The sequence below is a fragment of the Aeromonas sp. MdU4 genome, assembly GCF_041929505.1.
Classification (GTDB): Bacteria; Pseudomonadota; Gammaproteobacteria; order Enterobacterales; family Aeromonadaceae; genus Aeromonas.
On record NZ_JBHFMW010000032.1, the window covers coordinates 1 to 57,671 of the forward strand.

The following is a 57,671-nucleotide window of genomic DNA, read 5'->3' on the forward strand; positions in this document are numbered from 1 at the left end:
CTCGCAAGAACGCTGGACTCTGGAAAAAGGGGCACCCAAGAAATGAGGCCGTGCTGGTGATGCGTAAGGAAGGGTTGGCGCACTGGAAGAAAATATCGGGGTATCACCGTCGCTCGCTGGCAGAGACGGCGATGTATCGGTTCAAGCAGTTGCTGGCGGGGAAAATCAGTCTGCGTAACTACAACAGCCAAGTGGGAGAAGTCATGGCGTATGTAAGCGCCATAAACAAACTGAACACTCTTGGTATGCCAGTCAGAAAGCCCCGAGTGTAACGGTTATTTGGTGCTGGGGCAGTTGTGGCTTGACAGTAGATTTGGGAAACAACACCGATCTGGCGCATGGAGCGCTTTTGCAACTGACACCAGGACTTGTAACGGTCGCAGAACTGGGAGTAGCTGTAACAGCTGTTGGGATAGCGCTGGGTGTACTCCTCCCAGAGCAGTTGTTTAGAGACCCCCTTACGCTTGAGCTCCTGATGGACAGAGGGCCAACCCAGCACGACATGGCGGGCCGAGATCGTGGTATCGGCCTGCGGATAGAACAGGGCAGCCAGTCGGCCATCATCAAGCTCGGTAGGTAAGGGCCAGGTAAGGCCAAGCGCCTGGGCACTTTTGAGGAGTTTCTGGATGGAGCCGACGCTGACCTTGGTACAGATACTGATCTGGCGAAAAGAGAGCTGAGCCTCCAGCCGCAGTCGCAGTCGCAGCACTTAACGAATTTTACGCATTGCAATCCTCTTGGCAGACATAGGCTCTTCCCTGGCAAAAGGGAGAGCGTATCAAAGGTTGTTAAATCAATGCGTTAAGGATGATTCCGGTGAATGTGAACACTGTTTCCGGAAAGGAGGGGCAAAGTGTTCAGGTTGAGCCGGAATGAGCGTTCACATTGGTCCAGAAATGGTGTTCACGTTGAACCGGAATTGGTGTTCATGATCGGCCGGAATATGCAGGTGGATCCCGATAGGCATGACAATGCCAAATTCAGCTAATAATCCCCTTATTTGGTCACCAGTACCTCGACGTGGCGGGTCGACCGGCTGGTACGGCTGATGATGATCGCCAACAGGCGGGCAGTCCGGCATCGCTATCAGTTGGGGCGCCAGCAGGACCACAAAGAACCACGCCAGCACTGCTCGACCAAGCTGGGACCGATTAAACCTGCCCACCGTTACCACCAGGCACCACTCACCGATAGCGAGCTGGTGGCGCTGTACAAATTCTCCTGCTGCGCCCTTTACCAATCTAGGAATGGACCGGGAGCCCTGAGCAGGCACCTCGGCTGGTGAAGGCAATACAGCAGTTGCAGCAGGCGCTGGCGCTGGCGCAAGATGTGCTGACCCGGTTGTCGCTTTGGGAACAAGCCCCTTAGGGAGAGATGTGATGATCAGAACCGTCACTCACTCCCTTCTTCATCAGGAGCACTACCATGATCGAATTCAATGACAGCTTTAGCCAGGCCGCCGTGGGAGAGGCCATGTGTGCCCACCCAGGGCTTGCCAAGCTCATCAGTCAGCAGTTGATGCTGCCGGGCTTTGCCTATGCCCACGATGTGGAGGGAAGGCGTATTGGCGGGCCACTAGTAGCGCCCAACCCTGTGCTGCACAAGACCGCACTCTTTGTCAGCCCACGGGATATGCGTGAACACCTGCCGTGAGAGATTAACTTCGCCTGCTTTCGCTGCCCCTGTAATGCAGCGGGTCAACCAGTCGGCGAGTGGCAACGGGTGATTGTCGGATCCTACGTCAACCATGGCAGTAATGACGCACCGAACTGGAGTAGTCATACCTGAACCAGGACTACCAGCACACACCAATACCCCAGCCAGCCCATCACTTCGAGGGTTATCACAACCCGAAGCGGGAAAAAGTGTCTGGATCTATGGGGTCAAATCCAGGGGGAAAATCCACTTCGGACATGAATTGGCCAACTATTATCCATTGATTTCAGCATGCTAAGCGGATATTTTGTACATCATTAATCACGATAGTTACCATCGTTGAACCCAATCTATGAACATTAGTGAAAAGACTTATCATCAGTTGAAGGTAAAAATTATTGCCAATGAATTGGTAGGTGCCATTTCAGAGAATGAGTTATGCCAGGAACTAAGTGTTAGCCGTACTCCACTGAGAGAGGCTCTATTTCGCTTGATGGCTGATGGCTGGATAGAATCGTCAAGAAACAAAACTAAAACTATCAAACCGATCACGTTAAGTGAAATTCGTGATATTTTCCAAATTAGAAAAGATATCGAAATCATGGTATTGAATCTGTCATGGGATAACCAAGAACCTGAGCTTTATTGCGCTATCAGGGATAAAATAGAAGCTGGATTCCGAGATAATAACCAACTACTGCTGCTTGAAGCAGATAATGAATTGCATGAGCAGCTTTTGTTAGATTGCCATAACTCTATTGTCACCAAAATGGTGTCATTTATTTATGATCGTTTACGGATGCTGCGCTCAAATAAAATGAAAGATGAATCCATCGTTAATTCATCTACAGAACATCTGAAAATTTGTGATGGGATTATTGCACGTGATATCGAGCGAGCCCGAGAAGCCATTTCCCTGCACGTCGATGCGTCTTATAACCGTTTATTCTCTCGCTTTAAATAATCGTTGCATTGATTAACCGTGACCGGCGGAAACACCGGTCGCGGTTTACTATCTGTTAGAAAATATGACGATATAGCGCCTTAATTTCATCTAAATTAGTATCTCGCGGATTTCCACCCGTGCAGATATCCGCCAACGCGGCGTTGGCCAGAGCATCGATATCCTCTTCTTTCATACCAACATCACGCAGTCTGACTGGAATATTAACATCCTTATTAAGCTGGGCAACAGCCTTTATTGCGGCCTGACGAGCCTGATCAAGTGGTAGATACGAAGCTTGTTTATCACCAAGAGCAATGGCGATGTCACGGTATTTCTCACCAGTATACTCGGCGTTGTAAGCCATGATATGCGGCAACAGTACTGCGTTAGCCACACCATGAGGGGTGCCATAGAATGCCCCTAGCGGATGCGCCATTCCGTGCACCAACCCCAACCCGACGTTAGAGAATCCCATACCGGCAATGTATTGTCCCAAAGCCATACCCTCTACACCTTCGGCATCACCCTGCACTGAGCCACGTAGTGAACGACCAATCACTTCGATGGCCTTCAAATGCAGCATGTCCGTCAACTCCCAGGCTCCTTTAGTAGTATAGCCTTCAATGGCATGAGTTAACGCATCCACCCCAGTCGCAGCCTTCAGGCTCGCTGGCATGCTGGCCATCATCTCGGCGTCAATAATCGCTACAATTGGAATATCATGTGGGTCATAACAGACAAATTTACGGCGTTTTTGCACATCGGTTATAACATAGTTGATGGTCACTTCTGCCGCCGTTCCAGCGGTGGTTGGAATAGCAATCATCGGCACAGCGGAATTTTTGGTATCCGCTCCCCCCTCTAAGCTACGAACATCAGCAAATTCTGGGTTATTGATGATGATGCCAACTGCTTTACAGGTATCTTGCGGTGACCCTCCTCCTATAGCGATCAGATAATCGGCACCTGATTGTTTGAATGCCTCAACACCTTGCTGCACCACTTCAATGGTTGGGTTAGGGATCACTTTATCGAAAATGCTGTAGGGTAATCCGGCGCCCCCCATTATATCCAACACCTTAGAGACAATATTGAAACGGATAAGATCGCTGTCAGTAACAATTAATGCTTTTTTAAATCCACGTTTTTTTACTTCATCTACAATACATCTGATTGCTCCTGCGCCAAAATAAGAGGTTTCGTTTAAAATCATTCTGTAAGCCATTTCATACTCCTTTAACTTAGCTGGTACTTAAGAACCATGTTTAGTTTAAGAACTCAACTTTCGAGTGATGTGATAACCAAGCCTGTTCTATGATTTAATATCAAACAGTGAATCAATCGTGCGGCATTCCTGCTCAGTCAATTCACCAGCAAAGCTACGTGACTTATTTCCAGAATATTTAAACTTTCGCGCAACTGTTGTTTTAATAGTAGTAACGAAATCATTTCCAATGGTATAAACAGCTGAAAGTCGGCTTATCTCACGTTGGATATTATTCAGCAGGGTGACATCGTTTCCTTGCCAGGCCTGAATCGCTTGAACGAATAATTCAGGAGCTATATTATTTAACCCAGAAATCACCCCAGCACCGCCTGCCAGCAGATTAGGTATTAAATATTCATCATAGCCAGAGAGCACGACAAAATCGCTCCGTACAGGCATGACGGCTTGAATAATTTTCCGAGTATGAGAAAGGCAGTCAACAGTATCTTTGATCCCAACAAAGTTGGGGAACTCAGTTGCCAGTTGAACTACCGACCCAGCATCTAGATCGCATCCTGTACGTGCAGGAAAATTATAAGCAAACCACTTCCCGCTTATCCGATGGCCCAATTCACGATAATACTCCAGCAACTGCTGCGGAGTTTGCTGAAAATAATAATGCGGCAGAACCATTACCGCTTGATAGCCGCAAGCGTATGCTTCTTCCGCCAAACGCAGCATGTCAGTGACGCATGTAGTGGAAATGTTTACTACCATTGGTAATGATGACATTACCCGTGCCTCGCGAATTAACGCCAAGCGCTCATTCAGCGTCAGTGAGGTGAACTCCCCAATGCTACCCATGAGCAGAATGACACTGGTTTTGGCTTCAGTCAGGCGTTGTATATGTCGATGTAATGCCGGAAGGTCAATCTTTCCCTGTCCATCAAAAGGTGTAATTGAAGGACACCATGCACCACAGAACATAGCGTTACTACTAGTCATGACAAACGCTCCCTTTAAAATAAACATGTACTGATGATGTTATTCAATAATATGATGGACTAATGTTTCAGTACTTATTTTATGCCAATCCCATTGGATTCCCAAACCAGGTTCTTCCGGTGGATAAGCAAAGCCTTCGTTAATATTAACCTTGCTAAGAGTAATGCCATCCAACTGAGGAATATATTCCAACCAGCGACTATTGGTGATGGCGCAGCATAGTGAAATATGTACTTCCATTAAAAAATGAGGACAGACAATTTTATTGAAACATTCAGCCATATGCGCGACCTTAAGCCATGGTGTAATACCACCAATTCTGGCCACATCAACTTGTATTATATCTGCTGCGTTATTTTGCAGATACTCTTTGAAATGTTGGATTGAATAAATAGACTCCCCAACAGCGACTGGAATAGTTGTCGATTCGCACAGTTTTTTATGGGAATCTACATCTTGTGCCAGGAATGGCTCCTCAATCCACGAAAGGTTTACATGCTCTAATAACGCTGCTCGTTGCTTACCTTCCGAGAATTTAAACGCTTGGTTGCAGTCGGTCATAATGACATACTCTTCCCCCACAGCTTCACGAACCGCTTCTAATCTCTCTATATCCCTCACCGGGCTTGCAGAACCAATCTTGATTTTCGAGCCGCAGAACCCCTGTGCTTTGACGGCCAACGCGTCATCTACTAACTCTTGAGTGCTTAAATGCAGCCAGCCCCCTTCCGTGGTGTACAGTTGCATTCGGGTTTTAGCTCCGCCGGCCACTTTATACAATGGCAAGTTCATGCGTTTGCATTTTAGATCCCACAAGGCAGTATCGATGGCCGCCAGCGCCAGAGAAGTGATCGCACCAACTGACGTTGCATGAGTGGAGAACAACAGCGATTCCCAAATGCCCTCAATCATGGTTGCATCTTGTCCAATCAGTTTGGGCAACAGATGGTCGCACAACAAAGCAACTACCGAAGATCCACCCGTGCCAATAGTGTAGGTGTATCCTTCTCCCACTGCCCCACTCTCAGTTGTTAGCCGAACAATGGGTGTTTCCTGGGAAACAAAAGACTGAATAGCATCTACACGTTTAACCTTTGGTTTTAAATCAACCATAAAGATTTCGGCTTTAATTATTTTCATACACCCTCAATATAAGTTTTTTTAAAAATTACAAGTAACAACTATTTAATACCTAAATTGGCCAACTCATCCCATAGCACTGATGGTATTTCATAATTGGCCCATTCATAATTAGTTAAGGCTTGTTCTACGGACTGTACACCACAGGTGACAGTAACCACGCTTTTATTCCTAAGAGGAAATTGTAACGCTGCCGCACCAACAGGAACATTATGTTTTTCACACAACGAATCGATATGTTTAATTTTTTCTATTACTTCAGTTGGTGCCGAGCCATATTCATATCGCGATGTGGATTTATCTTTAGCGACCAGTATCCCGGTGGCAAAAGGCGCGGCAATCGCTACAGAAACACCATGCTCATCGCATTTATCAAAGAATGTTTGATGATCGGTTTCTAATAAATTATAGCGGTTGGCGAGCATGAAAATATCTGGCTCCGCGTTATCCATCACCTCCATTAGAATTGCTTCTTCATTTGCGCCAACCCCCCAAGCTTTGATATCTCCATTACGTTTCAATTCTTCCAATGCCTTTTGGCCCGACTCGCAGAACACTTTGAAATGTTGTCGTTCCAGTGCCGTCTGGCCGTAGGTGTAAGTGCCGATATCGTGGACATAGAGAATATCGATATAGCGGGTTCCCAAACGCTGTATTGAGTCCTCATAAGACCGCATGATGCCTGAATAGGAGTAATCTGCGAGGCGGTTGAATGGGTTTTCATCAAGGAAGAACTCGCCCGCTTCCAGACCAGGCTGCTGTTTTCTGGATTGTAGTAGGCGGCCAACCTTAGTGGATAACACATATTCACTGCGTTCCAGACCGCGTAACCCCAACCCTAAACGTAATTCGGAAAGACCGCTACCATAGTGAGGGGCAGTATCAAAATAACGCCAACCCACCTGAATGGCTTTATCAACAATAGCCATCGCTTCTGCGTTACTCAACATTTTAAATAAATTAGCTATGCTCGCTGCACCAAATGTCAAACTGGGAACCGTAATATCTACGCTCTTGATCGTATTCATGGTAATCATCATGCTCTCCAAAAATTAAGTTTATTATCAATTAGTTTTGTTTTTTCGTGGCTAGCGTTGCTACTTTTACGTACTCTTTCTTGATGTTAAAAATCATTCTCAACACAATGACAATTATGCAAGTAGTGACCAAAGCCAGTGTGCTTAAGACCAAAGGATGGAGCGTATTAAGCAATTCAAACATTTTATAGAAAATATAGGATATGGCATGTGAGCCCCCATCAATAGAGGAAGCCATCATCTCCTTAGGTACATTCAAGTTAGCTTTCTCTGCCAGTGCCTGCGAGACAACAGCAAGGTCTGAGCCAAACCACAAAATGCCACAGACAATAACAATGCCATTGATTAGCCCACGAAACATATTTCCGTTACAGGCAACGGTACCGAATACAACGAATATCGGCAGATAAGGGATGTCGGCGAAAGGCATCATTGTATTAAAGGGTAAAACAGTACTAATCAAAATGGTTAATGGCACCATTAAAATACCAACTGATAATACTGCTGGGTTTTTAAAGGCAATTTCACCACTAATTCCGAAATAAAGTGACTTGGTAGGAAACCGCTTTTTTACCCATATGGAAGCAATTTCTGTAATCGGAACTAATCCACTCACCAATACTCCAGCCATAGTTGGCAATAACACCATCACTGCGGCAAAATTCATTCCACTTTTAATTATTTCACTGAATGGTAATGCCCCCAGCACCCCGATAACAATCCCTAGAATGGCACCCATAGCTAACGGACTGCCAAAGAATCCTAGTTTTGCTTCTATCTTACTCAGATTAAGGTCTATTTTATTAATCACCGGAATTCGATCGATAATACGATCCATCAGGAATGCCAACGGTGCCCAGGCGACAATTTCAGCTTGAGTGATGGTGACATTCGGGGTATCGCAGAATTTTTGTACGTGTGGTGCAATATAATCGGCAATTTTCAGGGTGATAACAAAGGTTATCCAACTGGCAAAAATACCGGTCCAGAATGAGCCTGTCACCTGTTCAACAATGATGCCAGCAAATACGAAGTGCCAGTAGTTCCAGAAGTCGACATTCAGAGTTTTGGTGGTATTAGTCGAAATCATGATCAGATTGGTGACGAAACACAGCGCATACACAACTGGCAACGATAATGCCGCTAGGCTGAATGCGCTAATAAGTGGCCACCCGAGATCCAGTACTTCATAATGAAGGTTCAGGTTCTTAACCATCGCCTCCGTTGAACTGCTGAGAGAGCTGACCATAAAACCGATCAGCAATGATAGTCCAAGAAAACCAATGCCAACGGTCATGGCATTCTTTGCTGCATCCGCTAATCTGGCACCAAAGATCACCGCAAACACGAACATGATAATTGGTATTACCACTGCCGGACCAAAGCCCAATATATATTGTATAACATCCATGATGTGCCTCCTGTTATTTCAATGAATAAACTTTTTCGGCCACGGTGTGAAAAAATTTGTCTGGTGAAATAGCGCTGTTGACATTTAAATAACGCTGACACAAAGACAACGTATTTACGTAAGGCATAGCCAATAGTGAAACCGGCCAATCTGAACCAAACATCACTTGGTCATCGTCAAAAGCCGCAAAAACCGCGCTTATATAGGGTTCTATTTCCTGATAAGCCTGTTCCAGCCCAGTCCAGTTTTGATAGCCAGCTTCCGTCGTCATACCGGACAATTTGCAAAAAACGTTGTTGTTGCGCTGGCCGATTTGTTGCAGCTTTTCACTCCATTCTTTTATTTCCCCTGACCTGATGGCCGGTTTAGCCATATGCTCAATGACAAAAACTACGTCTGGACATGCAGAAATTAGTTGGCTGGCAGCGTCCAACTGCTGCGAGGTGATCAATAGTTCATATACCAACCCTTGTTCACCAACGCAGCGAACGCCTTGAATAAACTCCGGCGTCACCAGATGGTCAGCAAGCAAACCCTGCGACATATAACGAATGCCTTTTAGTGCACGGGATTTGGCCTTTAGCCGCTGTAATTCTTGTTTTACTGCTTGTCCTTGGGTGATATCAGCCCAGCCTATAACTCCTTTGATCTTGTCCGTTTGTTCTGCGGTCTCTAGTAACCATTCCGTTTCACTCAGCGACGGTACTGCCTGTACTAGAATGGAACCTTCGACTTGCTGCTCATCAAGTATCGTCAGCAAATCCTTGATCAAAAAATCACGGCGGATGGTAACCATGTCTTCAGTGATCCAGCTGAAATGCTCACCGTTGCAGTGCCAAATGTGGTTATGGGTATCAATAATTCTCATCGCACCTCCGCTGTATTTATATTGTATACAATAAGAATACAGTATCTGGCAGTGATGAAAATACAACCAACAAGTTCATTATGTGCGCGCAAGATCACAATTTTTGAGCAGAATATCGCAGAGAGGGACAGATGGTTTTGCATAGGGGTAGATTTGAGTCCATCCGTACGGAAACATGCGCCAAGTTCCATAAAACAAGAAGGCAGCGCAAGGCATGGCTGGGCCTGGTGGTGTCGTTAGATATAGCCACACCCCGCTTCACACTGAGGCGAGGTAGGGTCGGCAATCAGGTTATTGCAACGTCAGGTAGGAACAGATACATCAAGCCGGTACCTGATTACCCATGATCCTCAGCCATCTTTAAGAACCGGTATGACATGGGTGGGCTGGCAACTACGGCATGACCCAGTTGAGCCACCATACTCTTGAGGTCAAAACGATGATTGAACCGGAAGCAGTATTCCGCCAGATGCCTTGGCAGATGCTTGGCCCCGAGTGTATGGCAGCTGCCCCGTAGTGAGTTTTTCACATTACCAATCATCGTGTTCACCCAGTTGAATGCCTTGTGATCCAGTAAATCCAGTGCACCTTTGCTTTTGGCCATGATCTCGCACCTCCAAAACTGTACGTAAGATCAGTATAGCTTGGCGTGCCTGTAGATCATGGGTAATCAGGAGCCGGTATGACGTGGACCTCCCGCTCACCCAAGTAGGGAACATTAAGGGTGACGGTGATCGCAAGGCCAAGGAGGCTTGGATGGTACGGATCCGATTCTCTCGACGCAGCATCGGAACCTGAGAGCTCTGAGCAAACCGCCACTGCCCCAGGGCATCAAGATGGCCGGGCCCTACTTCAAGATCCGCGAGCAGTTCGAGGCGCATGGCGGTGTGGCGTTCAGCTCCAACTACGCGCGCTATGGCGATATGTCGGGCCGGGTGATGAGCACGTAAGAGACCATGGCACCAGAGCTTGAGGTCTACTCCATCGATGAAGCGTTCCTGTCATTGTCAGAGTCGTTTGCCAGGGCTCTGACTGCATATGGACAACAGGTCCGGCAGCGAGTGTGGCAGTGGACCGGTCTCACGGTAGGAGTCGGGATTGGTCCCACCAAGACCCTCGCCAAGCTGGCCAACTATGCTGCCAAGAAGTGGCCTGCCACAGGCAGAGTCGTGGATTTGCGTGACGAGCTGCGCCGTGCCCAGTTGATGGCCAACACCCCGGTGGATGAGGTGTGGGGCATAGGGCGGCGCTTGGGAGCCAAGTTGGTGGCACAAGGCATCAACACAGTGGCAGACCTGGTGGCGAGCGATGCCAAAGGGTTGCGCGCCCAATACGGTGTGGTGGTCGAGCGGATCGTACAGGAGCAGCGTAGTCTGCCTTGCGCGGAGCTGACCGTTGAGCCGGTGGCGAAGCAGCAGATCCTCTCGAGCCGCTCCTTTGGTGAGCGCGTGACCGACTGTGGGGAAATGGCCCAAGCGTTGTCAGGCTTATGGCTCGCGCTGCCGAGAAGCTACGAGCAGAGGGGATGTGTTGCCAGCGGGTTCACCTGTTCGTGCGTACCAGTCCCTTTGACGAACAAGCCCCTTACTACAGCGAGCAGGCTGGCGCCCGACTGGTCTGCCCTAGCGATGACACCCGGTTGTTGCTGCAGCAAGTGAACCTGCTGCTACCGCAGATTTGGCGCGACGGTTACCGCTATCAGAAAGGCGGGGTCATGCTGAGTGAGTTCACCCCCAAGGGGCAGCAACAGGCCGATCTGTTTGCCCCGTTCCCTGCTCAATCGGATGCGCTGATGGTCATGATGGACCAGATCAAAACCAAGGGATTGGGGCGCGTAGGCTTTGCCAGTCAAGGCACGGGGTCAGCCGAGTGGATGATGCGACAAGAGCACCTGAGCCCCTGTTACACCACCCGCTGGGAGGACCTGCCGGTGGCGAGGTAGTCCCTGAGCTCGCTGGCCTGCGGTTGAGTCAACCCAAGTGATGACACTATGTTGCTCGTCGCTTGCCATAAACACACCTCAGTTCAGTCGGTGCGCCTGATTCACCGAGGGTGGCCATTACATTAACTGCCCACCTCGATAGATACCCTAAAGATAAACCACGTTAAGCAGGCTGACTCGACATTAGTCCCGTAATTTAATGACGCAATATAAAAACAACATCGACTAAATACCCCACCCCAAGCCACTGCTTTATAGGTGACAAATAAAAAATAATAACTTAACACCTCTGAGCAATATGCTTTATTTGTGACAAATGTTCAATTTTGAACATTTGACAGCTATTGAACTCACTGCAACTTACTGATTCTGGTTAGTGACAAAAAACACACGTTAAGGAAGTGTACTTTATTTGTATCTCAATCATTTGGTTTTAGCGCGCTTTTAGTGGTTGACTTACTACACCATTCAATGGAAACACAAAATTAACAACATCAGTTACACAAATAAACGTTTTCGTGCGCAGCTCACAGTTTTTGAGCGATGAAGGGATTTCGTATATTGCAAATTTTATATTGGCACAGCTAGGTAGGATGAATACCAGCACTCTCCCCCTACGTCCAAAAAGGTGAGCCAAGGTGAAACATTCCATTTTCAAAGTCGGTGCACTCTCTCTGGCAATGCTATCTGCCGGCGTGATGGCCAAAGAGTACGAGATCGTTAACGTAGTGAAGGTGTCCGGGATCCCATGGTTCAACCAGATGAACAAAGGGATTGAGCTGGCGGCTAGTGACTTAGGAGTGAATGCCCGTCAAGTAGGACCTTCAACGCCAGATCCTGCTCAGCAGGTAAAAATAATTGAAGATTTAATTGCCAAAGGTGTTGATGCAATCACTGTGGTCCCTAACGACGTTACAGTATTAGAACCTGTATTTAAGAAAGCTCGAGAGAAAGGTATTGTGGTATTAACTCACGAGTCTCCTGATAAGCACAACGCCGACTGGGACATCGAGACCCTGGACAACACCGTATATGCCAAGGCAACAATGGATGAACTGGCCAAGCATATGGGTAACAAAGGAGGCTATGTAGTGTATGTCGGCTCCTTGACTGTACCACTGCATAACAACTGGGCAGACCTCGCCATTGCATACCAGAAACAGGTTTATCCTGAGATGCATGAGGTGACTAGCCGTATGCCTGTCGCCGAAAGTGTGGATGCTTCTTATGCCACGACTAATGACTTAATGAAAGCTCACCCAGATATGAAGGGGATTGTTTCTTACGGTTCTTTGGGGCTGATCGGTGCCGGTGAGGCGCTCAAAAAGAAACGCGCCAAAGATAAGATAAGCGCGGTAGGTATCTTGATGCCAAGCCAAGCAGCTCCTTATCTGATCCGTGGGGAAATTGATAAAGGTTTCTTATGGGATCCTGCAGATGCTGGTTATGCATTAGTTTCTGTTGCCAAAATGATGCTGGATGGTAAGGAAATTAAAGATGGGCTAGAAATCCAGAATCTGGGCAAGGCTGAAGTAAACGCCGAGACTAAAGTCATCAAATTTAACAAGATCTTGGAAGTAGATAAAACTAACGCAAGCAGCTTGGGATTCTAAGTCCACTATCCCTTATGGTGAGTCAGCATAACTCTACACCTGGCTCACCATTTTTAGAGGCCTGTGGCCGCACATCTGGTTACCTGGCAGGATATTTATGTCCAACGAATTCATTACCCTCAAAAACGTCTCAAAACATTTTGGCTCTGTAAAAGCACTGAGCAATGTAAATATCAGCTTCAATCGTGGCGAAGTACATTGTTTGGCAGGGAAAAATGGCTGTGGCAAGAGCACTCTATTCAAGGTTATCTCTGGCGTTCACGCTCCAGAGAAAGGCGCCAGTATAATTATCGAGGGTAAGTCATACTGTCGTCTAACTCCCCAGGAGTCGCTCGAACATGGGGTTCAGGTTATTTATCAAGATCTATCTCTTTTCCCGAACCTTACTGTATTTGAGAACATCGCTATGCAGGACCACTTACCATGGTACAAGGGGTTTGTCAGTACAGTTCGGCTAAAGGAGATTGCCAAACGCGCCATGAAAATAGTGGGTGTTGACCTGCCACTGGATAAACGGGTGGAACAACTCTCTATCGCACAGTGCCAGTTGGTCGCCATCTGTCGTGCCATGGCTGCTGATGCAAAACTTGTGATCATGGATGAACCTACCGCCTCACTGACCCGTAGCGAAGTGAACAATCTTATAAAGGTTGTGGTGGATCTCAAATCCAGAGGGATTACCGTCGTTTTTGTAAGCCACAAGCTTGATGAGGTGATGGAGATCTCGGATCGAATTACAGTTATTCGTGATGGCGAAACTGTGGGGACCTTCAGCGCAGATGAGGTGAATAGCGATGAATTGGCTTTTCTGATGACTGGCCAACGCTTCGAGTTCACGCCTATAGGTGACTTCACTGCCAAAGCAGATGACAGTGATATCCGTCTATCAACAAACCAACTGTCGAAAAAAGGGCAATATCACAATATCGATCTCACGTTGCGCGCAGGGGAAATCGTCTCTATTACCGGCCTATTAGGCTCGGGGCGTAGCGAACTGTGTCTCTCACTATTTGGCATGACTCGTCCTGATAGTGGCACTATTACCATCAACGGAGAACCGGTTTGTTTCAACAACAACCGGGATGCAATTGCCCAGGGGATCGGCTATGTGTCCGAAGATCGTATGTCTACAGGACTGGTGATGGCCCAAAGCATCGCCGACAATACCACTGCAACCGTTCTCTCCAAGCTATCAAACAACGGTTTATTAGATCATGGCAAAGCCAAATCCCTAGTTAGTAGACTCATCACTTCTCTGTCGATTAAAGTCGCAGATCCCGCACTGCCTGTTACCAGTCTTTCTGGCGGCAATGCACAACGTATCGCTATTGCTAAGTGGATTGCTGCAGAACCTCAGATACTGATCTTGGATTCACCGACAGTCGGTGTCGATATTGCCAATAAGGAGAGTATCTATCAAATTGCCAAAGATCTGGCTGCTCAAGGCATGGCAATACTAATGGTCAGCGATGAAATTCCCGAGGTTTATTACAACAGCCACAGAGTTATTGTGATGAAAGAAGGTTGTTTTACTCATGAGTTTAAACCCTCCTGTTGTACCGAATTAGAAATTATGGAGGCGGTTAATGCTTAATATTAAAAACTATATCAAACACCACGAGTTTTATCTGGCACTGCTGATCATTGCGTTGATTGCTGGCCTAAGTGCCACGACAACAGACTTTATGACTCTGGGTAATATTTTCGATATGACGGTCAGCTCAGCCATTCTTTGCATCATGGCTTGTGGATTGTTTGTTGTTTTGATCGCAGGAGGAATTGATATTTCTTTCCCTGCAACTGCAGCTATTTCCCAGTATGTGATGGCCAGCTATATCCTCGCCAATGGCGGAAATTTCGTTATAGCCTTTGCTATCGCAGCAGCAGTTGGGATAGTGCTGGGCATCCTTAACGCGACCTTAGTTTATCGGCTCAAGGTCCCCGCTATTATCATTACTATAGCAATGCTAAATGTCTATTTTGGCTTGCTGATTTACTTCAGTAATGGCGAATGGCTCTATGGTTTTCCTGACTGGTTTATGGAAGGGGCTGAAGTGCTTAGTTTTAGCGGTAGTGATGGCTATGATTATGGACTTAACCTCCCAATCATGGTGCTGCTCGCTTCCGTCGCATTGACCTCTTTACTTATGAATAAAACCCGTATTGGTCGCCAGATCTATGCGATGGGTGGTAATAGTGATGCGGCTGGTCGCGTTGGCATCAATTTGTTCGGTCTTAATTTGTTTGTCTATGGCTATATGGGCGCCTTGGCTGGCATTGCTGCTGTGGTACAGACCCAAATTACGCAGTCAGTAGCACCTAACTCGCTAATGGGGTTTGAGTTAACTGTATTGGCCGCAGTGGTATTGGGTGGGGCCAGCATGACTGGCGGAAAAGGCTCCTTGCTCGGCGTTATCCTGGGCGTGGCATTGCTGGCGATCCTCAAGAATGGGTTAACGCTCTTGGGTGTACCTTCCTACTGGCATACGGTGGTCACAGGTCTAATCATCCTTTTGAGTATCAGCATTACTGCACTGAATGAAAAACAGCAAGCGAAGCAGGAGGCTTGATGGACACGCTAATTAATACCTTAAAACTGCCGACTGACAGAAACATCCGCTACTTACTGGTGATCATGGTTGCCATTCTGGTTCTGATGGCTGTTAGTTCAGGTAGTGCCTTTTTTTCCTTGGCAAATCTACAGTCCATGTCATCCCAAATGCCACTGCTGGGCATACTGGCACTGGCTATGATGGTGTGTATGCTGACCGGAGGGATCAACCTCTCAATTATCGCAACCACGAATGCTTGCGCATTAGTGATGGCCAGCGTAATCACCCAAAGCCCAGACAGCTATTTAGTACTGATAACCGCACTGGCTGCAGGTTTCGCTACCGCGGTTGTAGTAGGACTGGCCAATGGTTTCCTGATTGCCTATGTGGGCGTCTCTCCTATCCTTGCCACTCTGGGCATGATGACCTTTATCAACGGCCTGAACGTGCTGATCTCCGGAGGCAGCGTGATCTCCGGATTCCCTGATGCTTTGTTGGCACTGGGCAATGGAAATGTGCTCGGGGTTCCCATGCCACTGGTGTTGTTTGGCCTGTTTGCCTTGGGACTGTGGGCAATGCTGGAACACACCCCTCTGGGCAGGGCGATTTATCTGATCGGCTCCAATGAAAAAGCCAGCCGCTTTTCCGGCATCAATACCCAAAAATCCCTGATGTATGTCTATATGGTCTCTTCGATCCTGTGCTGGGTAGCAGCCCTGATCATGATGGCCAAGTTTAACTCTGCCAAAGCAGGCTATGGCGAATCATACCTGCTAGTCGCCATCCTTGCCTCCGTACTGGGGGGGATCAATCCAGATGGGGGATTTGGTCGCATTATCGGCATCTGCCTGGCCTTGGCTGTATTACAGACTCTCGAGAGTGGTCTCAACCTGCTTGGGGTGTCCAGTTATCTGACCATGGCACTGTGGGGGGGCATCCTCATTCTTTTCATCGCCCTGCAAAAGTACAAAGCATAGGAACCAATTATGAGCAGTTTTTTTATCGGTGTGGACGTCGGCAGCGGCAGTGCTCGGGCTGGAGTATTTGATATTTATGGCCGTAAGGTGGGTGAGGCTAAACGCAATATTCAGATCTTCAAACCCAAGGCTAATTTCGTTGAACAGTCGTCCGATGATATTTGGCAATGTGTCTGTATGGCAGTGCGTGACGCAGTCTCCCAAGCCAACATTGAACCTATTCAGGTCAAAGGAGTTGGTTTCGATGCCACTTGCTCCCTGGTAGTCCTGGACCAGCAGGGCCATCCACTGACAGTAAGTCCTACTGGTCGTCGCGAACAGAACATCATTATGTGGATGGATCATCGTGCCATCGCTCAAGCTGACCGTATCAACGCCGGTAAGCACTCAGTACTTGCCTTCGTCGGGAATACCATCTCCCCCGAAATGCAGACACCAAAGTTGTTGTGGCTGAAAGAAAATATGTCATCCACTTGGTCAAAGGCTGGCTATTTCTTCGATCTGCCCGATTTTCTCACTTGGAAGGCCACTGGCGATAATAGTCGCTCCTTATGCTCAACAGTATGCAAATGGACCTACAGAGGGCATGAAGGAAAATGGGATAAAGGATTCTTTGAATCTATCGGCCTAGCGGATTTGCTACAACATGACGCCCGTTCCATTGGCTCTGACATTCTTCCTATGGGACAGCCCGTGGGTAACGGCCTGACACGACAGGCTGCCCAAGAGTTGGGGCTAGTGATCGGTACCCGGGTTGGCACCTCCATCATTGATGCTCATGCTGGCGGTATCGGCGTTTTGGGGGCTGCTGGAATGACTGGGGAGGCTGCTGACTTTAATAAACGTCTGGCATTGATCGGGGGCACCTCTTCTTGCCACATGGCAGTATCTAAAACGGCACGTTTTATCGACGGTATTTGGGGTGCCTATTACAGTGCAATGATCCCTGGTTATTGGCTCAATGAGGGCGGTCAGTCTGCTACCGGTGCACTCATCGACCACATGATTACCGCCCATCCCTATCATGAACAGGCCCTCACACAAGCCGAAGCCGCTGGCCTAACTATCTATGAACTGTTGAATGACCAACTGCTTAGTCTTGCTGGCAACAAGGAGGACATTGCCTTCCTGACCAAGGACCGCCATGTCTTGCCCTACTTCCATGGGAACCGCTCACCCCGAGCTAACCCGCATCTAACGGGATCCATGACGGGGTTAACCATGAACCGGACTCTCGAGGATATGGCACTGCAATATCTAGCCACCATTCAAGCCATTGCCTTAGGTACACGACACATCATTGAAGTCAAAAATGCCGCTGGGTACGAGATCGATACAATCATGGGTTGCGGTGGTGGCACCAAGAACCCGGTATTCATCCAAGAGCACGCCAATGCGACTGGCTGTGCCATGTTGCTACCTGAAGAAAGTGAGGCTGTCTTGTTGGGCTCAGCCATGTTGGGGGCTGTTGCGGCAGGCTTTTATACCGATATCCCTGACGCTATGAATGGAATGAGCCGTATAGGCAAGACCGTTACGCCGCAGGCTACCAAGATCAAGCGTTATTACGATGCCAAGTACAGCGTGTTCCAGCAGATGTATGAAGATGATCATCACTATAAAGTGATGATGGCCGACTTCTGAGGAACCCCCACGTAAAGCTAAGCAGCAAAGCGGTATCTGCCACTTTGCTGCTTTTATACTTTTAGGCTGACAACCCTGTCATCTACAGTGGTTTTTACCGCTTGCTATCTATATCGCCTTTACAACTGCGGGCATTAATGGATGCATGGCATCCGTAGCCGAGAGAGGCAACGATGAACCATTCTTGGTCAAATACAGTTTCGCAACCACATATTCAATGTGATAAACACGATATAGCTCACACTAATCAACTTTGGAATTTCATATTATTATTTATATTCAAAAACTTAATATAGCTTAATTTTTATTTATTTGGACAGGCCGTAGCCAAATTTTTAACTTGTAAAATGGTGTGCTTATGTATGCAAAATATGTCGAAAAACCGCTTTATTTGTTAATTGCCGATTGGATGATGACTGAGAAACGCTGGATCACGGCAAAGGAGATTTCCCGTCATTTTGATATGGAGCACTGCAAAGCGATTAATACACTCTCCTATATTCTGTCAGAAGTGGGAGAAATTGTTTGTGAGGTTAAGATGATCCCCAATCAGATTGCAGGTCGGGGCTGTCAGTGCCAGCGGCTGGTGAAAGTCGTTAGTATTGATTCTCATCTATACAGCCGCTTGAATCATCATTCTCAGGAACAAAAAGTAAATGTGGCGAAAACGCCACGACTATCTGCCGTCCCCCCAACAGAGCTAAACCGTGAGCAGAAATGGCAAATGATGCTCTCCAAGAGCATGCGACGATAACGTTGATTTGCCGGATAAGCGTAAGCGCCATCCGGCATAAATCACTATGCTGATTTTGGCTTTACGTCCGTCGTGCCTTTCAGACGCGGCCGATTTTCTTCGACCTGCGTTAAGGGCAGCGTTTCGTGTAGACCTGTCCGGCAGCGGATTGCAAGGTCCTGATACTCTTTGGTGTTTAGCCGTTTCCAGTGCAGTTCCTGGTCCGTGACTTCGCGCAGTACGCGAACCGGTGAGCCAACCAGCAACTGCCTTGCCTCTCCCTGAAATCTAGCTTTGACAAAGCTCATGGCGGCGACAATGCTCTCTTCGCCAATCACTGCACCGTCCATAATGACGCTATTCATGCCAATCAGTGCATCCCTGCCAACCACGCAACCGTGCAGGATTGCGCCATGCCCGATGTGTCCATTTTCGTGTACGATGGTGTCGGTGTCGCAGTAGCCGTGCATGATACAGCCATCCTGCAGATTAGAACCCGCTTCCAGGATCAGGCGACCATAGTCACCGCGCAATGACGCGTGCGGACCAATATAAACACCAGCCCCCACAATGACATCGCCAATCAGCACGGCGCTGGGATGGACATAGGCATCCGGATGTACCACCGGGATCAGGCCTTCAAAGGCGTAATAGCTCATGGTTGTGGCTCGTTTTTTTTGCCGGATAGCGGCGAAAACACCTTATCCGGCATAGGCACATTAACGACCTTTCCATACCGGATCGCGTTTCTCCGCAAATGCTTGCGGTCCTTCGAGCGCATCTTCCGAATGCAGCACCGACGGATAGTGCTTCAGCACACCGCTGCGGATGTAACGGTAGCCTTCTTCCACCGGCATTTCGCTGGTTGTACGGTAAATCTCTTTCAGCGCGGCGATCGCCAGCGGGGCACTATTCACCAGTTGCTCCGCCAATTCGCGCGCACTATCCATCAGTACACTCTGGCTGACAACACGGTTCACAATCCCCCAGCGCAGCGCTTCTTCGGCGCTCATCCGTCTGCCGGTCATCACCATTTCGTTGACGATAGCAGGCGGCAACAGTTTGGGCAGGCGCAGTACGCCGCCGCTGTCTGGCACGATACCGAGTTTCGCTTCCGGTAACGCAAAGCTGGCGTTTTCCGCGCAGACGATAAAGTCTGCCGCCAGTGCCAGCTCGAATCCGCCGCCGAAAGCATAGCCGTTTACTGCCGCAATGACCGGCTTGTCGAGGTCGAAAATCTCGGTTAAACCGGCAAAGCCGCCGGGACCAAAGTCGGCATCCGGCGCTTCACCTTCTGCCGCCGCTTTTAAGTCCCAGCCTGCGGAAAAGAATTTCTCACCGCTGCCGGTGATGATCGCTACGCGCAATTCCGGATCGTCACGGAAATTAAGAAAAGCCTCGCCCATGGCAAAACTGGTTTTGGCGTCAATGGCATTCGCTTTTGGGCGATCTAATGTAATTTCCAGAATCGGGCCGTTGCGGGTCAGATGTAATGATTCACTCATAGTTCATCTCCAAAAAAATAGATTTACCGGCAGGAGTAATTCCTGCAAGTGGGTTTATTTCAGATTTTTTTTGATTATTTTTCCTGAACAATTACGCGGCAGGTCGGCTCTTATCTCCATAAAAGAGGGAACCTTAAACTTCGCCATATTGCATTCGCAGAAACTAAAGAATTCCGTCTCGCTTAATGTTTCACCTTCATTCAGGACGATGAATGCTTTAATTGCTTCATCGCGGATAGCATCTTTAATACCGACAATGACAATGTCCTGAATTTTAGGATGAGCAGAGATAATATTTTCCAGTTCGACACAGGAAACATTTTCCCCGCCGCGTTTAATCATGTTGCAGCGGCGGTCGACAAAATAGAAAAAGCCTTCTTCATCTTGGTAACCGGAATCACCGGTATGTAACCAACCCTCAGGTTCCAGCGCTTTGGCGGTGGCTTGCGGCTGTGCGTAGTACTCTTTGAAAATCGTTTTTCCCGGTACACCTTTAATACAGATTTCGCCAATTTCTCCTGCAGGCAAAGGACGGTTTTGATCGTCGCGGATTTCGGCTTCATAGCTAAAGCCCACGCGACCAATGGAGGGCCAGCGCCGCTTGTCCCCTGGGCGATCGCCAATAATACCCACGATGGTTTCGGTCATACCGTAGGAGGTCAGCAGCCTGACGCCAAAGCGTTCGATAAAGTCGTCTTTTTCCTGTTCCGATAAATTGAGATAGAACATCACTTCGCGCAGATTGTGCTGTTTGTCCGTTGGGCTTGCGGGTTGCACCATCAGCGTGCGGATCATCATCGGAATGCACTCCGTCACCGTCGCCTGATATTTGCGCACCTGATCCCAAAATGCCCTGGCGCTGTACTTCTCTAACAGCACAAAAGTGCAGCCAGCGGAGAATGCGGGCATTGCAGCCGTACACTGACAGTCGATATGAAAAGCAGGCATCACCGTCATGTATACGTCATCATCACGCAGTGCGATTTGCCAAGCAGAGTAGTAGCCCGCAAAACGCAAGTTGTAGTGGGTAATAACCACCCCTTTAGGCCGTGAGGTAGTGCCCGAAGTAAACAGAATTTCCGCCGTATCGTCAGTGGATAACGCTGGCGTATAGCACAACGTGGCCGACTGGCGAGCTTGCTGTTGGGTAAAGTGACTCACTCCGTCATCAACCGGAAGCTGCTCGCCAATCAGACAGATGTGATTAAGCGGTGTGGTATTTTCCTGTTTTATCTGGCGGTACATAGGATAAAACTGGGTGCTGGTGACCAGCAAGCTGACCTGACTGTTTTGCAAGATCCAGGCGCTTTCTTCCCCCAGCAAGCGGGCATTAATCGGTACCATCACGGCGCCAATTTTTGCCAGTCCAAACCAGCAAAAAATGAATTCCGGACAGTTATCCAGATGCAATGCAACCTTATCGCCTTTGCGTATACCCAATGAATGGAAAAGATTTGCCGTGCGGTTAATCTCTTCATTAAGTGAGGCATAGCTAAACTGTCGAACGTTTCCTTCGCAGGATTCGAAAATAAGCGCCGTTTTATCTCCGTACCCCCCTGCCAGGTCGTCCCACATCTGACGTAAGTTTTGTCCGCCAACGATATCCATTTTATCTTATCCGCTTAAATCAGGCGTGAGCGCCAACCAGCAAAGCCGATCAGCGCATCGCGTTTATTCCTCAACTCTGGCCAGGCCTTTGCCGACCAGCTCATTTATGTCTGCTTCGCTATAACCAATATTTTTCAGAATGGCGGCGGTATCCATGCCGTGTGATGGCATGCCACGCCAGATTTTCCCCGGGTTGTTTTTAAATTTCGGCATGATGTTTGGCCCTTTGCAGGTGCGACCATCCATCGCTTGCCACTGAGTGATAGATTCACGGGCAACGTACTGCGGGTTGCCTTCCAGTTCTGGAATCGTCAGAACTTTCGCGCAGGCGATATTCAGCTCCGCAAAGCGCGCCTGGACTTCGGCGATGGTGTGCATTGCCAGCCAGGCATCCAGTTTCTCTTCGACTAACGGACCGTATGGACATTCAACGCGATGGATAAGCTGCGTGCCTTCCGGGACTTCAGGCGTACCGAGGATGTGCGCCAGACCAATATCCTTGAAGCATTCGTTGATTTGCGTAATACCGACCAACTCCATCACAATGTAACCGTCAGCACATTTATACAGACCGCAACCGGCGTAGTAGGGGTCTTTGCCTTTGGTCATACGTGGACAAATTTCACCGCCGTTGAAGTAATCCATCATGAAGTACTGGCCCATACGCAGCATCACTTCGTACATGGCAATATCAATACTTTCGCCTTTACCTGTTTCGCGCACTTTATACAGTGCCGCCAGGGCCGAGGTGGTAGCGGTCATGCCTGAGAAGTAATCGGCGGTGTACGGGAAGGCTGGCATCGGCTGGTCAACGTCACCGTTTTGAATCAGATAGCCGCTGAACGCCTGGGCGATGGTGTTGTACGCCGGAAGATTGGTGTACTCCTCGGTACCAAACTGGCCGAAGCCGGAAAGGTGGGCGATAACCAATTTCGGATTATGTTCCCATAGTACTTCATCTGTAATACCTCGGCGGGCAAAGGCCGGGCCCTTACTTGCTTCAATGAAAATATCAGTGGTTTCCATTAGCTTCAGAAACGCTTCCCGGCCTTCATCTTTGAAAATATTGAGCGACAGGGCGTGCAGGTTGCGGCGTGAGAGCTGCGGGTAGTTGGGCTGCACGCGGATGGTATCGGCCCAGGCGACGTTTTCAATCCAGATAACCTCAGCACCCCATTCGGCAAACATCTGCCCGGCGAACGGTCCGGCGATTTCGATCCCTGAAAAGACAACCCGAACCCCGGCAAGTGGCCCAAACGCAGGCATTGGTAAATGGTCCATAATTTAGCTCCTGGCAGTTAGTTGTAGGCCGGATAAGCGAAGCGCTATCCGGCATCCCACTTAGCGGTATTGCTTGAGTACCGCACGACCCAACGTCAGGATCTGCATTTCGTCAGAGCCACCGGAAACACGGTCAACGCGCAGGTCACGCCAGAAGCGCGTGATGCGATGATTGCCCGCGATGCCCACACCGCCCAGTACCTGCATGGCGGTGTCTACCACCTCAAACGCGGCATTAGCGCAGAAATATTTGCACATGGCCGCATCACCCGAGGTAATGGTGCCCTTATCTGCTTTCCACGCGGCTTCCAGCAGCATGTTTTTCATGGAGTTCAGTTTGATCGCCATATGCGCAAACTTCTCCTGAATCAACTGGAAACGGCCGATAGTTTCGCCAAACTGAACGCGCTGATTAGCGTAGCGCGCGGCGTCTTCAAAAGCGCACATTGCGGTACCGTAGTTGGTCAGAGCGACGAGGAAGCGTTCGTGATCAAACTCTTCTTTCACGCGGTTGAAACCATTCCCTTCCCGACCGAACATGTCTTTTTCATCCAGCTCAACGTCATCAAAGGTGATTTCACAGCAGCTATCCATGCGCAGACCGAGTTTCTCCAGCTTATTGACCTTGATACCGGCCTTACTCATGTCAACAAACCACTCGGTATAAACAGGTTTATCCGGCGATGCACCATCTCGTGCCATGACCACGATATACGGGGTGTAGGCACTACTGGTGATAAAACACTTACTGCCATTAAGATAAACCTTACCATCTTTGCGTGTATAAGTAGTTTTCAGACTGCCAACATCCGATCCTGCTCCCGGTTCGGTAATGGCGGAGTTCCACATCTGCTTACCGGTACCCTGGAACGCCATGATTTTATCAATTTGTTCCTGGGTGCCTTCACGCAGGAAAGTGTTAAAACCGCCCGGTAACTGGTACAGCACATAGGTTGGTGCGCCCAGGCGGCCTAACTCCATCCAGACGGCGGCAACGGTGACAAATCCCGCTTCCAGACCACCGTGTTCTTCCGGGATCAGCAGGCTATCGATACCCATATCCGCCAGCGCTTTCACAAAACGTTCTGGGTAGACGCTGTCACGATCGCACTCGGCAAAATAAGCTTCCCAGTTCTCACTGGCCATCAGTTCACGAATACCGGCGACAAACAGTTCCTGCTCGTCATTTAAGTTGAAATCCATCTTTCAGCCTCTTGATCAATTGAGTTAATGAGAATTACTTGTCCTTCCAGTGCACTTTGGCGTCTTTAATAAAGGACAGCGTGACCATGATGTTGACGAAGAACAGCGGGCATCCTCCGGCAATAATCGCCGTCTGGATGGGCTTCAACCCGCCCAGTGCCAGCAGAACAATACCGATGACGCCCACCAGTACCGACCAGCCGATACGTACCAGCAGCGGCGGTTCTTCACCGTCGCGAACTTCGCGGCAAGTGGACATCGCCAGGGTGTATGAACAGGCGTTAATCAGTGTGACGGTGGCAATAAAGCAGAGGATAAAGAATCCCCACATGGTGGCGGTGCTGAATGGCAAGGCGGCCCAGGTTTCGATAATGGCGCGCGCCACGCCGTGCTGCTCAATCAGTTGCGGGATGTTGAGAATATTTTTGTCCATCAACAGCAGCGTGTTGCTGCCAAGGACAGTCCAAAGGATCCAGGTAGAAGCCGTAAGGCCCAGCACCATACCGAAGCACAGTTCACGTACGGTACGACCGCGAGAAATACGGGCGAGGAAGATACTCATCTGGATGGCGTAAATTACCCACCATGCCCAGTAGAAGACAGTCCAGCCCTGCGGGAAGCCGCCTTTGCCGATAGCATCGGTATAGAACAGCATGCGCGGCAAATACATCATCAGCATCCCGACGGAGTCGGTGAAGTAGTTCATGATGAAGCTGGCGCCACTGACGATAAATACCCAGCCCAGCATCAGGAAGCTCAGGTAGCTACGAATGTCGCTGGCGATCTTCACCCCTTTTTGCAGACCGCAGGCTACGCATATGGCATTAAGAATGATCCAGCAGGTAATGATGATGGCATCTAATTGCAGCGTGTGCGGAATGCCGAACAGGTACTGGATACACTCGGTGACCAGAGGTGTAGCCAGACCGAGGCTGGTACCCATCGCGAAGATCAGCGCAACCAGGTAGAAGTTATCAACGATCGTGCCAAATAACCCTTTTGCGTGTTTCTCGCCAACCAACGGCACCAGCGTAGAGCTGGGACGGATGACCTCCATCTTGCGCACAAAGAAGAAGTAGGCGAAGGCAACAGAAAGGAAGCTATAGGTTGCCCACGGCAGCGGTCCCCAGTGGAACAGGCTGTACGCCAGACCTAGCTCCTTCGCGCCTGTAGAGTTAGGGGCGAGAGCAAATGGCGGGGTAGAGATATAGTAGTAAATCTCGATAGAACCCCAGAAAAGCACGGCAGCCGATGTACAAGAGGCGAACATCATAAAAATCCAGCTGGCGGTGCTAAACTCCGGTTTTTCGTCACCTAATTTCTTTTTGGCGTACGGACCAAAGACCAGCCAGAACCAGCCGCCTAGCATGATGACCATGTACCATTCAAATGCCCAACCCCAGACGTTGGTGACGTAACTGAATACCGCATTAATAACCACGTTAGCGGCATCAAGATCTCTTACTGTTAACCAGCAGAGTATTCCTACAATTATTAACGGAGGGAAAAAAACCTTCGGTTCAATTCCTGATTTTCTCTTTTCATTTTTCATAAGTGAATTCCAGTGTAAAAATGAAATCTATTTATCACGTAGTGCGCACATGTTATTTTGTTAGTGATTTGTTGATAAAGCTCAACCTCTAGAAGCTCCTCAATTAGTAACTAATAATGGGTATTCACTTCCGATGATTCCGTTATCTAAGTCACACTTTCCAATGCAGAACACTCTAGCTGAGAAGAATAAAAATACCATTCAACATCAAACACTTACAACAAAACACCCCACTACCAGTGGTGACTAACGTTCAATATTGCTTGCTGGCTCAACAATATTGAAAAATCCTTTTTTTGACATATTTATTTCAGTATTGGTGACATGCGTAACATTATTGAAAGTTAAGGATATCTATGTGTGACATTTTCAATATTGGTGATTATTGTTTTATTTACTAATTGAAAGTGCGTGTTATCTATATTTAACACAGCCGACATAAATACGTTTCCTTCATGACTTCTGGAGATGCAATGAAGATAATTACTTGCTACAAATTCGTACCTGATGAACAGGATATTACGATTAATAAGGCTGATGGTTCCCTAGATTTCAGCAAAGCGGATGGAAAAATCAGCCAGTACGATCTGAATGCGATCGAGACTGCTTGTCAGTTAAAGCAGCTGTCAGGAGAGGCTCAGGTTGTCGCCATGAGTGTTGGCGGCAAAGCGCTGACTAATGCAAAAGGGCGCAAAGATGTACTCTCCCGTGGCCCTGATGAACTGATAGTTGTTATTGACGATCAATTTGAACAAGCGCTGCCGCAACAGACTGCCATCGCACTGGCTGCCGCCGCGCAAAAATCAGGTTTCGATCTGCTTATCTGTGGTGACGGTTCTTCCGATCTTTATGCTCAGCAGGTTGGTCTGCTGGTGGGCGAAACGCTGAACGTTCCGGCGATTAACGGCGTGAGTAAGATCCTCTCTCTTACTGACAGCACTCTGACGGTAGAACGTGAACTGGAAGATGAAGTCGAAACTCTGAGCATCCCGCTTCCGGCGGTGATCTCGGTCTCAACGGATATCAACACCCCACAAATCCCTTCCATGAAAGCCATTCTTGGTGCGGCGAAAAAACCGGTTCAGGTCTGGTCACCTGCAGACATTGGGCTGAACAGTATGCAGGCGTATTCCGAGCAACAGGTTGCTGCACCGAAGCAGCGTGAGCGTCAGCGCGTTGTGATTGAAGGTGACGGTGAAGAGCAGATTGCTGTGTTTGTCGAGAATCTACGCAAAATCATTTAATTATCAGGGGATGTTATGAACAAATTTTCCAGTATCTGGGTATTCAGCGATACCCCTTCTCGTCTGCCGGAACTGATGCATGGTGCCCAGGCTTTAGGTGACAAAGTTAACACGTTTGTGCTGAGCGAAGCGGACTGCGCGGTAGCATCTCATCTGGGGGCAGATCATGTCTGGTTGCTCAGCGGTAAACCAGAAGACCGTATGGTCGAAGACTACGCCGATGTGATGGCCGAAACTATTCGTCAGCACAGCGAGGGCGGCGCAGTGCTGCTGCCGAATACACGTCGGGGCAAATTGTTGGCTGCAAAGCTGGGCTTTCGCCTGTCGGCTGCGATCTCAAACGACGCCAGCGCAGTAGCGGTGCAGGACGGAAAAGCAGCGGTCAAACATATGGTCTACGGCGGCCTAGCGATGGGGGTTGAAACAATCGCTTCGCCGTTTGCCGTGATCACGATCAGCAGCGGGACATTTGACGCGCAACAACCGGATACCACCCGCAACGGCGAAATGCACACCGTGCAGTGGCAGGCTTCATCTGTTGCCGTAACCCGTACGGCAACTCAGGCACGCCAGAGCAATAGCGTCGACCTCGACAAAGCCCGTCTAGTGGTCAGCGTAGGTCGCGGTATCGGTAGCAAAGAAAACATCTCGCTAGCCGAAGCGCTGTGCCAGACGATTGGTGCCGAGCTGGCATGTTCCCGTCCGGTGGCGGAAAACGAGAAGTGGATGGAGCACGAACGCTACGTCGGGATCTCCAATCTGATGCTCAAGCCTGAACTGTATCTAGCCGTGGGGATCTCCGGACAGATCCAACATATGGTCGGTGCCAACGGCGCTCAGACAATTTTCGCCATCAACAAAGATAAAAATGCGCCGATTTTCCAGTATGCGGATTTTGGCATCGTTGGCGATGCACTGAAGATCCTACCTGCGCTGACAACTGCCTTAGCGCGTTAAACCATTCCGGGCAGGATGCGAAGGTATCCTGCCGCTGACAGGAGTACGTATGTCCGAAGATATCTTTGATGCCATCATCGTGGGTGCAGGTCTGGCTGGTTCGGTTGCGGCGCTGGTGCTGGCTCGGGAAGGTGCACAGGTGCTGGTTATCGAGCGAGGCAATTCTGCTGGCTCGAAGAATGTCACCGGTGGGCGCATGTATGCACATAGCCTAGAGCACATCATCCCCGGTTTTGCTGAGCAGGCCCCCATTGAACGGATAATCACCCACGAAAAACTCGCCTTTATGACCGACAAAGGGGCGATGACCATCGACTATTGCAATGGTGAAGATGCAGCATCGTCGCAGGTTTCTTATTCCGTCTTACGCAGTAAATTTGATGCCTGGCTGATGGAGCAGGCAGAGGAAGCGGGAGCTCAGCTCATCACCGGTATTCGCGTGGATAACGTTGTGCAGCGCGATGGCAAAGTCGTGGGCGTGGAAGCCGATGGCGATATTCTGGAAGCCAAAGTGGTGATCCTCGCTGACGGGGTGAATTCTCTATTGGCGGAAAAGCTGGGCATGGCAAAGCGCATCGAGGCATCGCATGTTGCCGTCGGAGTGAAAGAGCTGATCGAATTGCCAAAATCGGTGATTGAAGATCGTTTCCAGTTACAGGGGAAAGAAGGTACAGCCTGTTTGTTTGCCGGTTCGCCAACCGACGGTTTGATGGGCGGAGGCTTTCTCTATACGAATGAAACAACCCTTTCTCTAGGGCTGGTCTGCGGTCTTCATCATCTGAAGGACGCTAAAAAGTCGATCCCGCAAATGCTGGAAGATTTCAAACAGCATCCGGCGGTTGCCCCGCTGATCGCCGGTGGCAAGCTGGTAGAATATGCCGCGCACGTCGTACCGGAAGCCGGTATCAACATGCAACCAGAACTGGTGGGTAACGGCGTATTGATAGCCGGTGACGCTGCCGGAATGTGTATGAACCTTGGCTTTACCATCCGCGGTATGGATCTCGCCATATCCGCAGGCGAAGCGGCGGCGAAGACGGTGCTTTCAGCAATGAAGCGCGACGACTTTAGCAAGCAGTCGCTGGATGAATACCGCCAGCATCTGGATGACGGCCCGATGCGCGATATGCGCATGTACCAGAAACTACCGGCTTTTCTTGATAACCCACGCATGTTTACCGCCTATCCCGAAATGGCGGTCAGTATCGCGCGCGACCTGTTCACCGTGGATGGTTCCGCGCCGGTGCCAATGCGCAAAAAAATCCTGCGCCACGCAAAGAAAGTGGGCTTCATCAACCTGATGAAAGATGGCCTGAAAGGAGTGACCGTATTATGACATCTCCCGTCAATGTGGACGTCAAACTGGGCGTCAATAAGTTCAATGTGGATGAAGACTGCCCGCATATTATTCTCAAAACCGATCCTAATAAACAGGCGCTGGAGGTACTGATTAAAGCCTGTCCGGCTGGACTGTATAAAAAGCAGGATGACGGCAGCGTACGTTTTGATTACGCCGGATGCCTTGAGTGCGGAACGTGCCGAATTCTCGGACTCGATACGGCGCTGGAAAAATGGGAATACCCGCGTGGGACGTTTGGTGTGGAGTTCCGCTACGGATAATAAGTACAAATTTTTGCCCCCGTAGGCCGAGTAAGATGCTGTAGCGTCGCCATCCGGCAAGCATGTGGCACCAATGCCGGATGACAGCATAAACGCCTTATCCGGCCTACATATGACGCTTTGCCCGTGTTGAAACAGGAAGTCGCTATGCAGCAGCCCAGGAACTTTGACGACATCAAATTTACCTCTATTCACCGCCGGATAATGCTGTGGGGAAGCGGTGGGCCGTTTCTGGATGGTTATGTGCTGGTGATGATTGGCGTGGCGCTGGAACAGCTCACGCCAGCGTTGAAACTGGATGCGGAGTGGATTGGTCTGCTGGGAGCCGGTACGCTCGCCGGTCTATTTGTAGGAACGTCGCTGTTTGGCTACATTTCCGATAAGGTCGGACGACGTAAAATGTTTATCGTCGATATTATCGCTATTGGCGTGATATCGGCGGCAACCATGTTTGTCTCCTCGCCCGTTGAGCTGTTGGTGATGCGCGCGCTGATCGGCATTGTGATTGGTGCCGATTACCCAATCGCTACCTCGATGATTACCGAGTTCTCCAATACCCGCCAGCGCGCTTTCTCCATCGGTTTTATCGCCGCTATGTGGTATGTCGGCGCCACCTGCGCCGATCTGGTCGGTTACTGGTTGTATGATGTTGAGGGCGGATGGCGCTGGATGTTGGGCAGCGCGGTGATCCCCTGCATTTTGATCCTGATTGGGCGTTTCGATCTTCCTGAATCACCGCGCTGGCTACTGCGTAAAGGCCGGGTGAAAGAGTGTGAAGCGATGATGATTAAACTGTTTGGCGAACCGGTGGTATTCGACGAAGAAGCGCCGCAGGAGACGCATTTCCTTCAGCTATTTAATCGCCGCCATTTCCCGTTTGTACTGTTTGTCGCCGCTATCTGGACCTGTCAGGTGATCCCGATGTTCGCTATTTATACCTTTGGTCCACAGATTGTTGGGCTACTGGGGCTCGGTGCCGGAAAAAGCGCCGCGTTAGGCAACGTGGTAATCAGCTTGTGCTTTATGCTGGGGTGTATTCCTCCCATGTTCTGGCTCAATAGCGCGGGCCGGCGGCCGCTGTTGATTGGCTGCTTTACTATGATGACGCTGACGCTGGCCGTGTTGGGGTTAATCCCTGATATGGGCGCGTGGCTGGTGGTGCTGGCCTTTGCTGTATACGCGTTTTTCTCCGGTGGGCCAGGAAACCTGCAGTGGCTATACCCTAACGAACTGTTCCCCACCGATATTCGTGCGTCTGCCGTCGGGGTGATTATGTCGTTAAGCCGCATCGGCACCATTGTTTCAACCTGGGCACTGCCAGTATTCATCACTAAATACGGGATCAGCAATGTGATGCTGATGGGGGCGGGAATTTCGCTAATTGGCCTGCTCGTGTCCATCGCTTTCGCACCGGAAACACGAGGGTTAGCGCTGGCACAAACCAGTCAAATGACGATCAGCGTTAATAGTTGCTGGACCAGCAACCTCCGATTCCGATAATGGAGGCGTGGGCTCAATTTGCCAGTTGCATAAGAAGGGGGCGGCCTTGTTTGCCCAGATCTGTATCCACCTCCCACTCGACTTCGCTCACCGCAATCGCGAGCCCCTATCACACTGTTACACCACTCACAGAAAAGTCCTGCCGGTGGTGAGGTAGTCTTGAACTAGTCAGAAGCAGATCTTAACGGTTAAGCATCAGGATTCAATACCTCCCAACGCCCACTCTTGCGCGGCCCCACGAAGCGTAATCGTCCTTCTTTAACGAGAGCAGATGCAGAACGTTCTACCGTACGTGCAGATTTACCTATGCGCTCGGCGACTTCCGCTAAAGTTAGATGGGGCTCTAGCCTCAACACATTCACGATCAGCTCAGGCGTTTTCAACCGACCTTCAACCGACATTTTTGCCGACACATTTACCGACATTCTTGTTTCGACATCTGGCTGGTCGCTAATGGCTTGCGCAAGCGCATCGCGCAGCGCTTCCAGTAGAAAGAGGATGAACTCGGTACAATCACTGCGACGATCAGCCTGACTTAGCTGTTGATAGTAGTGATCTTGCCGTGCCTTGATCACAGTCTCCACTGGTAAGAAGGCCATCACAGGCTGCCAGCGACTCAAGATCACCGTCTGCCATAAACGTCCCATCCGACCATTTCCATCCGCAAAGGGGTGAATAAGCTCCAACTCATAATGCAAGGCACAGGAAGCGATCAGCGGATGAGCCTCGGTCTCAGCCAGCCAAGTCAATAGCTGTCCCATCAGACGAGGGACCTGGTTCGCAGGGGGCGCCATATGCACTAACTGCTCGCCTCGATAGATACCTACGCCACCGCTACACCAGTGACCCGCATCATCGCAGAGTCCACGCATCAGGAGTCCGTGAGCACCGAGTAGATCATCAGTGGAAGCCGGATCCCAATCAGGCATTGCTTCATAGGCCGCAAACGCATTACGGACTTCTTGGATTTCCCGTGGAAGCCCAAGCACCGTCTTTCCCTCAATCACTGCCGTCACCTGTTCAACACTCAGGGTGTTGTGCTCAATCGCCAAGGAGGCTTGGATAGTGCGGATCCGGTTCTCTCGACGCAGCATCGGCACCTGAGAGCTCTGAGCAAACCGCCACTGCCCCACCAACTCGGCGATCTCCGCCACCCGGCTAAACATAGCGTGGGTCAGGGTGAAGGGAGGGGAATAGGCTGCCATGGGTTACTCCAACGGATGCGATAACAAATGAGGGTTAGCTTAACAGATCCGGGAGCAGAAACTCCCGGATCAGATACCATCTAAAACTGCAGTAAAAGTCTCTTATCAACTCCAATAAGCCTTCAAATGTTACTCCCCCCGAAACATTGATATCCCTCTCCACGGCGCTTCGATTCCCTTTTGGCAAGGTATGCTGCATGGAGCAGCACTTTCTTTATAGCCACAGGATCATCTGAAAAAACTTCGTGCTGTCCCTTCTCTGAAAGTTCAACTAACCCTCGCCTCCTGCAAAAATCAATTGATACATCCGCCTCAAAGACAGCTCGATGCCAAGCCACTCTAAGCTTGTTTGCCAGATTCATATTCTCAGACTTAAATCTCCCCAGAGAGCAATAGGCATCCCCATTTAAGAAAAACATCAAGTGATAGTGAGGAACGACAGCCTCTGCTGTTTGCTCCCTCGCCCAAACATATCTGATTGCTGTTTTGCGAACCCTTTTCCCACTTGTAGCTTGGGACAGCTGATCCAGAACAAACAGTTTTTCAAGCTCCGCAAAGAATGCTTTCAGCACAGCGCCATGATAACGTGAACTACCTTCTGATAGCATTCTGGTAAACAAATTATCAGGGAAGCGAAGGTCAACTCTAAAAGCAAATACCCTAGAGTATTGAGCAAAAGCATGATTCATCACAGCAACAATTTTACTGAGGTTATCCTTATCGAAAGTATATCCATTTTTCTGGTAGTAGCGTTCAGCCGCCACTCGATATTCATTAAGAGTGTTAAACATATTAAACTCCATAGATAGAAGAAGGGCTACATTCTGAGAATGTATGCCGGCGTTAGAATTAAGGTAGCAGTTTGCAAGTGTGCACTAGCACACTTTCATTGATGGTTTGAAACAGTGCTATCAGCTTAGCTGATATGATGAATTTCTGAATGCGGATGGTTATGAAATCTACATGCTTGCACTGCCGATCTGCATACAGTGTATGTAGTTTTATTCTGTGTTTATTTTTACTCCTTATTTGCACTCTTTATTTATATATTACTATTGCCGACACAAAAGCATTGAATGTCAAACCAACCTAATAACTCTAATCGCTGATAGAATAAGACTTGTAGTCTTAGCGAGTAACGAATTAAAATCCATAAGTCGTCAGAAATTAGCCCTAACGAAGATTTCTTTTCTCTTCAATCCATGACTCTATTTCAGAGCTAACCCACGCTACAGATCTTGGGCCGATCTTGACTGATGCTGGAAATTTACCGTCATTCATCTGACGGTAAACAGATGCCTTAGATAGCGATGTCATGGTGATGACATCTTTCAATTTAAGTAGTTTCATGATGAGCTCCTTTGTCGTCCATAGGACGTGGTGCTCGTGTAAAAATATAGCGAAACAGAAACGTAAATTGATCACATTCCGTTACCCAAGAGAGAATTTAAAAGGCACTGGTCTACATCTCATTAGCAGACCTGAGGCACCAACTTGATGAGCTAAGCTAAACTGTTTCATAGCTATTCCCAGGGAGAGATGACACTGTATACATGAAGCGTTTCACTCGAACCAACAGACTAGCCATTCCTCTGCATTGGTTATTGCGGGTGATGGCTTCATGTAACTTATGCCATGTATTCAACGTTAGCGCTCCAGATATTATTACCCAATATTCACCAGCTATAGGCATCTCTTTGTAATCTCCTCACAGAGGATCAAGTGACCCAATTATTGGCATAGACATTAGAGTGCCTATCGGTTGTATTTTGGCAAGACCAGTGCGCCTATCATTAGCGTCCGATTCAAATCATACCGCCCCCTCTACCAAGCCACAGTGATGACCAAAGAGCGCCTATCAACTTGTCCGTTGATAGAGATTACATGCAACTCCCACACACAGTGGGCCTTCACGACCTTCAACGAAACCCAAAAAAGTAGGCTGGTGATGTGCAAAAACACGGCAATTGATCACTAAACCATGAAACAAAAAGCTTCATAAAAACATTGCAAATCACTATAAAACAGGTTAGAAATCAGCCACAAAACAACATAAACACACCATTAAATTACTTAGTAATCATCGTTTTCGGAGCTGATAGTATTATGAAAGGAGCCTATGATGAGAATGGCCAGGAAATACCGCCCCCTATGTCTTTATCTAAAAGAGAAAGGGAGCTGGCCCTTAGACTATTAAATGCTGAAACATCTTTATCTATAAGTGATGAGGATATAGTTAACCACTTATCGAAAAACAGCAGCGTCCTTATAAAAAGAGCTAACTGTGGACTAGACTCCCCCCTTAACAGTTTGATGGGTCAACCAGCCTCTCATGAATTAGTAATAAAAAGCATTAAATCTGAGTGTATAAACGAAACAAATTTCAGTTGGATAGATACAAAAAACGATCGTTTGTGTAATTACGTGTGGGCATACATACGCTCTTTAACTACATACCCCATTTTGTCACCTTCGACTATGGATATAGGCGTCAGAATAGATGGTGCATTTGATTTACCCAACACCCTGCATATTTATAATATTTTTAATCTTGACCTCTCACCAACCAACAATGCCAGCAAAAAAAATTGTATAATCTCTTTTTTTGACATAATCAACACGACGAATGAACAAAAAATAATAGATGTTGCTATTTTAAAAAACAAATGGCAAATCGCAAGTCAAAAAATTGATGTGAAATTGTGGGTAGATAAATGTGATAATGAATGGGCATGGCGTTATTTGTTTGAAAATATAAAAACAGGAAGTAATAGACCTCCTGTATGGTTCATCAATAGGGATAATTCTTCGACAATTAAAGACTGCATTATCACACTTTTTGATCTACTAAATGAAATACCTACAGCCAGAGAACTGATGCTTAGAAAAATGAAGTCAGCCTGGTCACAAAAATCTTTTCGAGACAAGAACAATGGGAAAAGATCTGTTAGTGTTGTCTTGCCAGAAAAAATAATTAGCATGCTAGACGACATTTGCATAAAAACTGACAAAAGAAAAAATGAAGTGATAATTAGATTGATACAAGAAGAATATGAACAAATAAAAAAAGGCGGACGCTAGTCCGCCTTTTCATTTTACTTTTCTGATGAATTCAATAACATTCCCATGGCTATTATTTTTTTGCGGATCATTTGCCACCTCTAGTTCAACCAACTCACCCCAGCGTTGCCATAGCATTTTTTTCTTATCATCATGTCGCGAACGATGATAGGTTCTAACCAACTTATTGAGTGGGAGATGATTCAAACATAATTCGATCACTCTCTCTTCTGCATCTAATCTCTCAGCCCAATTGGTTGCAGCACTACGTCGTAAGTCATGTACTGTAAATGGCTCCATATCAGATAATGAACGAGAAATGAAACGCCTTAAAGCTCTGGTTATCGAGTCAACTAAAATTGGCTCAATAACATCACTTTTAGGTCTGTCTGATTCAAAAACAAAGTCACCGTTTACATATAGTGCCTGTTCATCAATCAACGCTTTCGCCTGTCGAGATAAGAATACCGAATGTGGCCTCCCATTCTTGGTATCAGGGATCGTCCACATATCGTCTCTAATATGTGAAAAACGCATATTGGCGACTTCACCTCTACGACATCCAGTCAGTATTAATAGCTTGATCGCATTCGCTGCTGGCAGAGAAATAGTGGCATGGCGAGAAACGCCACGCCCTCCAGCCGCCAAGCTACCACCACTTCCAAGATCCTCATCAATCGCCTTCCATAGCCTGCGCAATTCGGGGACTGTCAGCCAACGCTCTCTTGGCGAACCGGCACTGGCACCAAAATCCTTGGGTCGCAACAGTCTCGCAGGGTTGGCCTCGATCAGACAGTGAACCACCGCATAATCCAACATCTGGTTCAGCGTTCCCAACCCCTTACGGGTTTCGTCTTTTGTTGCACGCCGGGTTATCTCTAACGCTTGCGCCAAGTGGGCACGAGTCAGATCGATTAAACGAATATTGCCCAGAGTTTTCTTGAGATGACGATTCCAACGCTCCTGATGACATTGGAGGGTTTTGGGTTTGACAACCTCAGCAACACGCTGTGCATCAAGCCATCGTCCAAGCAACTCATCCATCGTCAGGGCCGTTTCATTTTTAGCCTTTTCACTAGCAACATGCTTGCGTGGATCAATCCCTTTCTTTACTAGGGCAGCCAGCTCTGCATGCTCAAGCCTGGCTCGCGCCAACGACAACGCAGGGTAATTACCCAGAACAACTGTCGCCTGAGTACCAGCAATCCGATAACGATAGACAAACCGCTTGCTCTTCCCTGCCCTAACCTCAATAGCTAATCCACCACCATGGGGAGATTTCACCGCGTAGCGGGTAATCGAAGCCTCCCCTTGCAAAATCAATGAGGGGATCTCTCGATCCTGAGTTACCGGTTTTCTTGCCATAGCATTCTCTCCCCCCTGTTTGGGGTACCACTTGGGGTACCACAGCAAACATGATATAGGGTGAGACTTCATGAAACTAGCTGAAACCCACAACAAGAAAAATAAGCATTAAAAACAATGAATTACCATCAACAACCCAACTTTATAAAACCTTCTGAAACACTGCCGACCTTGGCTCCTAAGGGACAGGCCACTGGTTCGACTCCAGTCGGGAGCGCCATATAAAACAAGGGGTTAGCATCTTCATGGTGCTAATCCCTTGGTCGTTTTTGGTAACGACAAATCCTGCCCCCATCTGTTATTACCTTCTGCATTCAGGGCTGGCACTCTCTCTGATAGACTGACTCTTCTTTGGCTGAGACCTGCGCCCGAGCTATCAGCTTCATCTTGCAAAGGAGTGTTGGATGTCCGGTTGTTCCTGGTGGGATAGATCCACCGGTTTTGCCTTGCTGACCATTGTGCTGTGGGCCTCGCTGGCCGCACTGACGTCGCGCATTACCAGCGTTTCACCGCTCGTTCTGGTGGGGCTGGTGCTGTTTTTCTGCGGGGCCGGGGCATTACCGTTTTGGCGCCAGTGGCGGGCCAGCCCGCTCACCTGGCTGGTGACCATCGCGGCCCTGCTCTTTTATCATCTGCTGCTCTTTATGAGTTTTCGCCACGCCCCGGTGCTTGAGGCAAACCTCATCAACTACCTCTGGCCGCTCTGCATCATCCTCTTCACCCCGCTGTTGTTGCCAAATCATCCACTCCATCTTCGCCACATTCTGGCGGGCGCCTGCGGCCTGGCTGGTTCCATGCTGGTGATGGTCGATGGCGAGCTGCAACTGCAGCAGGCTTATCTGCCTGGCTATCTGCTGGCTCTGGGGGCCGCCATCATCTGGGGCGCCTACTCTGTGCTGTCCCGTCGTCTGCCAGCAGCACCTGCAGTGGTCACCGCAGCGGCCTGTCTACCTGCCGGGATACTGGCTCTGCTGCTTGCCCGCCTGCTGGAGGGCCCTCTGCCACTGACACAGATCCCGGTCAGCGACTGGAGCCTGATCGTCGGATTGGCCCTCGGCCCGATGGGGGCAGCCTTTGTCACCTGGTATCTGGCACTGCGAGACGGCGATCCGCGCCGGATCGGTGCCCTTGCCTACCTGACACCGCTGCTGAGCACCTTGCTGCTGGTGACCCTGAATGGAGAATCTCTGACCTCGCGCCATCTGCTGGCCGGGGCGCTGATCATGGGCGGTGCCCTGCTCGGCATGCAGCGCAAAAAACCGACCCCGGCCATCGCCACGACCCGCTGACGATGGTAGCAATAGCAAAAAAGGGTCCGGTCACGAGAGCGTCATCAACACGCCAGATCTCACAACTCCTCGCCGACTATCCCGCCCAGTGCGCAGCTCTGTCTTCACTCAAACATCGGGAATAGTTTTTTTGTGCTGCAAATTTATCTGTTACCTGCAGGTTAACCAACACCTGTTCATCTGGGGTGACTGCAAACCCGCACAGACACTGGGAACAACCACAAGAAAACGTTCTCATGGCCGTGATACGGGCCATGACACTGTTTACGACCTTCCTCATGATTATTTGCACTCGGTCATACTTTTGAAACGTGGCTGGAACTTTTCATTGATATTTCGCACCGCGAACGTACTCTTGTGGTTGTCCGATAGCCAAGAATCGGAACACTAAAAACAAATAGCGTGATGAACAGAACTGCTCTACGCAGATGTGCCAAGACATCGCGAGCGCAGGCGACATACGAAGTCTTTTTTGCCCTTAGGGGTTTTGATTGCAATGCCAATACCGAGCGGTAGGCCTGATGCCAACTGCCGGAAAAAAAGCTAAGTCCATAAAATCAGGAGCAATAAAATGGAAAAAGTAATCTTCAAGCGCGCCGCTTTGAGTGCCGCTGTGGTAGCCGCTCTGGTAGCACCCGGTATGGCATTGGCTGCTCAGGACATGATGAGCCCAACCTACGGCAAATCCTATGAGGCCTTTGCCGACGATGCCAAACTGACCGGTGGTATCTTCTACTTCCAGCGTGACCGCCAGCGTATCGATGGTGATCCAACCGCCAAGGTCAAGGAAGGCAAATACCAGTCCAACCTGAGCCACGCCACTGCCCAAGCCGCTCTGAACTTCAACTCTGGTTATGCGTGGGACACCGTAGGTCTGGATCTGGGTGGCTTTGGCGCCTATGACCTGGCTGTGACCGAAAATCATGGGGTCAACCAAGAAAACGAATTTTCCTTTGCCGGTAACACCTGGGGCAACAACTACAAAGATGGTTCCCCTGAAGGTGGTTTCAGCCTCTCCAACGCAGCACTCAAGCTGAAATTCATGGAAGGTGGCATCACCGCCAAGGGTGGTTATACCCAGCTCTACGTACCTGGTGTCATCGGTGTGAACTGGTCCTATCAACCAGGTACCTATCGTGGTGGCCAAGTTGAAGGCAACTTCGGTGGTCTCTACCTGACCTATGCTATCGCCGACGAGTACAAGGCTCCTTGGTATAAAGAGACTCAGGTCTTCTCCCGCGCCAAAGCATGGATGGATCCGTTCTCCGATGAAAACGTCATCGACTACATCCACGGTATTGCCGCTCGTTACACCTTTGAAAATGGCACTGCCGTCACCGGCTCTTTCGGTCAATCCGAAGGCTATATGGATAGCTACCACTTCAAACTGGCTCACAAGTTTGACGTAATCGGCGGCCTCTCCACCAGCTACCAATTCTATGGTTCAGAAACCGACACCTACACCAAGGGCGGTTCCCAGATCGAGACTTATGACGGCCTGGCATGGCAACAAGCGCTGACCGCTGCCTGGAACTATGCCCAGTACGGTTTCCGTCTGGAAGGGCTGTGGACCAAGGCTGAAGGTGCAGAAGGCAACTACCTGCCCCGTCTGACCCGCGGCTACGCCAACTCTCAGGGCGCCAACGAAATTTGGTGGGACTCCCGCTCCGACTGGAACGCCAACAACGAGAAAGCCGTTTACTTCGGTGTCACTCGCTCACTGGATGATCTGGTAGGTGCCCCTGGCTGGTCTGTCGGTGTATCCGGTGCTTATGGCTGGGATATCGAAACAGGTCAAGGCAAGAAAGCCGCCAACGGTGAAGACACCGAATGGGCTGCCAACTTCGATGTCACTTATACCGTCCAAGATGGCAAGCTGAAAGGCACCCTGTTCAAACTGCACTACACCGATTACAACAACGACATCACTCAATCTGGCGGTTGGACTGATTACCCCAACATTTTCGCCTCCGAGAAAGACGTCAAATTCCATGTCATCATGCCGCTTACCTTCATGTAATCAGGCAATGCAATGTCAGCAAACCGGGCCACTTGGCCCGGTTTTCTTTTTCCCGATCAGCAGGTTAACATGCGGGTCAGCTGAATGTTTCTGTACGCTGCTCCACACATTGCCTACAAGGATCCCCCTATGCCGCGATTTGTTCTTGTTACCGGATGCTCCAGCGGAATTGGTCTCACTGCCGCGCAGGCGCTGGGCCCGCACGGTTTTACCGTGATCGCCTCGGCACGCAAGGCGGAAGATGTGACCCGGTTGCAACAGCAGGGGCTACTGGCGGTACAGCTGGATCTGGCGGATCCCGCTTCCATCGAGCTGGGCGCCAGCGCGGCACTCCACCTCGCTGGTGGCCGCCTCTATGGTCTGTTCAATAATGGGGCCTACGGCCAACCCGGGGCGCTGGAAGATCTGCCCACCGAGGCGCTTAGAGAGCAATTCAATACCAACCTGTTTGGCTGGCATCACCTCATTCGTCAGATATTGCCGGCCATGCTGGAGGCCAGAGAGGGGCGGATCGTGCAGAACAGCTCGGTGCTGGGGCTGGTCGCCATGAAGTATCGCGGCGCCTACAACGCCAGCAAGTTTGCGCTGGAGGGCTACTCAGATACCCTGCGCCTCGAGCTGGCTGGCAGCGGTGTTCATATCAGCCTGATTGAGCCGGGCCCCATCGATACCCGTTTTCGGGCCAATGCCCGTGCCGCCTTTCTGCGCCATATCGACCCGACCAAGAGTCGCCATCAGGCCGCTTACCAGCAGACCCTTAACCGGCTGGAGCGCGAGGGTGGCGCCCGCGGCTTTACTCTGCCAAGCGAAGCCTGCCTGCCACCACTGATCCATGCGCTGACCAGCGCTCGCCCCAAGGCGCGTTACCCTGTCACCATCCCGACCAGAATGTTTGCCCTGCTAAGGCGGATCCTGCCCACCCGCTGGCTCGACAAGCTATTGGCAAAGTCAGCCTGATCACTTGTGTCGGCGACGATCTGCGTCGCCTCGCTCAATAGTGCTCGCCATTACTGTAATAGGCGCTCTTATCGATGGGAAAAACCTGTACCACCACATAGGTCTGCTCCCCCAACACTGCCTTCAGATGACGGGTGATAAGGCGCGCCGCTGCATCCTGCTGCTCTTGCGGCCGCGCAAACCAGTGCAGTTCGACAAACGGAAAACCGGGCTCCGGCTCCCCGTTACGAACCCAGTGGCTCTCGACTCGCTCCATGGTGACAAACTCCGGCTTGCCGCCAGTCAGCTCGCAAAGTTCGGCCAGCAGCGGGACGCTGATCTCCTTGAGGATATCGAGTGAGACGGCGCGAAAACGAAGATGGGGCATGGTAAACCTCTTGGCTAACGGAAATGAGCACTTATCATAGAGTCTCTTGCGATGAAAAGAAGTCGCCAGCCCGGATAAGGATCACCATGAAATTTCAGCGCTCCCTGTTTGCCTTCCTGTTCTGCCTGCTGCTGCCGCTGAGCGCCTTTGCCGATCCCGCCTTCTATCGGGTGAGCAAGGGCAACCAGCAACACTGGTTGCTGGGCTCCATCCATGCGGGTAAACCCGCCCTCTATCCGCTGCCAGAACCGGTCGAGCGGGCCTGGCTGCAGAGCCGAGCACTGGTGATGGAGGTGGATATGAACCGCATCACCCCTGAGCAGTGGCAAGAGATGGGTTCCCTCACCCGGCTGGTGGATGGCAAAACACTCAACCAATATCTGCCTGCCGAGCTCTATCAGCGCACCCTGATGGCCGGGACCCGTTATGGCCTTGATGAAACAACCCTCGCCCCGCTGCGACCCTGGTTTGCCGCCATTACCCTGACTCAGGCCGCCATGGCCCGCTCCGACTTCAAGAGCGAGCTTGGAATCGATCAGCACTTTGCCACACTGGCCGCCAAAGAGGGCAAACCGGTAGTGGGGTTCGAAACCCTGCTGGAGCAACTCGGTTACCTCGCCAGCGTGGGCGACAACCAGACCCTGATGCTCGCCAGCACCCTGGATGAGCTGCCGATGCTGGATACCGGCTTCGCCGCCGTGCTGAAGGCATGGCAACATGGGGATGAGGCCACCCTTGTCAACCTGCTCAAGGAGGAGATGGCCCCACGTCCGCTACAGAGCTGGATGGAGCAGACCCTGCTGGCCGAGCGCAACCACAACTGGCTGAAAAAATGGTCCACCCTGCCCAACGAGAGCTTTATCGTGGTCGGAGCCCTGCACCTTTACGGCGAACAGGGGCTACTGGCGCTGCTGGAGCAGCAGGGGTGGCGGATCACCCCTCTGACCACGCCGACCCAGCCACCCGCGATCCGAGCCAACAAGTAAGCTGCGACCCTGTAGCAACTCTGCATATGAGCCAAGCGCGGTGCGGCGTTGCCGATCACGCACGTCGAGATCGGGCAGATGCCTGTGATGGCAGATAATGGCCAAAGGGAGCGCCGGGACAGGGATTTGGCACTGCATAAGTTAAAATGAGGTCGTTTACCAAAAACCTATAAATTAAATTTATAGCGACCCATGCAGGCTATGAGCGGCCCCTTGAGGCTAACGGCAAGCCCTGCAAGCCGATCGGCTGATCACAAGGGATGGTCACCTTCCTGATTTGGTGTGACGCGCAAGCCCCAGAGGCCTTGCGGCGGGCAAATTGACCAAGAAGTCCCCATTGCGCAGCTCAGACGGCAACCTTCTGGTTGCCCGGTTTTCCGGGCCCGTTACGGCCGCTATAATGGCCCCCACTTTTTCTTATGGGGAGCCTGCCGTGTCTCATAACGACGAACTCTCGCTATTTATGAATGAAGTGGCCGACGTGCGGCCCATTCGCAGCGACAACATCCATCCCCAAGCGACCAAGTCCGCCCCGACCGACGCACAGCTTGCCCGCCGTCAGGCTGCCACCGCCGAGCAGCTCGCCCTCGACCACCTCACCATGGAGGCGATCGAGATGCGCGATCCGCACGAGATCGTCGGCTTCAAGCGCGATGGGGTGCAGGAGGGGGTCTACAAGAAGCTGCGGCTCGGCAAATATGAGCTGCAAGCGAGCCTGGATCTGCATCAGAAAACCCTCAACGAAGCACGCCAGACGCTGGTGCAGTTTATTCAGGATTGCGAGGTTCGGGATATCCGCTGCCTGCTGATCCTGCATGGCAAGGGGGAGCGCAGCACCCCGCGCGCCCTGCTGAAAAGCTATGTCAGCGCCTGGTTGCCGCAACTGCCTGCCGTCATGGCGATCCACAGCGCCGAGCGTCGCCACGGCGGCAGCGGCGCCCTCTACGTACTGCTGCGCAAGAGCGAGCGCAAAAAAGCAGAAAACCGCGAACGGCACCAGAAACGGCTCGGCTGAGCGACCGTGGGCCGATTGCAGCCAGATAGCCAGAATGAACCCATTGACGACGGTGGCAAAACGCACAGCGGCAGTGTTAGCATCAGTCGGCCCCGATCATGCCAGGTACGGGGTGTATACCATCAGGGACGATAACAAGGAAAATCCCATGTCATATCAAAAGCTTGAACAACATCAGCAGCAAATCCACCGCTTTAGCCACCTCGCCGCCATCTGCGGTTGGGATCAAGCCGCCATGATGCCGGAGGGGGGCAACGAAGCCCGTGCCGAGGCGATGGCCGAACTCGGTCTGCTGATCCACCACAAGCGCACCGCCCCCGAGCTTGGCGACTGGATTGCCAAGGCCGAGAGCGAGCAACTCGATGAGGTTCAGCGCGCCAACCTCCGCGAGATCAAACGGCAATGGCAAGATGCCAGCCTGCTGCCCGGTGAACTGGTGGAAGCACTGTCACTCGCAGGCAGCAAGTGTGAACACGCCTGGCGCAGCCAGCGCAAGAACAACGACTGGGCCGGTTTTGCCCCCAATCTCGAAGAGGTGGTGACACTCTCCCGTGACGTGGCGCAGCTGCGAGCCGATGCGCTTGGCGTGCGCCCCTACGACGCCATGCTGGCGCTCTATGAGCCGGGCATGACCAGCGCACGGCTGGATCAGATCTTCGGCGATCTGGCCAGCTGGTTGCCGAGCCTGATCCAGACCGTGAGCGAGCAACAGAAGAGCCATGCATTGCTGCTCCCGCAAGGCCCCTTCCCTATCCCTACACAGCAGGCGCTGGGTCAGGAGGTGATGGGGCTGCTCGGCTTTGATTTCGCCCACGGCCGCCTCGATGTGAGCAGTCACCCGTTCTGTGGCGGCGTGCCGACCGATGTGCGGATCACCACCCGCTACAACGAGCAGGAGTTTGTCTCCAGCCTGATGGGCATAGTGCACGAAACCGGTCACGCCCGTTATGAGCAGGGACTGCCGCGCCAGCTGCTCGGTCAGCCGGTTGCCGAGGCCCGCTCCATGGCAATCCACGAGAGCCAGAGCCTGTTTTGCGAGATGCAGCTGGGCCATCATCCCGCCTTCCTCAGTCTGCTGGCACCGCGTATTCGCCACCATTTCGGCGAGCAAGAGGCCTTGGCGCCGGACAATCTGGCCAAACTCTACAGCCGGGTCAAACCCGGCTTTATCCGGGTCGATGCCGACGAGGTGACCTATCCGGCCCACATCATCCTGCGCTACGAGATGGAGCGCGATCTGGTGGAAGGGCGTATCGAGGTGGCCGACATCCCCGAGTTGTGGGATGCCAAGATGCAGCAGTGGCTCGGGCTCTCCACCCAGGGCAACTACCGCAATGGCTGCATGCAGGATATTCATTGGACCGACGGCTCGTTCGGCTACTTCCCGAGCTACACCCTCGGCGCCATGTACGCCGCACAACTGCGTTTTGCGCTGGAGAAAGAGCTCGGCAGCATGGGTGAAGTGATCGCCGCGGGCCGCCTGCCGGAGATCTTCGACTGGCTCGGTCGCCACATCTGGTCACAGGGTAGCCGCTACAGCACGGATGAGCTGATCAGCCGCGCCACCGGCGAAGCGCTCAACCCGCACTGGCTGCGCCAGCATCTGGAACAGCGTTATCTGAAGTGATCAGTGCAATACGGGTAAAACAAGACGGGGCCCTTTTTAGTTGACCACTACAGGGCCCCGTTTTTATTCCACTTTGCTGCTCTGTAGACCCTTAGCACGATGTCAGTATCAGCGGTGGAGTCACAGCGGATCCGGCGCACTCAGAAACTCGCGCAGTTGCAGGATATTGCCTTCCGGATCAAAGGCATTGCGCACCACGAAGCCGGGGCCTGACCACTGCTGCGGCAGCAAACCGCCGCCGAGATCCGCCGCTTTCGCCTCCGCCCAGGCGAGGCTGGGGACCGTAAAGAACAGCTTGATGGCTCCCTGCTCACGCAGTTGTGGCGGGCTGTTGATAACGACCTGGCGAGCATAGGGTTCAGGGATAGCGTGTACCAGCAGCTGGATATCGCCGTTCTCCAACACGATCAGTTGCTCACTCTGGCTACAGATCTCCATCTGCAGCAGGGTGCGGTAAAAATGGGTCAGCAGGCCCGGATCCTTGGCATAGATCAGGGCACCGGCACGAGCGGGGCCTGGCATAGTGCAATCCTCGGTGATAAAGGCTCCACCACCTTCGCACAGTTGCGCACCACCTTCACCTTTTTCAGCGCACACTCCACGCCAACTTAATTGCTATCCCTGTCCGTTTCTGGCTAGTCATCCCCCGCGATCCTGCTTAGTCTCTCACTCATCGCCTTTGTACCGCATCCGCGAGCACTCGGTACCCACCATCAAGAGACCCATGCCATGACATCGCAGCAAGGCAGCGACCAACAACAGGATCACCAGATCAACGCCCTCAGCCGTGAGCAGTGCCATGCTGCACGGCTCGCCCGAGATGCCCGCTTCGATGGCCGCTTCTATACCGGCGTGCTATCAACCTGCATCTATTGCCGACCGGTCTGTCCGGCACGGGCACCCCACGAACATAATGTGCGCTACTTCCAAAGCGCAGCGGCTGCCGAACAGTATGGCCTGCGCCCCTGTCTGCGCTGTCGGCCGGAGCTGGCCCCTGCCGCCCGCGGTGATCTGCCTGCTGAACTGGCACGTCTGCTGGCGCGTATCGATCGCGGCGAGCTGGCTGACGGCACGCTCGCCGAACTGGCCGCAGAGGCAGGCATCAGCGAACGCACGCTGCGCCGCCAGTTCGAGCAGCACCTTGGCGCCTCGCCAAAACAGGTAGAGCAGACGCGCCGCCTGTTGCTGGCGAAACGGCTGCTGACCGAAACCCGGCTCCCCATCACCGATATCGCGTTTGCCGCTGGATTTGCCAGCATCCGTCGCTTCAACGATGCCTGGCTCAATGCCTACGGGCTGGCCCCGCGCACCTTGCGCCAGCAGGAGGGGGACGCCGAACCGACGGACAACCCAACTGCTAAAGATCGCGGCGCAACCCTGACCCTGCAACTACCCTATCGCCCCCCTTATAACGTGGCGGCCATGCTGGCGTTCTACCGGCTGCGGGCGATCCCGCGACTGGAACGGGTGGATGACGCGGTGTATGAGCGGCGCTATCTGGTCGGCGATCAGGTTGCACTGGTGCGCATCTCGCAGGGCAAGGGGCACAGCCTGCAGCTCACCGTCCATGATCTGCCGCTCGCCGCGCTGCCGGATCTGCTCTATCGGGTGCGCCGGATGTGGGATCTCGATGCCGACATGCAGCGGATCGGTGATCACCTTGGCCAGGATCCGCTGCTCGGCCGTTTGCAGGCGCGCTGGCCCGGCGTGCGGCTACCGGGTGGCTGGGATGAGTACGAGGTGATGCTGCGTGCCATTGTCGGCCAACAGGTCTCGGTCAAGGGGGCCATCACCATACTCGGGCGACTGGTGGCGCGCACCGAGGCGCAATTCGGGGTGGCGCAACTACCTACCCCCGCCCAGTTGTGCAAACTCAATCTCGACGGCATCGGCATGCCCGGCAGCCGTATTCGCACCCTGCGGGGCGTGGCACAGGCACTGGCCTGCGGCGAAATCACCCTGACCACGGCGAGCGACGAACAACTTCTGGCACTACCTGGCATAGGTCCCTGGACGGTCGCTTACTGGCGGCTGCGCTGCGGGCTCGATACCGATGCCTTCCCCGCATCCGATCTGGTACTGCAAAAGGCGCTGGGGGGCGGCAGCAAGCTGCCGGTGCAGGAGGTGTTGACGCAAAGCGCAACATGGCAGCCGTGGCGCGCCTACGCCGCCAGCTGGCTATGGCATGCCATGAGTGAAACGCCCGCGCTGCTGACAGACCCAGCCAGCAATGACGTACAGACTGACAACGAACAACAGGAGATAACCCCATGATCCGTTACGATATCCTGCCCACCCACTGCGGTGATCTGCTGGTTGCCATCAACGAGCATGGCCTGGTTCATGTGAACTTCGTGGCAGGCCTGCGGGCGCTACCCGATATGGGCGGCTGGCAACAAGATGGCAAGGCGCTGGCCTCTTATCTGGTCGAATTTGCGGCCTATTTTGCCGGTCGCTTGCAGCATTTTTCCCTGCCCCTTGCCGCCCATGGCACCGCGTTTCAGCAGGCAGTGTGGCAAGCGTTGTGCGACATCCCCTACGGCGAAACCCGCAGCTACAAAGATATTGCCCGTGCTATCGGCAAACCCGATGCGGTGCGGGCGGTGGGCGCGGCGAACGGCCGCAATCCGCTCTCGATCATCGTCCCCTGTCATCGGGTGATCGGCCAAAATGGCAGTCTGACCGGTTATGCGGGGGGATTGGAAATTAAAAAGGCGTTGCTGGAGCTGGAAATAAGCGGAAAGGAGGTCATTGCAAGCCATGCGGTCGGCAATGGGTAGCCAACAGCCTGTTGAAATAAAAATGATGCCCTCAGAACGAGGGCATCATTATTCTGTCAGCACAGTTGGACACCACTAAAACGTGATGCCCGCTGTGGCTATTACTGAGTTGCCAGCTGGTAGAATGCGTGGTTCATCAGCTTGGGATCCTTGGGCACAACCCCTTCCACTCGCTTCAGCTCACTGCCCGCCAGTTTTTCAGCTTCCGGGTTGGTCGAGGAGTAGGTATAGACCTTGACCCCGGCCGGCAACGGCTTCAGGCTCCAGTTGTTATCAAACTTTTGCTCAAACCCTGCCGGATGGGTTTTGGCCATCTCTTTGACGTAGGCGGTAATGACTTCACGGGTCTCCATGGGGTCTTCATGGACGACGACCTTGCTGTCGACACCCGGGAAGTTGCCACCACCGCTGCCACGGTAGTTATTGGTGACCACATAGAAGTTCTGATTCGGATCGATCGGCTTGCCCTGATAGGTCAGCCCAATGATCCGGTGGCTGTCGTTGATCTTCTTACCATCCTGGTTGTAACGGGCAGGTTGGGTGATATCAATCTTGTACTGCACCCCTTTGATCGCATCCAGGTTATAGGGACGGAAATCATCGACCAACAACCACTGCTCTTTGCTGGTATCCGCAACAATCTGGCTGTATTGGCAAGCGCTCTTCTCCAGCCACTCTTGCACGGTCTCGCCGTTGACCTTGACTACCTGCAGGGTGTTGGGGAAAACATAGAGATCGGAGACGTTGCGCAGGGAGATATCACCCGCCTTCACCCAGGTGAAGTCATTGGGGCCGTTGCGACCACCGCGGAATGGGGCCACCGCCGACAGCACCGGCAGATCTTCTTTGAGAGTACAACCCACCCCGTTAGCCTTCAGGCAGTCTTCCTTCACCTGATCGATGTGCCACTTCTGGGCATCACTCACGACCTGCAAGGAGGCGTCATCGCGCACCGCAGAGAAGAAGCTGTAAATCGGCGCAGCAAGCGAGCTGATAGGCACATCCAGCCAGGTGTTGGTCGCATCGTGGGTAGTCTGGATCAAATCCTCGATCTGGCGATCCCCCGGCACATCCATGCTCTTGTCGACTTTGCGCAGTTCAGAGTGGCTGGAAGCCACCTGCCAGCGTCCATCCTTATGGGTCAGCTTGAGATCAATCACCCCGAGATGGTTACCGGCAACCCCCGGCATGACGGCAGGCACACCGGCAATCTTGCCTTCTTTATTATTCACTAACGGGATGTCCGGATACTCACCCGGGAAGGCCTTGTGGGCATGGCCCAGCAGCAGGGCGTCAAGACCTTTCACCTGCGCCAGATAAAGCGCTGCGTTCTCCATGAACGGCTCTTGCGGCGTCCCCGTAATGCCGGAGTGAGCAACGATCACCACCAGATCCGCCCCCTTGGCGCGCATCTCCGGAATGTAGTGCTCCGCGGCCTCGACCATATCCGCTACCACGACCTTGCCTTCCAGATTGCGGCGATCCCACTGCATGATCTGGGGCGGGTTAACCCCCATCACGCCCACTTTGATGGTCTGGACATTACCGTTAACATCCTTCACTTGGCGATCGAGCAGCACATAGGGCCTGAAACGGTTGGGCATCGCCTTCCAGTCAACCTTGCCATTGCTATCAAGCTTGAAGTCACGGGCATCAAACACGTTGGCATTCAATACCGGGTAATTGGCCCCACCCTCGGCATCCGCCAGATAGTCGAGGCCATAGTTGAACTCGTGGTTACCCAGGTTAGCGACATCATATTTCAGCAGGTTAAGGGCATTGATGGCGGGGTGACCCAGCTTTTTCAGATAACTGGTATCACCCTTGTATTGGGCAAAAACATAGTCAGAGAGCGGTGTGCCCTGGATCAGGTCACCGTTATCGATCAACAGGTTGTTGGCGTTTTCTTCGCGGGCCTTGTGGATCAGCAGCGCGGTACGGGAGAGACCAAGGGAGTGATCGACCTTATTCTGGTAATAGTCGAAGCCAAGCAGGTTGGAGTGGATATCGGAGGTCTCGATAAGACGCAGATTGACATCACCAGGAGCACCGTTACTGGTTGTTGCAACCGATTTGCTATCGATTGTTTGCTCGCCATTTGAATTCGAATTACAACCGGAAAGCAATAACAACACTGCCACCGAGGTCAGTGTAAGGGTCGTTTTCATTGGAGTTTTCATGAGTTGTGTTCTCACTTTATGTTGTGTTTATTGTTAATGCCAGCAGAGGTATTTTACCCATAAAATAAGCATATTCATGTGAGCAAAATGGCATAAATGAGCTATTTTCCCCATCGCAGCTTAAATACGACTAAAAAATGACTAACACTTGCGACTAGCCACCTTAATTAACAAAACAAACAATATCAGAGCAAGATCCACTCCCTTACTTTCATATTGGGCATACCATTGTGAGAGGCGACTACGGCAATGCCGCTGATGCACAACCCTCACCAGCCAGACTATTCCCTTAGCATCAGTAGTGCTGCGAACCCCTTGCCACGCCAATTGATATGATCTGCATAACTACAGCTACCTCCCGGCAACAACACAACACGCAATCATCATAAAAATACAAAAGCGCAACAACGAAAATGGAAATTCCCTTTCCGTTCTGGATAATCAAGTGTGATTACCATTCATTTTTATCCCCCTCTCGATTAGTATTATGCTGACATGACATAGCAACTGTATAGCTTCTGGCGAAACCATCCTTAATGAATAAAAATGACCGACAACGCCTGATCAAAACACGCCTGATACTGGACAAAGAAGTCAGTGTGAAAGCGTTGGCTGGCATTTTTTCAGTAACTGAAAGAACCATTCGCAATGACCTGCAGGCATTGGCCGACAAGCATCTCTGTGAAATGTTCTATGGTGGCGCAAGATTAATCCAACATGATGACAATATATATTTTGAATCAACCTCGATAGACAATATATCAACTTTGCTGGAAACCCCGCCCCTCACCAGAGCGCGGAGTGAATCTATCGTCAAAGATGGTGATCTCCGATCACCTGATATTTACATCCTGGGTTCGTTCAATATTGACATCGTATTGGAGGTCAACGAATTCCCCAAAGTGGGTGAAAGTGTACTGGCGCACTCGACCAAATATTATGGCGGTGGTAAAGGAGCCAACCAGGCAATTGCAGCAGCGAAAATCAATGATCATGTTCATCTGACGATTAAAGTGGGTCAGGATCTATTTGCTGATAGAGCAAAAAGTTATCTTGCCAATGCCAATATCGCTTCACTGAACATTCTTGAAGATGCTGAACACCCCACGGGCAATGCCATTATTCTGGTATCACAACCATCGGGTGAAAATAAAATTGCCATAAACCTGGGTGCTAACAGCCATATTACAGTGGACGATATCATTCATGATCTCGACGCTATTCGCGATTGCCGTGTTTTTTTAACACAGCTGGAAAACAATTTCGACATTATGTCACTGGCTATCACGTATGCCAAAAAATGTGGTGCAACTACTATTCTAAACCCGACACCATACAATGATTACGTAAAGAAAATTTTGCCATTTGTTGACATTATTACACCCAATGAGATTGAAGCGTCTGACTTGTCCGGACTGGTTATCAAAGATAATGAGTCGGCGAAACAGGCTGCAGAAACGATCTATAGCATGGGGGTGAAACATGTCATCATCACTCTGGGTGATAAAGGCTGTCACTATTTCAATGGCTGCCGTCATATCCATTTAGCTGCCCATAAAGCAGCAGTCATTGATAGCAGTGGGGCTGGTGACTCTTTTAATGGCTCACTCGCTGCCTCTATCGCAAATGGCAAATCAATAGAAGATGCACTGATTTTTGCCAATGCGTTCGCTTCGTTGAAAGTTGAGCGGCGTGGGGCATCGAATATGCCAGACATTTCATTAGTTAAAGCCAGGTTAATGAGAAATCAACTGTAACAACAATAAAACATAGCCGGTATTAAAACCCAAGCTATTTATTTTTACTATTCCTGACAGAGGTGTTCATGCTAGTTATTCACTCGTATTCCATTGCTATTATCATGTGTATTATCACCATGATATGCTGGGGCTCTTGGGCTAATACCACCAAGCTGGTCGATGAAAAAAAGTGGCCGTTCCAGTTATATTATTGGGATTATTCTATCGGCATCCTGTTGTTCACCTTGCTGCTGGCCTTCACATTAGGCTCTTCCGGTGATGAAGGTCGTCATTTCATAGCCGATTTACAGCAAGCTGATTGGCAAAACTTTGGCTTGGCTATGCTGGGCGGTATCATCTTCAACTTGGGTAACATTCTGCTGGTTGCGGCTATCGCACTGGCGGGGATGGCAGTTGCATTCCCGGTTGGGGTAGGCCTGGCTCTGGTGCTTGGTGTTATCGTCAACTATCTGGCGGTGCCGGTAGGTGAACCTTCTGTACTCTTTATCGGCGTTGCCTGCGTCACTGTTGCCATTATTCTGACCGCCATCGCATATGGTCGCCTCAAGCAACAGCAGAGCGCCAAACTGCGCGGTTTGATCACTGCCATTATCGCCGGTGTGATCATGGGCTGGTTCTATCGTTTCGTCGCAGCCTCTATGGCCGTTGATTTCTCTGCACCAGCAGCCGGTTTGCTCACTCCGTATTCCGCGCTGGTCTTCTTCGCCGTTGGTGTACTCCTCTCCAGTTTTGTCTGGAATACCATCATGATGAAGAAGCCTATCTCTGGCCCGGTCATTAATGGTAGCGATTACTTCAAAGGGACTGTCAAAGAGCACGCGGTCGGTATTCTGGGTGGCGTTATCTGGAGTATTGGCATGAGCTTCAGCATTTTGGCTTCAGGCCCGGCTGGCTACGCTATTTCCTACGGCCTCGGTCAGGGTGCCACCATGATCGCCGTTATTTGGGGTGTCTTTGTCTGGCGTGAATTTGCCAGCGCACCGGCAGGAACCAATAAACTCATCAACGCTATGTTTGCCTTCTATATTCTTGGCATCGCTCTTATCATCGCGGCAAATAGCATTTAATACAGGACATCCATCATGTTGAATAATAAAATTGTCGTTCTGGGTAGCACCAATCAGGATCTGGTCAACAAATCCTCTCACCTGCCAAAAAAAGGTGAAACCATCATCGGCTATGAATTTTTCAGCGCTCGTGGCGGCAAAGGTGCCAACCAGGCAGTCGCCGTCAGTCGCCTGGGTGGCAAATTGAGTTTTATCTCCTGCCTGGGTAAAGATGATTTTGCCAACCAGCTGATTGCGGATTATCAGCAAGCAGGTATGGATACCAGCAAAATGGTTCAACTGGACGGTATTGCAACAGGCTTGGCACTTATCATGGTCGATGAGCAGGGCTGCAACTGCATCAGTGTTGCCCCCAACGCCAATGCCATGCTGACCAAAGAGTTTGTTACCGAGCAGCTCGATTGCCTGCGCCAGGCCGATTATCTGCTGATGCAGCTGGAAACGCCGATTGATGGGGTTGAGCTGGCGGCCAAAGAGGCACACCAGGCCAATACCTATGTGATTATCAACCCGGCCCCGGCCAAGCCATTGAGTGATGAGACCTACCCGTATGTAGACCTTATCACCCCCAACGAGACAGAAACCGAGATCCTGACCGGTATCAAGGTGACTGATCACGCCAGCGCAGAAGCAGCCGCGACCCTGTTGCAGCAAAAAGGGGTGAAGAATGTGATCATCACCCTGGGTGAGAAAGGGGCCTATCTGCAAAGTGCCGATGGCATCAAAGAGATCATTGCGGGCTTCCGGGTCGATGCCAAAGATACGACCGCCGCTGGCGATACTTTCAATGGCGCATTAACCGTCGCGCTGAGTGAAGGGAAATCTCTGCGTGATGCCGTGCTCTTTGCCCACCGAGCCAGTGCCATCTCGGTCAGCCGTATGGGGGCGCAAAGCTCCATTCCGAGCCGGGAAGAGGCTGAGCAGTTCCAGCAGTAATCGCCAAAAGCAAAGCCCCGGAGCGAAACTCCGGGGCTTTTTCATTTCTTCCGAACTAACTCTGAGTTAACAAAGCCGCACTCCGGCAATCACTTCTTCAAACTGCCCATCACATGCATCTCGCAGCGGTTGCAGTCAAAGCGCAGGCGGAAGGTGTCTTTCCCCATCTTGAGCTCCAGCGGCTCGGCCTTGAGACCGGGCACCTCGTTCGGGCAGAGGTTCTGGCTGTAGCGGATGCAGTGCTTGGTGATCATCAGCACCACTTCCCGCTCCTCCTTGTTCGCCTCGTAGGCGGGGGCAATGCGCTCAACCCCGTGTTCATGGAAGAACTTTTCGGCCGCGCTGTTCAATACATTGCCAAGGTAGGAGAGACGGTGCTGGGGATAGTTGATATCCCGCAGGGCAATGCGCCGCTCGGGGCGCTGATAGTTGGCCACGCGCGCCGCCTCCAGCGCGGCGATGCCGTCCCGACGCAGCCCGTTAAGCTGTGATGCTGCAATGAATAGCGGGTGAGTGAATGCCAACTCAACCTTGCGGGCCACAAACAGGGTATTGCCGAGTTTGCCGAGCTGATCCCGCGCCTGTTGCAGCGCCCGCTCCGGGTTGTCGGCTGGCTGCTTGTCGCAAGGCAGGGTCACCGCGGCGCTGATACCCTGCTCATCGGTGAGCGTGAGGCGCAATCCCTCATCGCACTCTGCAAGCACCATATCGACCCGGATGCGGCGATCGGCGCTCGCCTTCTCCAACATCTTGCTGAATGCCTGATCGTGGTTGCGGTAGATTTCTGTCCCCACCTTCAGACCTGGCATGCGTTCTGACAGGAGTAACTGCTTACCTTCGACCTTGTTGAGGCGCATCCCCACCAGCTCATTATTCGGCTTGAAGAAACCCAGACCATCGCCATTGTTGAGGGTGACCTGCTTGCCGTCGATCTCGATGCCATCCTTGGTGACTCTGGTGACCCGCCCCAGCGGTTCGCCCACATATTTCGGGCTCTTGGTGGAGTCGATCCCCGTCTGTCGACCATGGAGGAAGTAATCGGTGCTGCCACGGTTGAAGCTCTTCTTGGGGTCAGGCGTGAAACTGTAACTGCAACGACCCGCCGAGGCAGCCACCAGATCGGAGCGGCTATCGAGAATGGCGTCCAGCTTCTGGCGATACCAGGCAGTGACGTTTTTGACGTAGTCGAGCCCCTTGAGGCGCCCTTCAATCTTGAAGGAGCGAATACCAGCGGCGATCAGCGCCTCCAGATTGTCGGTCTGATCCATATCCTTGAGAGACAGCAGGTGACTGTCGGCCACCAGCACTTCGCCATCCGGTTTTTGCAGCGAGCAGGGCAGACGGCAAAGCTGGGCACACTCACCGCGGTTGGCACTGCGACCGGTACGGGCATGGCTGATGTTGCACTGGCCGCTGTAGGAAACGCAGAGCGCGCCGTGGATAAAAAACTCCAGTTGCACATTGGTCGCCGCACTGATCTCGCGGATCTGCGCCAGCGACAGTTCGCGCGCCAGCACCACCTGAGAGAAGCCCACATCCTGCAGAAACTTCACCTTCTCCGGCGTGCGGTTGTCGGTCTGGGTACTGGCATGAAGGGCGATGGGAGGGAGATCGAGCGCCAGCAGCCCCATATCCTGCACGATCAGCGCATCGGCCCCCGCTTCATAGATTTGGTGGGTCAGCCGCTGGGCCTGCTCCAGCTCGTGATCGTGCAGCAAGGTGTTGAAGGCAACAAAGACTTGGGCACCGAAACGGTGGGCGTGGCGCGCCAGCGCTTCGATATCCTCGAGGGAGTTGCCCGCCGCACTGCGGGCGCCAAAAGCAGGGCCGCCCATGTAGACGGCATCGGCACCATGGTTGATGGCTTCGATGCCGTAGGCGAGGTTCTTGGCCGGAGCCAGCAGCTCCAACCGATTGTTGTGGCTTAGGGAATGCTTGTTCTGGTGCATGGTCTCGGGATCAGGGCGGACAGCAAATGGCGGCTACTCTAGCCCATTAGCCACCTGCTTGCCTTGATCCCGCTTAAGATATCCACAAAATGCAGGATTAGAGAACGACCTTGAGCGCCAGCCCAAGCAGCACCAGGCCACTAACCTTGTCGATCACGAAGGATTTGGCCTTGAGCCAGGCCAGCACCGGCCCACGCGAGAGCACCAGCGCCACCAGCCCGTACCAAACGATATCAATCCCGCCAGCAGTGAACATCATGATGCTCCCTTCGTGCCAACCTGTATCAGCATGCACAAACTGGCTGAACAGGGCGATAAAAAAGATGGCGAGTTGAGGGTTAAGGAAGGCAACCATAAAGCCTTCAAAGGCTCCCTGCCGACCGCGTAACTGGTGCTCTTCTTCGCTCGCTTCACCATTGGCAGGCTTGGCCAGCAACGCCCTGATCCCGAGCAAAGCAAGAAATGCAGCGCCGCCGTAGCGAATAACGTCAAACAGCAGCGGGGTCTGGGTGATCAGGATGGAAAGGCCGAGTGCCGTGATTAGCGCGTAAATACCAACCCCGATGCCGTGGCCAAGCGCGGTGGCCACACCGTGCCCCTGCCCTCCTTGCACCGTGTTACGGATGATCAGCGCCAGACTCGGCCCAGGGCTGATGGCCCCCATCACGCAGATTGCAGCCAATGCCAACCAACTCGTCAACTCCATTATTTTCCTCTCTGTAAGTACTCAATTTGATAATCAGCAAGCAGGGTAAGGGGGATGTAATCATGCCAGTAATGAAAGTTATGAATAGATTCCATAACTATTGGCTATACAATGATACAAACCACTGTCACTAGACCCCCTGACCAAGCTGCTTATGGCTTGCGCCGACTGTACGTTGCAGGTGATCGCGCAGGAAGGGATAGGCCAGCTCGCGAAACCAGCGGTGGGCCGGATCCTGATGGTGACGCTGATGCCACAGCAGATGATACTGCTGGGGGCGAGCAGGAAAAGGCAGATCACTAAAGGCTAGCGAATGACGACATGAAAGCGGCCAGGCAATATGGGCCGGCATGGTCATCAGGCAGTCGGTACGCAGCAGCACCTCCACCGCGGCCTGAAAGAAGGGGACGCGAGCAAACCAACGCCGACTTAGTCCCTGCGGCGCAAGCACCTGCTCCACCGGACTGTCCTTGTCGCCGCCACCGCTCACCTGTATATGGGGCCAAGCAAGATAATCTTCGAGAGTGAGCGAGTTGCCAGCCAGCGGGTGATGGCTGCCCATTAACACCGCCAACCGATCTTCCCCCTGATGCAGGCCGCGGATCTGATCCGGCACCTCCTCAGTAATGGTTGAGACCAGATCGAGATCTGACTGCCACAACTGCGGCAACTGGCGCTTGTCCCACATGCTGTACTCCAATGCTGCCTGCGGTGCCTCTTTGGCCAGTGCCGCACAGATATCCGGCAGGATATGCTGGGCCACATAATCTGAAGAGGCGAGCCGAAATACCCGCTCGCAGCGGCCGGGATCAAACCCGGGGGCCTCGTAGAGCCGCTCCAGGGCGTCCAGCGAATCTGCCAGCTGGGCAGCCAGCACCTCGGCCCGTGGCGTCAGCAACCAGCGCTGGCCTTCTCGCACCAGCAACTCGTCACCAAACTCACCGCGTAGCTGGGCAAGCTGCTTGCTGATGGAGGGCTGACTCAGGTGCAGCAATTCAGCAGCACGGCTGATGTTGCGGCTCTCCAGCAGCACCTTGAGGGTGGGCAACAAGTTGAGATTGGCTTTGAGCAAGGGGATACTTCCGTCGAGGGGAAAATCTCTATTTTAGGGCAGATGGCAACCCCGTTTTAAGCAAAATTTCCCGCTATTTTCAGCATTTTTGCCACTCTTGCCTGCCGGATAACCATGACCACAAGATGA

49 protein-coding genes and 4 pseudogenes are annotated in these 57,671 nt (G+C 51.4%); 27 read left to right on the forward strand and 26 right to left on the reverse strand.

The window, feature by feature from the left end; all coding sequences use genetic code 11:
- Positions 1 to 272 (forward strand): annotated as a pseudogene (locus ACE1BR_RS19070) (IS5/IS1182 family transposase); the annotation flags it as partial.
- On the opposite strand, the gene ACE1BR_RS19075 reads toward ACE1BR_RS19070, so the two are convergent.
- Positions 179 to 709: a hypothetical protein gene (locus tag ACE1BR_RS19075; protein WP_374873065.1), complete on the reverse strand. Its 531-nt coding sequence runs from the start codon at positions 707 to 709 to the stop codon at positions 179 to 181. The pseudogene ACE1BR_RS19070 and the gene ACE1BR_RS19075 overlap by 94 nt on opposite strands.
- Positions 710 to 880: 171 nt before the next feature.
- Complete coding sequence (locus ACE1BR_RS19080) at positions 881 to 1,396, reverse strand: hypothetical protein (RefSeq protein WP_374873067.1); 516 nt, start codon at positions 1,394 to 1,396, stop codon at positions 881 to 883.
- Between the two features lie 29 nt (positions 1,397 to 1,425).
- On the opposite strand from ACE1BR_RS19080, the gene ACE1BR_RS19085 reads away from it, so the two are divergent.
- On the forward strand, positions 1,426 to 1,653 hold the full coding sequence (locus ACE1BR_RS19085; RefSeq protein WP_374873069.1) for a hypothetical protein: 228 nt from the start codon (positions 1,426 to 1,428) through the stop codon (positions 1,651 to 1,653).
- A gap of 355 nt (positions 1,654 to 2,008) precedes the next feature.
- Positions 2,009 to 2,620: a GntR family transcriptional regulator gene (locus ACE1BR_RS19090; RefSeq protein ID WP_374873071.1), complete on the forward strand. Its 612-nt coding sequence runs from the start codon at positions 2,009 to 2,011 to the stop codon at positions 2,618 to 2,620.
- Positions 2,621 to 2,675: 55 nt separating this feature from the next.
- Here ACE1BR_RS19090 and fucO read toward each other — a convergent pair whose 3' ends face one another.
- From fucO to ACE1BR_RS19125, 7 genes and pseudogenes are all read right to left on the reverse strand, one after another.
- Entirely contained in the window at positions 2,676 to 3,827 is a 1,152-nt protein-coding gene (gene fucO, locus ACE1BR_RS19095) for a lactaldehyde reductase (protein WP_374873073.1), read from the reverse strand.
- 87 nt (positions 3,828 to 3,914) lie between these two features.
- On the reverse strand, positions 3,915 to 4,814 hold the full coding sequence (locus ACE1BR_RS19100; protein ID WP_374873075.1) for a dihydrodipicolinate synthase family protein: 900 nt from the start codon (positions 4,812 to 4,814) through the stop codon (positions 3,915 to 3,917).
- Positions 4,815 to 4,853: 39 nt separating this feature from the next.
- Positions 4,854 to 5,954: a mandelate racemase/muconate lactonizing enzyme family protein gene (locus ACE1BR_RS19105; protein ID WP_374873077.1), complete on the reverse strand. Its 1,101-nt coding sequence runs from the start codon at positions 5,952 to 5,954 to the stop codon at positions 4,854 to 4,856.
- 41 nt (positions 5,955 to 5,995) lie between these two features.
- Positions 5,996 to 6,982 (reverse strand): aldo/keto reductase, encoded by a 987-nt coding sequence (locus ACE1BR_RS19110; RefSeq protein WP_374873079.1) that lies wholly within the window; start codon positions 6,980 to 6,982, stop codon positions 5,996 to 5,998.
- Positions 6,983 to 7,022: 40 nt separating this feature from the next.
- Complete coding sequence (locus ACE1BR_RS19115) at positions 7,023 to 8,402, reverse strand: PTS transporter subunit IIC (RefSeq protein ID WP_374873081.1); 1,380 nt, start codon at positions 8,400 to 8,402, stop codon at positions 7,023 to 7,025.
- Positions 8,403 to 8,415: 13 nt separating this feature from the next.
- Positions 8,416 to 9,270: an amidohydrolase family protein gene (locus ACE1BR_RS19120; RefSeq protein ID WP_374873083.1), complete on the reverse strand. Its 855-nt coding sequence runs from the start codon at positions 9,268 to 9,270 to the stop codon at positions 8,416 to 8,418.
- 337 nt (positions 9,271 to 9,607) lie between these two features.
- A pseudogene (locus ACE1BR_RS19125) lies at positions 9,608 to 9,859 on the reverse strand (transposase); the annotation flags it as partial.
- A gap of 238 nt (positions 9,860 to 10,097) precedes the next feature.
- Here ACE1BR_RS19125 and ACE1BR_RS19130 point away from each other — a divergent pair.
- The 7 genes and pseudogenes from ACE1BR_RS19130 to caiF form a co-directional block, all read left to right on the forward strand.
- A pseudogene (locus ACE1BR_RS19130) lies at positions 10,098 to 11,212 on the forward strand (DUF4113 domain-containing protein); the annotation flags it as partial.
- 638 nt (positions 11,213 to 11,850) lie between these two features.
- Positions 11,851 to 12,825 carry an autoinducer 2 ABC transporter substrate-binding protein gene (locus ACE1BR_RS19135; protein ID WP_042057355.1) on the forward strand — a complete coding sequence of 325 codons (975 nt, stop codon included), beginning with the start codon at positions 11,851 to 11,853 and terminating at the stop codon, positions 12,823 to 12,825.
- A gap of 97 nt (positions 12,826 to 12,922) precedes the next feature.
- Positions 12,923 to 14,419 carry a sugar ABC transporter ATP-binding protein gene (locus ACE1BR_RS19140; RefSeq protein ID WP_374873086.1) on the forward strand — a complete coding sequence of 499 codons (1,497 nt, stop codon included), beginning with the start codon at positions 12,923 to 12,925 and terminating at the stop codon, positions 14,417 to 14,419.
- Positions 14,412 to 15,395 (forward strand): ABC transporter permease, encoded by a 984-nt coding sequence (locus ACE1BR_RS19145; protein WP_374873088.1) that lies wholly within the window; start codon positions 14,412 to 14,414, stop codon positions 15,393 to 15,395. The genes ACE1BR_RS19140 and ACE1BR_RS19145 overlap by 8 nt, the downstream gene beginning before the upstream one ends.
- Complete coding sequence (locus ACE1BR_RS19150; RefSeq protein ID WP_139437192.1) at positions 15,395 to 16,354, forward strand: ABC transporter permease; 960 nt, start codon at positions 15,395 to 15,397, stop codon at positions 16,352 to 16,354. The genes ACE1BR_RS19145 and ACE1BR_RS19150 overlap by 1 nt, the downstream gene beginning before the upstream one ends.
- A 9-nt stretch (positions 16,355 to 16,363) precedes the next feature.
- Positions 16,364 to 17,998, forward strand: a complete 1,635-nt coding sequence (locus ACE1BR_RS19155; protein ID WP_042057347.1) for an FGGY-family carbohydrate kinase — start codon at positions 16,364 to 16,366, stop codon at positions 17,996 to 17,998.
- A 358-nt stretch (positions 17,999 to 18,356) separates the two neighbouring features.
- Positions 18,357 to 18,752 carry a carnitine metabolism transcriptional regulator CaiF gene (caiF, locus tag ACE1BR_RS19160; RefSeq protein ID WP_374873091.1) on the forward strand — a complete coding sequence of 132 codons (396 nt, stop codon included), beginning with the start codon at positions 18,357 to 18,359 and terminating at the stop codon, positions 18,750 to 18,752.
- Positions 18,753 to 18,796: 44 nt separating this feature from the next.
- Here the strand turns inward: caiF and caiE are convergent, their stop codons facing one another.
- The 6 genes from caiE to caiT form a co-directional block, all read right to left on the reverse strand.
- Complete coding sequence (gene caiE / locus ACE1BR_RS19165) at positions 18,797 to 19,390, reverse strand: carnitine operon protein CaiE (protein ID WP_201996508.1); 594 nt, start codon at positions 19,388 to 19,390, stop codon at positions 18,797 to 18,799.
- A gap of 60 nt (positions 19,391 to 19,450) precedes the next feature.
- Positions 19,451 to 20,236 carry a crotonobetainyl-CoA hydratase gene (caiD, locus tag ACE1BR_RS19170; protein WP_042057342.1) on the reverse strand — a complete coding sequence of 262 codons (786 nt, stop codon included), beginning with the start codon at positions 20,234 to 20,236 and terminating at the stop codon, positions 19,451 to 19,453.
- Between the two features lie 54 nt (positions 20,237 to 20,290).
- Positions 20,291 to 21,844 (reverse strand): crotonobetaine/carnitine-CoA ligase, encoded by a 1,554-nt coding sequence (gene caiC, locus ACE1BR_RS19175; RefSeq protein WP_042057340.1) that lies wholly within the window; start codon positions 21,842 to 21,844, stop codon positions 20,291 to 20,293.
- Between the two features lie 63 nt (positions 21,845 to 21,907).
- Positions 21,908 to 23,125, reverse strand: coding sequence for an L-carnitine CoA-transferase (caiB, locus tag ACE1BR_RS19180; RefSeq protein ID WP_042057338.1), 1,218 nt, complete (start codon positions 23,123 to 23,125; stop codon positions 21,908 to 21,910).
- A gap of 60 nt (positions 23,126 to 23,185) precedes the next feature.
- A complete protein-coding gene (gene caiA / locus ACE1BR_RS19185; protein WP_042057336.1) occupies positions 23,186 to 24,328 on the reverse strand; it encodes a crotonobetainyl-CoA dehydrogenase in 1,143 nt (380 codons plus the stop codon).
- Positions 24,329 to 24,362: 34 nt separating this feature from the next.
- Positions 24,363 to 25,880 carry an L-carnitine/gamma-butyrobetaine antiporter gene (caiT, locus tag ACE1BR_RS19190; protein ID WP_042057333.1) on the reverse strand — a complete coding sequence of 506 codons (1,518 nt, stop codon included), beginning with the start codon at positions 25,878 to 25,880 and terminating at the stop codon, positions 24,363 to 24,365.
- Positions 25,881 to 26,353: 473 nt separating this feature from the next.
- On the opposite strand from caiT, the gene ACE1BR_RS19195 reads away from it, so the two are divergent.
- From ACE1BR_RS19195 to ACE1BR_RS19215, 5 genes are all read left to right on the forward strand, one after another.
- On the forward strand, positions 26,354 to 27,124 hold the full coding sequence (locus tag ACE1BR_RS19195) for an electron transfer flavoprotein FixA (RefSeq protein WP_374873095.1): 771 nt from the start codon (positions 26,354 to 26,356) through the stop codon (positions 27,122 to 27,124).
- A gap of 15 nt (positions 27,125 to 27,139) precedes the next feature.
- Positions 27,140 to 28,081, forward strand: coding sequence for an electron transfer flavoprotein subunit alpha/FixB family protein (locus ACE1BR_RS19200; protein ID WP_042057329.1), 942 nt, complete (start codon positions 27,140 to 27,142; stop codon positions 28,079 to 28,081).
- A 49-nt stretch (positions 28,082 to 28,130) separates the two neighbouring features.
- Positions 28,131 to 29,417 (forward strand): FAD-dependent oxidoreductase, encoded by a 1,287-nt coding sequence (locus ACE1BR_RS19205; RefSeq protein ID WP_042057327.1) that lies wholly within the window; start codon positions 28,131 to 28,133, stop codon positions 29,415 to 29,417.
- Positions 29,414 to 29,701, forward strand: a complete 288-nt coding sequence (gene fixX / locus ACE1BR_RS19210; protein ID WP_042057325.1) for a ferredoxin-like protein FixX — start codon at positions 29,414 to 29,416, stop codon at positions 29,699 to 29,701. Before ACE1BR_RS19205 ends, fixX begins: the two co-directional genes overlap by 4 nt.
- 147 nt (positions 29,702 to 29,848) lie before the next feature.
- On the forward strand, positions 29,849 to 31,201 hold the full coding sequence (locus ACE1BR_RS19215; RefSeq protein ID WP_374873098.1) for an MFS transporter: 1,353 nt from the start codon (positions 29,849 to 29,851) through the stop codon (positions 31,199 to 31,201).
- Positions 31,202 to 31,389: 188 nt separating this feature from the next.
- Here the strand turns inward: ACE1BR_RS19215 and ACE1BR_RS19220 are convergent, their stop codons facing one another.
- The 4 genes and pseudogenes from ACE1BR_RS19220 to ACE1BR_RS19235 form a co-directional block, all read right to left on the reverse strand.
- A complete protein-coding gene (locus tag ACE1BR_RS19220) occupies positions 31,390 to 32,406 on the reverse strand; it encodes a Fic family protein (protein ID WP_374873100.1) in 1,017 nt (338 codons plus the stop codon).
- Positions 32,407 to 32,528: 122 nt separating this feature from the next.
- On the reverse strand, positions 32,529 to 33,197 hold the full coding sequence (locus ACE1BR_RS19225; protein WP_206875033.1) for an inovirus-type Gp2 protein: 669 nt from the start codon (positions 33,195 to 33,197) through the stop codon (positions 32,529 to 32,531).
- 382 nt (positions 33,198 to 33,579) lie between these two features.
- Positions 33,580 to 33,756 carry a helix-turn-helix transcriptional regulator gene (locus ACE1BR_RS19230; protein ID WP_374873103.1) on the reverse strand — a complete coding sequence of 59 codons (177 nt, stop codon included), beginning with the start codon at positions 33,754 to 33,756 and terminating at the stop codon, positions 33,580 to 33,582.
- A gap of 157 nt (positions 33,757 to 33,913) precedes the next feature.
- Positions 33,914 to 34,042, reverse strand: a pseudogene (locus tag ACE1BR_RS19235) (IS630 family transposase); the annotation flags it as partial.
- 470 nt (positions 34,043 to 34,512) lie between these two features.
- On the opposite strand from ACE1BR_RS19235, the gene ACE1BR_RS19240 reads away from it, so the two are divergent.
- Entirely contained in the window at positions 34,513 to 35,487 is a 975-nt protein-coding gene (locus tag ACE1BR_RS19240; protein ID WP_374873105.1) for a hypothetical protein, read from the forward strand.
- A gap of 9 nt (positions 35,488 to 35,496) precedes the next feature.
- Here the strand turns inward: ACE1BR_RS19240 and ACE1BR_RS19245 are convergent, their stop codons facing one another.
- On the reverse strand, positions 35,497 to 36,831 hold the full coding sequence (locus ACE1BR_RS19245) for a tyrosine-type recombinase/integrase (RefSeq protein ID WP_374873107.1): 1,335 nt from the start codon (positions 36,829 to 36,831) through the stop codon (positions 35,497 to 35,499).
- 404 nt (positions 36,832 to 37,235) lie between these two features.
- Between ACE1BR_RS19245 and ACE1BR_RS19250 the strand changes: the two genes are divergently transcribed.
- The 3 genes from ACE1BR_RS19250 to ACE1BR_RS19260 all read left to right on the forward strand — a co-directional run bounded on the left by ACE1BR_RS19250 (position 37,236) and on the right by ACE1BR_RS19260 (position 41,097).
- Positions 37,236 to 38,120, forward strand: coding sequence for a DMT family transporter (locus tag ACE1BR_RS19250; protein ID WP_374873109.1), 885 nt, complete (start codon positions 37,236 to 37,238; stop codon positions 38,118 to 38,120).
- Between the two features lie 571 nt (positions 38,121 to 38,691).
- Positions 38,692 to 40,140, forward strand: coding sequence for an OprD family outer membrane porin (locus ACE1BR_RS19255; protein WP_374873111.1), 1,449 nt, complete (start codon positions 38,692 to 38,694; stop codon positions 40,138 to 40,140).
- 129 nt (positions 40,141 to 40,269) lie between these two features.
- Positions 40,270 to 41,097, forward strand: a complete 828-nt coding sequence (locus tag ACE1BR_RS19260) for an SDR family oxidoreductase (RefSeq protein ID WP_374873113.1) — start codon at positions 40,270 to 40,272, stop codon at positions 41,095 to 41,097.
- A 34-nt stretch (positions 41,098 to 41,131) separates the two neighbouring features.
- Here ACE1BR_RS19260 and ACE1BR_RS19265 read toward each other — a convergent pair whose 3' ends face one another.
- Positions 41,132 to 41,464, reverse strand: coding sequence for a DUF1904 family protein (locus tag ACE1BR_RS19265; RefSeq protein ID WP_374873115.1), 333 nt, complete (start codon positions 41,462 to 41,464; stop codon positions 41,132 to 41,134).
- Positions 41,465 to 41,550: 86 nt separating this feature from the next.
- On the opposite strand from ACE1BR_RS19265, the gene ACE1BR_RS19270 reads away from it, so the two are divergent.
- From ACE1BR_RS19270 to ACE1BR_RS19280, 3 genes are all read left to right on the forward strand, one after another.
- Entirely contained in the window at positions 41,551 to 42,450 is a 900-nt protein-coding gene (locus tag ACE1BR_RS19270; RefSeq protein WP_374873117.1) for a TraB/GumN family protein, read from the forward strand.
- Between the two features lie 433 nt (positions 42,451 to 42,883).
- Entirely contained in the window at positions 42,884 to 43,465 is a 582-nt protein-coding gene (gene smrA / locus ACE1BR_RS19275; RefSeq protein WP_374873119.1) for a DNA endonuclease SmrA, read from the forward strand.
- Positions 43,466 to 43,613: 148 nt separating this feature from the next.
- Complete coding sequence (locus tag ACE1BR_RS19280) at positions 43,614 to 45,092, forward strand: carboxypeptidase M32 (RefSeq protein ID WP_374873121.1); 1,479 nt, start codon at positions 43,614 to 43,616, stop codon at positions 45,090 to 45,092.
- Between the two features lie 120 nt (positions 45,093 to 45,212).
- On the opposite strand, the gene ACE1BR_RS19285 is transcribed toward ACE1BR_RS19280, so the two are convergent.
- Complete coding sequence (locus ACE1BR_RS19285) at positions 45,213 to 45,614, reverse strand: VOC family protein (protein WP_374873123.1); 402 nt, start codon at positions 45,612 to 45,614, stop codon at positions 45,213 to 45,215.
- Positions 45,615 to 45,821: 207 nt separating this feature from the next.
- Between ACE1BR_RS19285 and ACE1BR_RS19290 the strand changes: the two genes are divergently transcribed.
- Together ACE1BR_RS19290 and ACE1BR_RS19295 are read left to right on the forward strand one after the other, a co-directional pair.
- Positions 45,822 to 47,366, forward strand: a complete 1,545-nt coding sequence (locus ACE1BR_RS19290) for an AlkA N-terminal domain-containing protein (RefSeq protein WP_374873125.1) — start codon at positions 45,822 to 45,824, stop codon at positions 47,364 to 47,366.
- A complete protein-coding gene (locus ACE1BR_RS19295; protein WP_374873127.1) occupies positions 47,363 to 47,872 on the forward strand; it encodes a methylated-DNA--[protein]-cysteine S-methyltransferase in 510 nt (169 codons plus the stop codon). Before ACE1BR_RS19290 ends, ACE1BR_RS19295 begins: the two co-directional genes overlap by 4 nt.
- Positions 47,873 to 47,973: 101 nt before the next feature.
- On the opposite strand, the gene ACE1BR_RS19300 is transcribed toward ACE1BR_RS19295, so the two are convergent.
- Positions 47,974 to 50,040, reverse strand: a complete 2,067-nt coding sequence (locus tag ACE1BR_RS19300) for a bifunctional 2',3'-cyclic-nucleotide 2'-phosphodiesterase/3'-nucleotidase (RefSeq protein WP_374873129.1) — start codon at positions 50,038 to 50,040, stop codon at positions 47,974 to 47,976.
- A gap of 548 nt (positions 50,041 to 50,588) precedes the next feature.
- Here ACE1BR_RS19300 and ACE1BR_RS19305 point away from each other — a divergent pair.
- The 3 genes from ACE1BR_RS19305 (at position 50,589) to rbsK (ending at position 53,815) form a co-directional block, all read left to right on the forward strand.
- Positions 50,589 to 51,809, forward strand: coding sequence for a PfkB family carbohydrate kinase (locus tag ACE1BR_RS19305; protein WP_374873131.1), 1,221 nt, complete (start codon positions 50,589 to 50,591; stop codon positions 51,807 to 51,809).
- Between the two features lie 68 nt (positions 51,810 to 51,877).
- Positions 51,878 to 52,879: a GRP family sugar transporter gene (locus ACE1BR_RS19310; protein ID WP_374873133.1), complete on the forward strand. Its 1,002-nt coding sequence runs from the start codon at positions 51,878 to 51,880 to the stop codon at positions 52,877 to 52,879.
- A 15-nt stretch (positions 52,880 to 52,894) separates the two neighbouring features.
- A complete protein-coding gene (gene rbsK, locus ACE1BR_RS19315) occupies positions 52,895 to 53,815 on the forward strand; it encodes a ribokinase (RefSeq protein ID WP_374873135.1) in 921 nt (306 codons plus the stop codon).
- Positions 53,816 to 53,904: 89 nt separating this feature from the next.
- Here rbsK and ACE1BR_RS19320 read toward each other — a convergent pair whose 3' ends face one another.
- From ACE1BR_RS19320 to ACE1BR_RS19330, 3 genes are all read right to left on the reverse strand, one after another.
- Positions 53,905 to 55,764: a U32 family peptidase gene (locus ACE1BR_RS19320; RefSeq protein WP_374873137.1), complete on the reverse strand. Its 1,860-nt coding sequence runs from the start codon at positions 55,762 to 55,764 to the stop codon at positions 53,905 to 53,907.
- Between the two features lie 97 nt (positions 55,765 to 55,861).
- Positions 55,862 to 56,470, reverse strand: a complete 609-nt coding sequence (locus ACE1BR_RS19325) for a LysE family translocator (protein ID WP_374873139.1) — start codon at positions 56,468 to 56,470, stop codon at positions 55,862 to 55,864.
- 130 nt (positions 56,471 to 56,600) lie between these two features.
- Positions 56,601 to 57,542, reverse strand: a complete 942-nt coding sequence (locus ACE1BR_RS19330; RefSeq protein ID WP_374873141.1) for a LysR family transcriptional regulator — start codon at positions 57,540 to 57,542, stop codon at positions 56,601 to 56,603.
- Between the last annotated feature and the right edge of the window lie 129 nt (positions 57,543 to 57,671).

Coding starts and splice junctions, on each gene's coding strand:
- ACE1BR_RS19085 (WP_374873069.1), top strand. CDS start 1,426: ATGATCGAATTCAATGACAGCTTTAGCCAGGCCGCCGTGGGAGAGGCC.
- ACE1BR_RS19090 (WP_374873071.1), top strand. CDS start 2,009: ATGAACATTAGTGAAAAGACTTATCATCAGTTGAAGGTAAAAATTATT.
- fucO (WP_374873073.1), bottom strand. CDS start 3,827: ATGGCTTACAGAATGATTTTAAACGAAACCTCTTATTTTGGCGCAGGA.
- ACE1BR_RS19100 (WP_374873075.1), bottom strand. CDS start 4,814: ATGACTAGTAGTAACGCTATGTTCTGTGGTGCATGGTGTCCTTCAATT.
- ACE1BR_RS19105 (WP_374873077.1), bottom strand. CDS start 5,954: ATGAAAATAATTAAAGCCGAAATCTTTATGGTTGATTTAAAACCAAAG.
- ACE1BR_RS19110 (WP_374873079.1), bottom strand. CDS start 6,982: ATGAATACGATCAAGAGCGTAGATATTACGGTTCCCAGTTTGACATTT.
- ACE1BR_RS19115 (WP_374873081.1), bottom strand. CDS start 8,402: ATGGATGTTATACAATATATATTGGGCTTTGGTCCGGCAGTGGTAATA.
- ACE1BR_RS19120 (WP_374873083.1), bottom strand. CDS start 9,270: ATGAGAATTATTGATACCCATAACCACATTTGGCACTGCAACGGTGAG.
- ACE1BR_RS19140 (WP_374873086.1), top strand. CDS start 12,923: ATGTCCAACGAATTCATTACCCTCAAAAACGTCTCAAAACATTTTGGC.
- ACE1BR_RS19145 (WP_374873088.1), top strand. CDS start 14,412: ATGCTTAATATTAAAAACTATATCAAACACCACGAGTTTTATCTGGCA.
- ACE1BR_RS19150 (WP_139437192.1), top strand. CDS start 15,395: ATGGACACGCTAATTAATACCTTAAAACTGCCGACTGACAGAAACATC.
- ACE1BR_RS19155 (WP_042057347.1), top strand. CDS start 16,364: ATGAGCAGTTTTTTTATCGGTGTGGACGTCGGCAGCGGCAGTGCTCGG.
- caiF (WP_374873091.1), top strand. CDS start 18,357: ATGTATGCAAAATATGTCGAAAAACCGCTTTATTTGTTAATTGCCGAT.
- caiE (WP_201996508.1), bottom strand. CDS start 19,390: ATGAGCTATTACGCCTTTGAAGGCCTGATCCCGGTGGTACATCCGGAT.
- caiD (WP_042057342.1), bottom strand. CDS start 20,236: ATGAGTGAATCATTACATCTGACCCGCAACGGCCCGATTCTGGAAATT.
- caiC (WP_042057340.1), bottom strand. CDS start 21,844: ATGGATATCGTTGGCGGACAAAACTTACGTCAGATGTGGGACGACCTG.
- caiB (WP_042057338.1), bottom strand. CDS start 23,125: ATGGACCATTTACCAATGCCTGCGTTTGGGCCACTTGCCGGGGTTCGG.
- caiA (WP_042057336.1), bottom strand. CDS start 24,328: ATGGATTTCAACTTAAATGACGAGCAGGAACTGTTTGTCGCCGGTATT.
- caiT (WP_042057333.1), bottom strand. CDS start 25,880: ATGAAAAATGAAAAGAGAAAATCAGGAATTGAACCGAAGGTTTTTTTC.
- ACE1BR_RS19195 (WP_374873095.1), top strand. CDS start 26,354: ATGAAGATAATTACTTGCTACAAATTCGTACCTGATGAACAGGATATT.
- ACE1BR_RS19200 (WP_042057329.1), top strand. CDS start 27,140: ATGAACAAATTTTCCAGTATCTGGGTATTCAGCGATACCCCTTCTCGT.
- ACE1BR_RS19205 (WP_042057327.1), top strand. CDS start 28,131: ATGTCCGAAGATATCTTTGATGCCATCATCGTGGGTGCAGGTCTGGCT.
- fixX (WP_042057325.1), top strand. CDS start 29,414: ATGACATCTCCCGTCAATGTGGACGTCAAACTGGGCGTCAATAAGTTC.
- ACE1BR_RS19215 (WP_374873098.1), top strand. CDS start 29,849: ATGCAGCAGCCCAGGAACTTTGACGACATCAAATTTACCTCTATTCAC.
- ACE1BR_RS19220 (WP_374873100.1), bottom strand. CDS start 32,406: ATGGCAGCCTATTCCCCTCCCTTCACCCTGACCCACGCTATGTTTAGC.
- ACE1BR_RS19225 (WP_206875033.1), bottom strand. CDS start 33,197: ATGTTTAACACTCTTAATGAATATCGAGTGGCGGCTGAACGCTACTAC.
- ACE1BR_RS19230 (WP_374873103.1), bottom strand. CDS start 33,756: ATGAAACTACTTAAATTGAAAGATGTCATCACCATGACATCGCTATCT.
- ACE1BR_RS19240 (WP_374873105.1), top strand. CDS start 34,513: ATGAAAGGAGCCTATGATGAGAATGGCCAGGAAATACCGCCCCCTATG.
- ACE1BR_RS19245 (WP_374873107.1), bottom strand. CDS start 36,831: ATGGCAAGAAAACCGGTAACTCAGGATCGAGAGATCCCCTCATTGATT.
- ACE1BR_RS19250 (WP_374873109.1), top strand. CDS start 37,236: ATGTCCGGTTGTTCCTGGTGGGATAGATCCACCGGTTTTGCCTTGCTG.
- ACE1BR_RS19255 (WP_374873111.1), top strand. CDS start 38,692: ATGGAAAAAGTAATCTTCAAGCGCGCCGCTTTGAGTGCCGCTGTGGTA.
- ACE1BR_RS19260 (WP_374873113.1), top strand. CDS start 40,270: ATGCCGCGATTTGTTCTTGTTACCGGATGCTCCAGCGGAATTGGTCTC.
- ACE1BR_RS19265 (WP_374873115.1), bottom strand. CDS start 41,464: ATGCCCCATCTTCGTTTTCGCGCCGTCTCACTCGATATCCTCAAGGAG.
- ACE1BR_RS19270 (WP_374873117.1), top strand. CDS start 41,551: ATGAAATTTCAGCGCTCCCTGTTTGCCTTCCTGTTCTGCCTGCTGCTG.
- ACE1BR_RS19280 (WP_374873121.1), top strand. CDS start 43,614: ATGTCATATCAAAAGCTTGAACAACATCAGCAGCAAATCCACCGCTTT.
- ACE1BR_RS19285 (WP_374873123.1), bottom strand. CDS start 45,614: ATGCCAGGCCCCGCTCGTGCCGGTGCCCTGATCTATGCCAAGGATCCG.
- ACE1BR_RS19290 (WP_374873125.1), top strand. CDS start 45,822: ATGACATCGCAGCAAGGCAGCGACCAACAACAGGATCACCAGATCAAC.
- ACE1BR_RS19295 (WP_374873127.1), top strand. CDS start 47,363: ATGATCCGTTACGATATCCTGCCCACCCACTGCGGTGATCTGCTGGTT.
- ACE1BR_RS19300 (WP_374873129.1), bottom strand. CDS start 50,040: ATGAAAACGACCCTTACACTGACCTCGGTGGCAGTGTTGTTATTGCTT.
- ACE1BR_RS19305 (WP_374873131.1), top strand. CDS start 50,589: ATGAATAAAAATGACCGACAACGCCTGATCAAAACACGCCTGATACTG.
- ACE1BR_RS19310 (WP_374873133.1), top strand. CDS start 51,878: ATGCTAGTTATTCACTCGTATTCCATTGCTATTATCATGTGTATTATC.
- rbsK (WP_374873135.1), top strand. CDS start 52,895: ATGTTGAATAATAAAATTGTCGTTCTGGGTAGCACCAATCAGGATCTG.
- ACE1BR_RS19320 (WP_374873137.1), bottom strand. CDS start 55,764: ATGCACCAGAACAAGCATTCCCTAAGCCACAACAATCGGTTGGAGCTG.
- ACE1BR_RS19325 (WP_374873139.1), bottom strand. CDS start 56,470: ATGGAGTTGACGAGTTGGTTGGCATTGGCTGCAATCTGCGTGATGGGG.